General features: G+C 50.5%; 50 protein-coding genes, 2 tRNA genes, 3 rRNA genes and 1 pseudogene (2 of these 56 cut by a window edge). 17 read left to right on the forward strand and 39 right to left on the reverse strand.

Features of this window, described 5'->3' with window-relative positions:
• From BEQ56_11645 to BEQ56_11655, 3 genes are all read left to right on the forward strand, one after another.
• Positions 1 to 234, forward strand: partial view of a single-stranded-DNA-specific exonuclease RecJ gene (locus BEQ56_11645; GenBank protein ID AOH44069.1) — the end only. 1,503 nt of this gene lie to the left of the window's left edge; the window shows 234 of its 1,737 coding nt (coding positions 1,504-1,737); its start codon lies off the left edge, out of view; the stop codon is at positions 232 to 234.
• 282 nt (positions 235 to 516) lie between these two features.
• The gene (locus tag BEQ56_11650; protein ID AOH44070.1) at positions 517 to 1,056 is read left to right on the forward strand and encodes a hypothetical protein; all 540 of its coding nucleotides are present in this window, start codon (positions 517 to 519) and stop codon (positions 1,054 to 1,056) included.
• A gap of 137 nt (positions 1,057 to 1,193) precedes the next feature.
• Positions 1,194 to 2,192: a hypothetical protein gene (locus tag BEQ56_11655; protein AOH44071.1), complete on the forward strand. Its 999-nt coding sequence runs from the start codon at positions 1,194 to 1,196 to the stop codon at positions 2,190 to 2,192.
• 82 nt (positions 2,193 to 2,274) lie between these two features.
• Here the strand turns inward: BEQ56_11655 and BEQ56_11660 are convergent, their stop codons facing one another.
• The 5 genes from BEQ56_11660 to BEQ56_11680 all read right to left on the reverse strand — a co-directional run bounded on the left by BEQ56_11660 (position 2,275) and on the right by BEQ56_11680 (position 8,659).
• Positions 2,275 to 3,861, reverse strand: a complete 1,587-nt coding sequence (locus BEQ56_11660) for a heme ABC transporter ATP-binding protein (GenBank protein AOH44532.1) — start codon at positions 3,859 to 3,861, stop codon at positions 2,275 to 2,277.
• 215 nt (positions 3,862 to 4,076) lie between these two features.
• Entirely contained in the window at positions 4,077 to 5,054 is a 978-nt protein-coding gene (locus BEQ56_11665) for a hypothetical protein (protein ID AOH44072.1), read from the reverse strand.
• Between the two features lie 78 nt (positions 5,055 to 5,132).
• Complete coding sequence (locus BEQ56_11670) at positions 5,133 to 6,065, reverse strand: ABC transporter permease (protein ID AOH44073.1); 933 nt, start codon at positions 6,063 to 6,065, stop codon at positions 5,133 to 5,135.
• Positions 6,058 to 7,098 (reverse strand): ABC transporter permease, encoded by a 1,041-nt coding sequence (locus tag BEQ56_11675; GenBank protein ID AOH44533.1) that lies wholly within the window; start codon positions 7,096 to 7,098, stop codon positions 6,058 to 6,060. Before BEQ56_11675 ends, BEQ56_11670 begins: the two co-directional genes overlap by 8 nt.
• Positions 7,099 to 7,330: 232 nt before the next feature.
• Positions 7,331 to 8,659, reverse strand: coding sequence for a hypothetical protein (locus tag BEQ56_11680; GenBank protein ID AOH44074.1), 1,329 nt, complete (start codon positions 8,657 to 8,659; stop codon positions 7,331 to 7,333).
• A gap of 17 nt (positions 8,660 to 8,676) precedes the next feature.
• Between BEQ56_11680 and BEQ56_11685 the strand changes: the two genes are divergently transcribed.
• Entirely contained in the window at positions 8,677 to 8,898 is a 222-nt protein-coding gene (locus tag BEQ56_11685) for a hypothetical protein (GenBank protein AOH44075.1), read from the forward strand.
• Between the two features lie 609 nt (positions 8,899 to 9,507).
• Here the strand turns inward: BEQ56_11685 and BEQ56_11690 are convergent.
• The 11 genes from BEQ56_11690 to BEQ56_11740 all read right to left on the reverse strand — a co-directional run bounded on the left by BEQ56_11690 (position 9,508) and on the right by BEQ56_11740 (position 21,784).
• Positions 9,508 to 10,296 carry a hypothetical protein gene (locus BEQ56_11690; GenBank protein AOH44076.1) on the reverse strand — a complete coding sequence of 263 codons (789 nt, stop codon included), beginning with the start codon at positions 10,294 to 10,296 and terminating at the stop codon, positions 9,508 to 9,510.
• 16 nt (positions 10,297 to 10,312) lie between these two features.
• Positions 10,313 to 11,107, reverse strand: a complete 795-nt coding sequence (locus BEQ56_11695) for a hypothetical protein (protein ID AOH44077.1) — start codon at positions 11,105 to 11,107, stop codon at positions 10,313 to 10,315.
• Between the two features lie 21 nt (positions 11,108 to 11,128).
• Positions 11,129 to 12,124, reverse strand: a complete 996-nt coding sequence (locus tag BEQ56_11700; protein AOH44534.1) for a glucosamine-fructose-6-phosphate aminotransferase — start codon at positions 12,122 to 12,124, stop codon at positions 11,129 to 11,131.
• A 23-nt stretch (positions 12,125 to 12,147) separates the two neighbouring features.
• Positions 12,148 to 13,806: an iron ABC transporter permease gene (locus tag BEQ56_11705; protein ID AOH44078.1), complete on the reverse strand. Its 1,659-nt coding sequence runs from the start codon at positions 13,804 to 13,806 to the stop codon at positions 12,148 to 12,150.
• A 6-nt stretch (positions 13,807 to 13,812) separates the two neighbouring features.
• The gene (locus BEQ56_11710) at positions 13,813 to 14,883 is read right to left on the reverse strand and encodes a peptide ABC transporter substrate-binding protein (GenBank protein AOH44535.1); all 1,071 of its coding nucleotides are present in this window, start codon (positions 14,881 to 14,883) and stop codon (positions 13,813 to 13,815) included.
• A gap of 64 nt (positions 14,884 to 14,947) precedes the next feature.
• Positions 14,948 to 16,039, reverse strand: coding sequence for a hypothetical protein (locus BEQ56_11715; GenBank protein ID AOH44536.1), 1,092 nt, complete (start codon positions 16,037 to 16,039; stop codon positions 14,948 to 14,950).
• A gap of 172 nt (positions 16,040 to 16,211) precedes the next feature.
• Entirely contained in the window at positions 16,212 to 17,003 is a 792-nt protein-coding gene (locus BEQ56_11720) for a hypothetical protein (protein ID AOH44079.1), read from the reverse strand.
• Entirely contained in the window at positions 16,985 to 18,676 is a 1,692-nt protein-coding gene (locus BEQ56_11725) for a hypothetical protein (protein ID AOH44080.1), read from the reverse strand. The genes BEQ56_11720 and BEQ56_11725 overlap by 19 nt, the downstream gene beginning before the upstream one ends.
• 394 nt (positions 18,677 to 19,070) lie before the next feature.
• Positions 19,071 to 19,850, reverse strand: coding sequence for a hypothetical protein (locus tag BEQ56_11730; GenBank protein ID AOH44081.1), 780 nt, complete (start codon positions 19,848 to 19,850; stop codon positions 19,071 to 19,073).
• A 5-nt stretch (positions 19,851 to 19,855) separates the two neighbouring features.
• Complete coding sequence (locus BEQ56_11735; GenBank protein ID AOH44082.1) at positions 19,856 to 21,103, reverse strand: serine dehydratase; 1,248 nt, start codon at positions 21,101 to 21,103, stop codon at positions 19,856 to 19,858.
• A gap of 84 nt (positions 21,104 to 21,187) precedes the next feature.
• Complete coding sequence (locus BEQ56_11740) at positions 21,188 to 21,784, reverse strand: non-canonical purine NTP pyrophosphatase, RdgB/HAM1 family (GenBank protein AOH44083.1); 597 nt, start codon at positions 21,782 to 21,784, stop codon at positions 21,188 to 21,190.
• Positions 21,785 to 22,112: 328 nt separating this feature from the next.
• Between BEQ56_11740 and BEQ56_11745 the strand changes: the two genes are divergently transcribed.
• Together BEQ56_11745 and BEQ56_11750 are read left to right on the forward strand one after the other, a co-directional pair.
• On the forward strand, positions 22,113 to 22,832 hold the full coding sequence (locus BEQ56_11745) for a hypothetical protein (GenBank protein AOH44537.1): 720 nt from the start codon (positions 22,113 to 22,115) through the stop codon (positions 22,830 to 22,832).
• A gap of 27 nt (positions 22,833 to 22,859) precedes the next feature.
• The gene (locus tag BEQ56_11750; GenBank protein ID AOH44084.1) at positions 22,860 to 23,342 is read left to right on the forward strand and encodes a flavodoxin; all 483 of its coding nucleotides are present in this window, start codon (positions 22,860 to 22,862) and stop codon (positions 23,340 to 23,342) included.
• A 153-nt stretch (positions 23,343 to 23,495) separates the two neighbouring features.
• Here the strand turns inward: BEQ56_11750 and BEQ56_11755 are convergent, their stop codons facing one another.
• From BEQ56_11755 to BEQ56_11810, 12 genes are all read right to left on the reverse strand, one after another.
• The gene (locus BEQ56_11755) at positions 23,496 to 24,407 is read right to left on the reverse strand and encodes a hypothetical protein (protein ID AOH44085.1); all 912 of its coding nucleotides are present in this window, start codon (positions 24,405 to 24,407) and stop codon (positions 23,496 to 23,498) included.
• Positions 24,408 to 24,570: 163 nt separating this feature from the next.
• Entirely contained in the window at positions 24,571 to 25,431 is an 861-nt protein-coding gene (locus BEQ56_11760) for a sugar ABC transporter permease (GenBank protein ID AOH44538.1), read from the reverse strand.
• On the reverse strand, positions 25,431 to 26,309 hold the full coding sequence (locus BEQ56_11765) for an ABC transporter permease (protein ID AOH44086.1): 879 nt from the start codon (positions 26,307 to 26,309) through the stop codon (positions 25,431 to 25,433). The genes BEQ56_11760 and BEQ56_11765 overlap by 1 nt, the downstream gene beginning before the upstream one ends.
• 73 nt (positions 26,310 to 26,382) lie before the next feature.
• Entirely contained in the window at positions 26,383 to 27,654 is a 1,272-nt protein-coding gene (locus BEQ56_11770) for a capsular biosynthesis protein (protein ID AOH44539.1), read from the reverse strand.
• Between the two features lie 223 nt (positions 27,655 to 27,877).
• Positions 27,878 to 28,507, reverse strand: a complete 630-nt coding sequence (locus BEQ56_11775; GenBank protein ID AOH44087.1) for a hypothetical protein — start codon at positions 28,505 to 28,507, stop codon at positions 27,878 to 27,880.
• 155 nt (positions 28,508 to 28,662) lie between these two features.
• Positions 28,663 to 28,902, reverse strand: coding sequence for a hypothetical protein (locus BEQ56_11780; protein AOH44088.1), 240 nt, complete (start codon positions 28,900 to 28,902; stop codon positions 28,663 to 28,665).
• 253 nt (positions 28,903 to 29,155) lie between these two features.
• Positions 29,156 to 29,629 (reverse strand): hypothetical protein, encoded by a 474-nt coding sequence (locus BEQ56_11785; protein ID AOH44089.1) that lies wholly within the window; start codon positions 29,627 to 29,629, stop codon positions 29,156 to 29,158.
• A gap of 174 nt (positions 29,630 to 29,803) precedes the next feature.
• Positions 29,804 to 29,920 (reverse strand): 5S ribosomal RNA (gene rrf / locus BEQ56_11790).
• Positions 29,921 to 29,993: 73 nt separating this feature from the next.
• Positions 29,994 to 32,906: ribosomal RNA gene (locus BEQ56_11795) — 23S ribosomal RNA — on the reverse strand.
• A gap of 227 nt (positions 32,907 to 33,133) precedes the next feature.
• Positions 33,134 to 33,206 (reverse strand) — tRNA-Ala (locus BEQ56_11800).
• Positions 33,207 to 33,216: 10 nt separating this feature from the next.
• Positions 33,217 to 33,293: transfer RNA gene (locus BEQ56_11805), tRNA-Ile, on the reverse strand.
• Between the two features lie 126 nt (positions 33,294 to 33,419).
• A 16S ribosomal RNA gene (locus tag BEQ56_11810) occupies positions 33,420 to 34,914 on the reverse strand.
• Together the 16S, 23S and 5S rRNA genes with 2 tRNA genes alongside form the textbook arrangement of a ribosomal RNA operon.
• A 593-nt stretch (positions 34,915 to 35,507) precedes the next feature.
• Between BEQ56_11810 and BEQ56_11815 the strand changes: the two genes are divergently transcribed.
• On the forward strand, positions 35,508 to 37,067 hold the full coding sequence (locus BEQ56_11815; GenBank protein AOH44090.1) for a hypothetical protein: 1,560 nt from the start codon (positions 35,508 to 35,510) through the stop codon (positions 37,065 to 37,067).
• 218 nt (positions 37,068 to 37,285) lie between these two features.
• Here BEQ56_11815 and BEQ56_11820 read toward each other — a convergent pair whose 3' ends face one another.
• On the reverse strand, positions 37,286 to 38,056 hold the full coding sequence (locus tag BEQ56_11820) for a hypothetical protein (GenBank protein ID AOH44091.1): 771 nt from the start codon (positions 38,054 to 38,056) through the stop codon (positions 37,286 to 37,288).
• Positions 38,057 to 38,274: 218 nt separating this feature from the next.
• Between BEQ56_11820 and BEQ56_11825 the strand changes: the two genes are divergently transcribed.
• The 6 genes and pseudogenes from BEQ56_11825 to BEQ56_11850 all read left to right on the forward strand — a co-directional run bounded on the left by BEQ56_11825 (position 38,275) and on the right by BEQ56_11850 (position 44,706).
• The gene (locus BEQ56_11825) at positions 38,275 to 39,219 is read left to right on the forward strand and encodes a hypothetical protein (protein ID AOH44092.1); all 945 of its coding nucleotides are present in this window, start codon (positions 38,275 to 38,277) and stop codon (positions 39,217 to 39,219) included.
• 11 nt (positions 39,220 to 39,230) lie between these two features.
• A complete protein-coding gene (locus BEQ56_11830; GenBank protein AOH44093.1) occupies positions 39,231 to 40,076 on the forward strand; it encodes a ketose-bisphosphate aldolase in 846 nt (281 codons plus the stop codon).
• 33 nt (positions 40,077 to 40,109) lie between these two features.
• A complete protein-coding gene (locus BEQ56_11835) occupies positions 40,110 to 41,162 on the forward strand; it encodes a galactose ABC transporter substrate-binding protein (GenBank protein ID AOH44094.1) in 1,053 nt (350 codons plus the stop codon).
• Between the two features lie 96 nt (positions 41,163 to 41,258).
• Positions 41,259 to 42,785 (forward strand): sugar ABC transporter ATP-binding protein, encoded by a 1,527-nt coding sequence (locus BEQ56_11840; protein AOH44095.1) that lies wholly within the window; start codon positions 41,259 to 41,261, stop codon positions 42,783 to 42,785.
• 5 nt (positions 42,786 to 42,790) lie between these two features.
• A pseudogene (gene mglC / locus BEQ56_11845) lies at positions 42,791 to 43,789 on the forward strand (beta-methylgalactoside transporter permease).
• A gap of 23 nt (positions 43,790 to 43,812) precedes the next feature.
• Complete coding sequence (locus tag BEQ56_11850) at positions 43,813 to 44,706, forward strand: aldo/keto reductase (protein ID AOH44096.1); 894 nt, start codon at positions 43,813 to 43,815, stop codon at positions 44,704 to 44,706.
• A gap of 35 nt (positions 44,707 to 44,741) precedes the next feature.
• Here BEQ56_11850 and BEQ56_11855 read toward each other — a convergent pair whose 3' ends face one another.
• From BEQ56_11855 to BEQ56_11870, 4 genes are read right to left on the reverse strand one after another with little or no spacing between them, the layout of a single operon-like run.
• Positions 44,742 to 45,383 carry a hypothetical protein gene (locus tag BEQ56_11855; GenBank protein AOH44097.1) on the reverse strand — a complete coding sequence of 214 codons (642 nt, stop codon included), beginning with the start codon at positions 45,381 to 45,383 and terminating at the stop codon, positions 44,742 to 44,744.
• A gap of 29 nt (positions 45,384 to 45,412) precedes the next feature.
• Positions 45,413 to 46,090, reverse strand: a complete 678-nt coding sequence (locus BEQ56_11860; GenBank protein ID AOH44098.1) for a hypothetical protein — start codon at positions 46,088 to 46,090, stop codon at positions 45,413 to 45,415.
• Between the two features lie 23 nt (positions 46,091 to 46,113).
• Complete coding sequence (locus BEQ56_11865) at positions 46,114 to 47,223, reverse strand: hypothetical protein (GenBank protein ID AOH44099.1); 1,110 nt, start codon at positions 47,221 to 47,223, stop codon at positions 46,114 to 46,116.
• Positions 47,224 to 47,274: 51 nt separating this feature from the next.
• Positions 47,275 to 48,855 carry a hypothetical protein gene (locus BEQ56_11870; protein ID AOH44100.1) on the reverse strand — a complete coding sequence of 527 codons (1,581 nt, stop codon included), beginning with the start codon at positions 48,853 to 48,855 and terminating at the stop codon, positions 47,275 to 47,277.
• A 341-nt stretch (positions 48,856 to 49,196) separates the two neighbouring features.
• Between BEQ56_11870 and BEQ56_11875 the strand changes: the two genes are divergently transcribed.
• The 4 genes from BEQ56_11875 to BEQ56_11890 all read left to right on the forward strand — a co-directional run bounded on the left by BEQ56_11875 (position 49,197) and on the right by BEQ56_11890 (position 51,524).
• Positions 49,197 to 49,631 carry a LytTR family transcriptional regulator gene (locus tag BEQ56_11875; GenBank protein ID AOH44101.1) on the forward strand — a complete coding sequence of 145 codons (435 nt, stop codon included), beginning with the start codon at positions 49,197 to 49,199 and terminating at the stop codon, positions 49,629 to 49,631.
• A gap of 12 nt (positions 49,632 to 49,643) precedes the next feature.
• Positions 49,644 to 50,102 carry a hypothetical protein gene (locus BEQ56_11880; protein AOH44102.1) on the forward strand — a complete coding sequence of 153 codons (459 nt, stop codon included), beginning with the start codon at positions 49,644 to 49,646 and terminating at the stop codon, positions 50,100 to 50,102.
• A gap of 249 nt (positions 50,103 to 50,351) precedes the next feature.
• Positions 50,352 to 50,888: a flavin reductase gene (locus BEQ56_11885; protein AOH44103.1), complete on the forward strand. Its 537-nt coding sequence runs from the start codon at positions 50,352 to 50,354 to the stop codon at positions 50,886 to 50,888.
• A 78-nt stretch (positions 50,889 to 50,966) separates the two neighbouring features.
• Positions 50,967 to 51,524, forward strand: a complete 558-nt coding sequence (locus BEQ56_11890) for a hypothetical protein (protein ID AOH44104.1) — start codon at positions 50,967 to 50,969, stop codon at positions 51,522 to 51,524.
• Between the two features lie 84 nt (positions 51,525 to 51,608).
• Here the strand turns inward: BEQ56_11890 and BEQ56_11895 are convergent, their stop codons facing one another.
• The 6 genes from BEQ56_11895 to BEQ56_11920 form a co-directional block, all read right to left on the reverse strand.
• The gene (locus tag BEQ56_11895) at positions 51,609 to 52,535 is read right to left on the reverse strand and encodes an orotidine 5'-phosphate decarboxylase (protein ID AOH44105.1); all 927 of its coding nucleotides are present in this window, start codon (positions 52,533 to 52,535) and stop codon (positions 51,609 to 51,611) included.
• Positions 52,528 to 53,826: a hypothetical protein gene (locus BEQ56_11900; GenBank protein ID AOH44106.1), complete on the reverse strand. Its 1,299-nt coding sequence runs from the start codon at positions 53,824 to 53,826 to the stop codon at positions 52,528 to 52,530. The genes BEQ56_11895 and BEQ56_11900 overlap by 8 nt, the downstream gene beginning before the upstream one ends.
• A complete protein-coding gene (locus BEQ56_11905) occupies positions 53,789 to 54,262 on the reverse strand; it encodes an aspartate carbamoyltransferase regulatory subunit (GenBank protein ID AOH44107.1) in 474 nt (157 codons plus the stop codon). The genes BEQ56_11900 and BEQ56_11905 overlap by 38 nt, the downstream gene beginning before the upstream one ends.
• A 3-nt stretch (positions 54,263 to 54,265) precedes the next feature.
• Positions 54,266 to 55,192 carry an aspartate carbamoyltransferase gene (locus BEQ56_11910; protein ID AOH44108.1) on the reverse strand — a complete coding sequence of 309 codons (927 nt, stop codon included), beginning with the start codon at positions 55,190 to 55,192 and terminating at the stop codon, positions 54,266 to 54,268.
• A 386-nt stretch (positions 55,193 to 55,578) separates the two neighbouring features.
• Positions 55,579 to 55,929 carry a hypothetical protein gene (locus tag BEQ56_11915; GenBank protein AOH44109.1) on the reverse strand — a complete coding sequence of 117 codons (351 nt, stop codon included), beginning with the start codon at positions 55,927 to 55,929 and terminating at the stop codon, positions 55,579 to 55,581.
• 120 nt (positions 55,930 to 56,049) lie between these two features.
• A protein-coding gene (locus BEQ56_11920; GenBank protein ID AOH44110.1) for a hypothetical protein crosses the window boundary here: on the reverse strand, positions 56,050 to 57,671 show its 3' portion. It continues 337 nt past the right edge of the window; only the last 1,622 of its 1,959 coding nucleotides appear in the window; its start codon lies beyond the right edge, outside the window; the stop codon is at positions 56,050 to 56,052.

Below are 57,671 nucleotides of genomic sequence, written 5' to 3' on the forward strand. Positions count from 1 at the left end.
CAGCTCGTCGGCAAAGATAAAACGCACCTGCGGCTCGAGGTCGCAGACGGAAACGACCGCGCGCTGCAGGCGATCGCCTTCCGGCAGGGTCCGCGAATTCCTCCCGTCGGCGCGCTGCTGGACCTCCTCTTCGGGCTCGATATCAACGAGTTTCAGGGAAAGCGCTCGATCCAGCTCCGCGTCGTCGACTTCCGCACGGCGGAGGAACGAGCCGCCAAATCGGACGTTCCGTAAAGATGGCGAAAGTAACAGGGGTATGGGATAAATGTCATGTATTTTTCGTTCAAAATTGAGCCATATCATATTAAAGCATATGACATTCATACTCATCGTTCAACACGCTCGGTTCCCTTTATGGCACAAATGGATACGACTCTTTCATTCTTCGAATTGTTTTAATTTGAATGTAATCGTTTAAAGGTGATGTCCTTCATATAGGAAAATTCATCCAAGCGATTATACTGCTATTAAACAGGCAGATTATTTGTTTGTTTATTGAACGAAGGAGATACTATTATGAAAAAATTCTCATTGATTATTTCAATGATTGTTATTTTAATAATTTCAAACGCCGCTTTGGCGCAGGAAGAAGACGCGACAGAAGCGATCATTAATCTGACAATAGATCAAGAAGGCCGATATATCGGAGATGATGGATATGAATACATTCTTGTCGGAGCAGGTTTTGTAGATGAGTCAGATTTTATAGATGCGGCAGATTTCGAAATGCAGGCGTCTGAATGCTCACATGTAGGGTATCAATCATGCGCTATGAAAAATGCCTATCAACATGGTGATCCTGGTTCAGCATGTGTCTGTCGAAATTGGAATGGAACAACATTAGAGGCAAAAATAAAATTGACAAGTCCAGAGAATCAATTTGCGCAAGCGTGCCACCTTGTCAACGGAGATCAGAACACCAATAATTACGTATGCACAAGTTCGATTGCTCCAGCCAAACGGTGGACTACTACGCCTCATTTTGGTTACAACCTGACTCCGGGCTACCATGTTGCCGGTTTTAAATTCTTCGTAAGAGGAAATCGTATTAACTAATTTCGGCAGAAGTTTTTTGATCAATGCATGATCAGATAAAAAATCGATCCGCCTGTCGTTTTTAAGAAATAAAGCAAGGAGTTTCAATGAACGATAGAAACAGGCAATTTCAAAACTACTTCTTATCCTTATGCGCATTGCTGCTGTCGGCGCTCCTCCTGACGATGATCCCAGTCAGCGCCGCTGCCAACGATACCATCCCAATCCCACTCGGCGAAAACTTCGAAATCGTCCTCGACCGCTTCGAAAACACGGAGGATGAGCTCGTTCTCGCCTTTCTCTTCCGGAGCGTGGACGAAGGCGTGGAGAACGTCTGCGAATTTGAGGACGCCGAACTCGATGGCGTCATCGGACCGGAAACGGACCAGCCGATTGACGCGTCCGACTGCGGAGCAGTGCGGATCGTTTACCGCTACGCCCCTTCGCCGATCCCCGCCGGCGCGGACATCATCTTCACCGAGCTGAATCTCGGCCCGGCCGGACTCGAAGCGCTCCTCGCCGGCGAATCCGAAGGAAATAAGGTCAATCCAAAACGGATCTTTTTCGCGAATATCGGCCTGATCGTAAAACCGGCGTTCTTCGGCGAAGCGGGTGGGAAACGCTTCGAGGAACTCCCGAAATCCCCAGCGCAAATCCCGCAGTTTTCGCTCGCCGCTACGCGCGACAGTGCAGGCTTTCAGCTTCAGAACGCAATCGTCGGCTGGAACCATTTTGAATTCGAGCTCGTCGACACGCACCAATACGTTCATCAATTCTTTACCCCGGCCGATACGCAGGCGAATTCCTATTTCCCTTCCGATCGTCTCTATTTTGTCGGCTATACCGTTTTCCTTGACGGGGTCGCAGTCTCCGGCGGGGCCGGAATGCCGGAGTCGTCGCAGACCGAACTCTTCGAAGGCCCGGTCAACGCCTATACCGGCTACTATTCGTTTACGGATAAGCGTCTCAGCGGACAGAGCCTCTACCGATTAGCCTTCTCGTTCGGGCGGCCCACGCTGCGAATCGCGTTTACGCCGGACGGGAAAAACGTTTATTCCTGGATCGCCGAATCCAACGCGCGGCCGGAGCTCGTCATCCGCTATCCGGGCTCGGAGGAAGTCGAAGCGCTGATGGATGCGGAAGCGCCGGTCCCATAACAAGGGACACAAACGCCGATTAAAATCGCGGGTTTAAAACGAAGAAGCGAGCCTTCAAGCCCGCTTCTTTCCATTTATCACCTCAGCGGATGACCGCGAACGCGTCGCCCATCTGGTCCCGGACCTCATCCCGCGGCGTCCCCGCCATCATCAGGCCCAACTGCTGCGTCGTGACCTGAGCCGCGTCAACGATCCCCATCAGCCGCCCTTCAAAAATAACCGCAATCCGATCAGAAAGCGCGCGGATCTCGTCGAGGTCCTCGGAAATCAGGAGCGTCGCCGTCCCTTTTTCCCGCTGCCCCAGTAACCGCTTATGGATATATTCAGACGCGCCGATATCGACCCCGCGGGTCGGCTGAGCAGCGATCAGGATCGACGGATCGCGCTCCAGCTCGCGCGCTAAAATGAGCTTCTGAACGTTGCCGCCGGATAAATTCTTGATCATGACGTTTAAATTCGGCGTTTTGACCGTGAATTCGTCGACCGCGCGCTGCGTTTTCCGCGTAATGACCGGGAAGTTGAAGAACGAATGCTCCGAGTACGGCGATTTATCGTGATCCTCGAGGATAAAGTTCTCGGAAATATTAAAATCCTTGACAATCCCTTCCTTGTTGCGCTCCTCCGGAATGTACGACTGCCCGGCAAGATTATGTTCGTAAGGACCGGCGAACGTCAAATCCTTCCCGTTGACGAGGATCGACCCCTGAACCGGCTTGCGGAGCCCGCTGAGCGCCTGCGCGAGTTCGCGCTGACCGTTCCCGGAAACCCCCGCCAGCCCGACGATTTCGCCGCCGCTGATATCCAGCGAAAAATCGGTCACGCGCTCCTCGTCCCAATCGTTATTGACGTACAGGCCGCGGATCGATAAGCGGACCTCCTTCCGGTCGCAGGCGCTCTTATCATATTGAAGCACGACCGGCCGGCCGACCATCTTCTCGGCCAGATCGGTCTTGGTCAGGTTGGAATTGCGCTCCTGCGAAACCGAACGCCCGTCCCGGAGGACCGCGATCTGATCCGAAATTTCGATCACCTCATGCAGCTTATGCGAAATGAAGATCAGCGAATGATTCGCCGCCGCCATCTTCTTCAGGATCACGAAAAAATCGTCGACCTCCTGCGGCGTCAGGACCGCCGTCGGCTCGTCCAGAATCAGCAAGTCGGCCCCCCGGTACAGCGCCTTGATAATCTCGACGCGCTGCTGTTCGCCGACCGCCAGCTGCCAGATGTACGCGTCAGGGTTCACCGCCAACTTATACTTCTCGCAGATTTCCATCGTCCGCTTCCGAACGACGTCCATCTCCAAAAACGGTCCGCGGCTCGATTTCAGCCCCAACGCGATATTCTCCAGAACGGTCAGGTTCGATACCAGCATGAAATGCTGATGGATCATGCCGATTCCGGCGTTGATCGCGTCCGTCGGCGAATGGAAAACGACCTCTTCGCCGTTAATCAGGATCTTCCCGCCGTCGGGCTTATACAGACCGTACAGCTGCTTCATCAGCGTGCTCTTCCCCGCGCCGTTCTCGCCCAGAAGCGCCAGAATCTCGCCTTCGTTGACTTCGAGATTCACACGATCGTTCGCCAGGACGCCCGGGAAACGCTTGGTAATATCGACCATCTGCAATTTGCAGATATGCTTCGTTTCAGGATGATTCTGATTCACCGCCATCATGATTTCAATCCTTTCGTAATGACCGATTCGTGAGATTCGAGAACCGCGGATCCGTTATTCTTCTTTCGCAGCTCTCGATTCCCACCCTAAGGCGCGTCATCGTTCTTTACCTCCCGCGCCTTCAGCGTCAGCGCCGCAGGGAAGACACGCCGCAGCCAGATCGCGGGGAAAGAGGACCGTTACGGCGCTCTTTCCCCGGATCGCGGAATCGCTTATTTCGTTTCCAACGGGTCGATTTCGCCCGTGACGATCTTCTCAGCCAACTCGTCGGCATACGCTATGAGTTCCGGGTCGATTTCGATATGGTCCGTGTTCCAGACGATCTTCAGCCCACCGTCGATAAACGTCAGGTCGTACGCCGCCCCGCCGAGAACGCCCTCGTCCATCTTCCCGATAATATCGTTCAGAATCGGACCCCAGTCGTAAACCAGGCTGGCAAGAACGTTTTCCTCCGCCAACGGGATCGTATCCCACTGCGCGCCAATCCAATATCCCTTGCGTTCCTTGACAACGGAAACCGCGCCGGGGATCGACTGCGACGTGCCGGTCAGGAGGTTCGCGCCCTCGTCCATATGCCCTTCGGCGGCGGCGGCCATCGCGGAAACGTCGGAGAAGGAGGACGTAAACGTCACAGAAACTTCCGAACCACCGTTCGCGGCCCCGACCTTAAACCCGTCGATATAAGTCTTCGCGTCGCCCGATTCAACCGGACCGCAAACGCCTAATTTTCCCCCGTCGGTAAATTTCGCGGCGACTTCTCCGAGGACGTACCCGCCCTGTTCGGCGCGCGCCTGATAAGCCGTAATATTCGGCTGACCGTAGAAATCGGTCCCGTTCCCCCAGGCGAAAGCCGTTTCCGGATAATCCGGGGCGATTTCCTGAAGCGAGGTCCCATACTGCGAGCCGTGCGCGATGACCAGATCGTATCCCATGTCGGCATAGTCGCGGATCGCTTCGCGCGCGTTGGCGACGTCGAACATGTCCTCCGACCGGACCAGTTCGAACTTGCCTTCCGGATACGATTCGCTCAGCTTGACCAGCGCCTCGTACATCGACTGGCTGAACGAGTAGTCATTAATCTTCGACGGCATCACCATCGCGACCCGAAAAACGTCATCTTCCGCCGCGGCAACGCCCACGGCCGTCAGAACGGCCAAAACAACCAGCAAAACCATCAAACTTTTTTTCATGAAAACTATCCTCCATATTTTTTTACGCCCGCGCGCCGCGGACGAATCACACGCGCACAAACCTCCGACGCAACCCCGCTAATTCTCGCTCCGCTCGTATGGAACCGCCAACGCCGCCGGCTTATCGCGGCTCTTCACGAAGACCAGCGTCAAAATCGTCAGCAAATACGGGAGCATCATCGCGATATCCGACGGGATCTCGATCCCCAGAACCTGCATCCGCAGCTGGAACGCGTTAACGAAACTGAAAAGCAGCGCCCCGGCGAGAACCCCTTTCGGCTTCCAGCCGCTGAAATAAACGAGCGCGACCGCGATAAACCCTGTCCCGTTCGTCATTTTTTCCTGGAACATATTGATATTCGCCAGCGTAAACGTCGCTCCGGCGAGTCCGGATAATACCCCGCCAGCGCAGACGCAGCAGTAACGGATAAAATTGACGCTGACGCCGAGCGTATCCGCCGCCTGCGGGTTCTGCCCCACTGCGCGGACCTTCAGGCCGAACGTCGTCTTATACAGCACGAGCGACGCCAACGGAACGAGGAGATACGCGCCGTACACCATGATATTATGATTGAAAAACGCGTCGCCGATATACGGAATCTTCGACAGCAGCGGGAGCGGCAGGTTCGGGAACCCATCAATGGACAGCACCGTCCCCTCCAGAATCGTCTTGAACAGCAGCGACGACAGGCCGGTCCCGAACATCGTCAGCCCGATACCGCTGATCCCCTGCGGCGCTTTAAACGTAATACTGATCACGGCCATCAGCAGCGCCATCAGGAATCCGCTCAGGATCGCGGCTAATATCCCCAGCCCTGAATTCCCGGTCAGGTAAACGACGTAGAAGGACGAAAACGCCCCGATCAGCATGATCCCTTCCGTCCCCAGGTTGAAGACGCCCGCGGCTTGATCGAATAACTCGCCTAACCCTGCGTACAGGTACGGCATCGCCAGCTTGATCGCCATGCCGATGATCCCGAATAACGTTGCGGCGTTCAATAAGTTATGCATTCTTCGCTCTCCTCTTCGATCGGTTCGCCGAAACGACCTTCGCCGCGACGACGATCAAAACCACCAGCCCCAGCAGCGTGTCAACGAACGACGAGTTCACCTGAACCATCCGCTGCAGCTTGTTCCCGCCAACCATCAGCCCGCCGAACAGGAACGACGCCGGGATCGTCCCTAACGGATGCAAATTTCCGAACAGCGCGGCGACAATTCCGTTAAACCCGTAACCGCCGGAAATATTTTCGAAAACGCGATGCTGCACCCCCAAAACCTCGACCGCGCCCGCCATCCCGGATAACGCCCCGGCCATCGTAATCGCCAGCGCCTGATAAACCGGGACCTGGATCCCGCCGTAGCGCGACGCGGCGGGGTTCAGCCCGACCGCCCGGATCCGGTAACCGATCGTCGTCTTCCACATCATGACGTAAATCACGACCGCCAGCAGCACTGCCAGAATCGACCCGGTATTCAGCTGCGTCGGCGGCGCCAGCCGCGTCAGGAACGCCGACTCGGGAAGAAGAGCCGTCTGTGACGCGCGCGTCCCCATCTCGATTTCCCGCGGATCGATCATTGGCCCGCGCAGCAGGAAGTTCGACAAATAAACCGCAATAGAATTCATCATGACCGTCGTCAGGATTTCGTTCACGCCCAAACGCGCCTTCAGGACGCCCGGGATCCCGCCCCAGACCGCGCCCGACAGGATCGCCGCCAGAAAACAGAGCGGAATCAGGAGCCAACGCGACTCGATCGGAATGTAGAGCGCGACCGCCGCTGAAGACAGCGCGCCAACGATAATCTGCCCCTCGCCTCCGATATTCGTTACCCCTCCCCGGAACGCAATACAGATCCCGGTTCCGACGAGCAGGAGCGGCGTCGCCTTCAGCGTCGTCTGAATCAGCGCGCGGGAGGATCCGAACGCGCCGCTGACCAGCGCCGCGTAAGCTTCGAGCGGATTTTTCCGAAACGCAATCAACATGAACGCGCCAAGAATCAACGCAATTGCCGTTGCCAATAACGGGATGACGATATCGATCATTCCGTTTAAAAAACGCTGCGCCTTAATTGACATGCATGATCCTCCGTTTTCACTTAAGATTTGCAGAAGAGTTATATCGTTGAACTGACTATAACTTTACCATATTTTTTTCATTGCTTGTCAGACAACTCGCCCATTCACCGTCATAAAAAAAACAGGATTTTAGTAACCCTGTTTTTACCGGAAATACCCACGCATGACATCCGGGAACTTCGCCGAGAGCCGTCCGCCGTTACGACGCCGATTTCTCAGCGAACCCGCGCGCTCCGACCGTCTCCCGCTCCTCATAGCGATAAAACGCCGGGACGAAAAGCACGCCGATCATCAGCGCCAGCATCCCGAAGCCGGCAAAACCGTACCAGAAATGCACCCCGACGCGTTCCGCGATCGGCCCCACGAACAGCATCGTCACCGGGACCCAGACACTGATCAACCCGGTCGAAATCGAAAAAACGCGGCCCTGTAATTCCGGGCGGGTATGCTTCTGAATCAGCGCGTTCAAATTCGCCACGCTCAACGAATCGCCGATTCCGGAAATCCCCCAGCCTAAAATCGCCAGCGGAAGCTGACCGGGGGCGCAGCGTCCAATCAGCAGCACGCCCAGCGTGTAAACCAGATCTCCCAGCAGCGCCGAACGAATCTGACTCCTGAAACCGCCCCAGACCCCTAAAATCAGCCCGCCGATTACCGTCCCCAGCCCAAACGAAATCTGCATCATCGATAAGCTTTCAACGTCGGAAAGGAAATAATCGGAAACCATCAACGGCATCAGGCTCTCGATCGGGACCAGCAGCAGGTTCGTAATCGAAACATACCCCAGGAACGGCAGCAGCCCCGGCTCGGTCAGAACGTAGCGAAGCCCATTCCGCAGCGAGCGCAGCGACGAGCGGAATTTCGCGCGAACCGACCCGCGGCGCCCGCCTTCAAAGACTGACTCGCGAACCGTCAGTGTTAAGAGCAGCGCGATTCCGGCCGCCGCCGCCAGAAAATCGATCGATAACGACGCCGCGACCGGAAGCGCGCGGATCATCCACGCCGCGAAGACCGGCCCTAATACGTTCGTCGATCCGCGCAGGATATAATCGATCGCGTTGACCCGCGTCAGCTGGTCCGCGGGAACGATATCCGTCGCCAGCGCCTGAAGCGCGGGCCAGCGGAACGAATTCGCCAGTGTCCTGAGAAAAAGAATCGCAACGACCGCGGCCGGTGCAACCGCCTCAACCGTCAGCAGGACCGTCCCAATCGCGGAAACGACCGCAATCGCCGCGTTTGCCGCGATCAGGATCCGCTTCCGCGAATAGCGGTCGATAATTGGCCCGATGAACGGAAGGATAAAAACGTCGGGAACGAGAAGCCCGATCGCCGCAACCGATAACCAGATCGCCGATCCGGTTCGTTCGGTCAGCCACCAGATCAGGGTAAACTGCGAAATGGATGTCCCCAGCAGCGCTAACCCCTGACTCGACCAAAGAATCGCGGCTTCCGCCTTCCAGCCGCGGGAAGAAAAGCGACGAGATGAAAAAGAACGGTATAAAGAACGCTTTGAGCGTCTGTCGATCATATATATACTCCTGAACCATGCCGATGAATTTTTTCGCAGGACCGGCCGCCCTTCCGATCGGGAACCCGATATACGGTAAACGAAAAAACCGGTCCGGGCTGGGTAAAATCGAAACGATCAACTCAGCCGAAACGACGATGAACGAACCCGCCGTTTACGAAAAAATTCGCAAACGCGCCTTTACGCAAAAGGCAAAAAACGATCCGTTTGTGATATGGATGATTCAGGTGTACTGGTAGAGGTAGCGGCGCACGATTTCACACCAATCCTGCCGCAGGATTCGATTACTTTTTTCATAAAACTGGTTGAAGATCGAAATATCGTAGGAGGTCCTCCCAAGATTCAATTCGTCTTCAGTTTCCGGGCATTTTTGCGCCATATCGGACAGCATGATGACCTTTTCCCTGGCGTCGGCTCGATGACTCGGTGAGGCGGATTCCCAACGCCGATTCAACTCAAAAAAACCTGCCTCACGCTTTTAGTATAAACGATTTTCAGCAGAAATCAAATCGGGAAAATTAGAAGTTTAGGCTTCAGTTTTATTTTTGCATACTAAGTCATCGGTTTTTTAATTACTCATGATAACTGAAAGCTGGATCGGCATAAAAATGAAGTTCTAAAAATGAATCTTGGATATAAAAGAGGCCTCTGTAACGAAATTCATCTTCATTATCAGCATTACGATAAATATCAAAAGTAAACTATTATATTATAATTTAAGAAGAATACATCTATTAAATATTCTCACCCTCGTTCCTTCTGCAATTTCCCATCAAAACTCTATTTTGCTGCAAATTTGTTATTTTTTAACAATGGTTATTAATTCGATATGCATTTATTCATTCCTATCAGGCTGCGATTTTGTGAAGCTCCGGCTTCTTGTTACTGAAGGTAGCGATATACTTTATACCAGCTCTCTTTACCAGAGCCTCAGCTTCATGCATTCTAGCGCCAATTCTTTCTGCCCCATGTGTATCAGATCCCAATGTGACGTATTCGCCACCAAGTTCTTTAAATCTCCTCAGCACATCCTCTCCCCAAGGAGCAGACTCCTGCCAAGATGCCGTATTCACCTCCATTGTCATACCATTGGTAATGAGATATTCAAAAATACTGTCGAAAGCATCGAGAGCATGCTTACAACTTACCGATCTGTCCTGGTACGGTGCGTACTTTGCCACGAAATCATAGTGTCCGAGAGCGTTCATCCATGGACAGGTCTTAATAACCCTTGCCACGGTTTCCAGATATTCCCGGTAGGCTTTCTCCTTAGACTTTCCTTCATAAAAAACATCTCTCCAGACATCAATCCCATTTACCGTATGAACAGAGCCGATTACAAAATCAAGTTTTACATCACGCAACGTACTACTCGCCATCTCGGCACAGACTTTATCACTCAGGCCAACCTCAACACCCTCCTTTATTTTTATATCAGTAAATTTCTTTCTTAACTGACTGAACTCCTCTGCTCTGGCAATAAAATCTGGGACATGATATTCGGGAATATCGTAGTCTAAATGGTCTGTAAAACAGATTTCCTCAACTCCGCGCTGTATAGCCGCTTGGAGCATTTCCTCCGTCCGAGATTCTCCATCAAAAGAGTAGAGAGTGTGAGAATGATAATCTACGTACATTTCAGCTCGCCTTTCTTCACCAGGATCCGAAATGCTGTAAGGTAACTCCGCTGCACTCGGCTCCTGACTTCATCGCTCTTTCTATATCCTTTTCCCTCAGATAGCTGAAAAGAAATCCAGCTATAAAGCTGTCGCCAGCCCCCATCGTATCAACAACCGGAACCGTGACCGCAGATTGATAATAATATTTTTCTCCATCGTAGGCTATACTACCGTTTACGCCCATAGTAGCTATAATCAGCTTATTAAACCCGCTCATTTTAATATCTCTAAGGAAATCCTCTACTGTATCAATATCGTCATAGGAGAAAAAGGCATAATCGACATTTTGTGCAATCTCTTCAATCAACATTTCACCCCACATATCGGCAAAATCGAAAGCGATTGGAATTCCCTTTGATTTTATCTCCCCTAGATATTTTTCAGCGCGGCTCCAAAAGGCCGCCACAACACAGTCATGCTCGCATATAAACGCAATGTCCGCAGGCGTAAGTACAAAATCCTTCATTACACCTTCATCATAAATTCCGAAGACTCTATTCCCATCCACGAGCTTCACATGGGAGACAGCAGTATGCCCTCGCGCCCTGTGCAAATGGGAGATATCAACGCCTTGCCTGCTTATAGCGCTACTAATTATCCCTCCATACGCGTCATCGCCTACAACTCCAATATATGAGGCTCTGCCGCCCAACCTAGCTATATGCACAGCAACATTCACCGGATTTCCGCCGGGATATACTTCTCCTGTCTTATCATATACATCCATACAATTATCGCCAATAGCCGCAAATCTGACATCAGTTTCCACAGCCACCCCTCTTACTCTTACTCAATAATCAAATTGTCTGTAATAGCGTCTTATCTCCATCGGATGGCAATTTATAGCTTCCATATGAGCATCAATTCTCTCCGTTACAGCATGTGTCACAAGATGAGACAGGTTTCCTCTGAACCTCTCGTCAATACCGGGAAGCTCATAATCTTTCGAGTCAATAAACGTATAGTTGGCGCACACTTTGGGTAAAAATCTTGCTACTCTCTCCGACAGGCTTCTTTGTGCGTCCTCACCCAAGAAAACAGTGACCGGCGTATCTCTGTCGATGATTTCCAACATCCCATGGAAAAACTCCGCAGAATGTATACTCTTTGTCCGGAGCCAATGTTGTTCCTCCCAATAACACATAGCATAGGAATAGGTCGAACCATACTGATTGCCAGATCCTACAAAATAGTGAATTTTATCCTCATGGTGTCTTTGCGCAAAGGCTCGTCCAAATTCATCAGCCTTTTTCTCAACATCCACAAGGTTCTGCGCAAGATGGGAATCCAACTGAGAATAATATGTTGTGTACTCCGGGAACTCTCCCCGATTATGCATAAACCGGTCTGCAACCATAAAGAATTTGAGCTGCTCGTTGGCGGGATATGCAATCACCCAATCCACTATTTTTGCAAGCTCTGCCTCAGGCTTGTCAATAAAGCCGATAACTTTTGCCCCCTCTGATTTGGCTTTCTTGACGGCGTCCACCATCTCGACCGTACTACCCGTAACCGAGGAGATAACGACGATCGTATCGCTGCGGACACGACGGTTGCCTGTAGTCAGGTATTCGGCCGCGTTGAGCGTAAAGAGCTCAAGATCAGACTTCTCCTTCATATGAACCTCTACCTGAAGGCCGGACGCATATGTACCGCCTATACCAAGCCAACAAAGATTTGCAAAACCTGCCGAGGTAATTTCGTCAACTATTTCTTCGATTTCAGGACGAAGCGTGAGGGCCCCTTGAACACTGATTAACTTTTTCTCTTCATCAAATTTTATCATTAGCTTACGTTCCATTTCATACATCACATAGTTATTGAACTGTTCTTATTCAGCCTGCTGAATACCACAAGAGACAAAATAGTAAGAACAGTGAGTAAGCTTGCCATCGCCGAGGCTATTCCGTAATTCCCGCGTATAATTTGACCATATATGGCTACGGTTAGAGTCTGTGTTTTTCCTGTATAGAGTATCATCGCGGTAGACATCTCGGATATCATCGTGACCCAGCTCAGAATCGCCCCGGCAATCACCCCTGAAGACATCATTGGCAGAGTGATCTTGAAAAATGTATTCACTTTATTACTGCCAAGCGAGATAGCCGCCTCCTCAATCGTTATTGATATTTGGTGTAAAATTGCAACGGAAGATCGGACCGTATATGGTATTCTTCTAATTATCAGTGAAATTATCATAATGATCATCGTATTTGTCAGGAGCAGCGGCTTATGATTGAAGCTCGTCACCATCGCTATACCAACGACTGTGCCAGGTATTATGTACGGCACTATACTTAAAGTATCCACAGTCTTGCTGAGCGGATTACTCCTGCGAACAGAAAGATATGCCATCAAGACTGCCATAAGTACCGTTATAGCTATCGCAACACCGGGTATGATTATTGTGTTCTGCACACTTCTTCCTAGTCTGCCAAACATCTCGCGGTAACTATCTAGACTGTGTGAATCCACATATATCGTCCCACTAGTCTTTCTAAATGAACAGTAGATAACATAGATTTGCGGAAGGATAGAAATCCCTACAACGTTATAGCTAAAAAGATGTATGAGAAGACTTTTAAGTCCGTGGATATTTTTTGGTTCTATTGGATGAAGGGCACTCATAGACACGCTGGTTTTCTTTGTCGCTATGCTCTGTACAATGAACACTATTGCAGTAATCATTATGGCAATAACCGCTATTGCAGAAGAGAAACCCTTATTCTGAGAAACTTCTCCAACAAATTCATTGTACAAGATTACTGGAAAAGTTCTATAACCTTCGCCCATAAGCATAGGCGTTCCAAAATCGGAGAGAGCTCTGATAAACACAAGAAGAGCAGCCGCCAGATTTGTCGGCATAATAAGAGGCATTATTACCTTAAAGAATCGCTTAACACCACTGCACCCCATGTTTTCGCTAGCTTCAAGAAGAGAATTATCTACCTTCATAAGCGCTCCAAGGACATAGAGGAACACCAGAGAGTAGAGCTGAGTCGTAAACACTAACAGCATACCGTTAAAACCGTAGATGTCCGGCAGAGTAATCGGCAGCAACATCCTTACAAATTTTGTGATCGTTCCATTCCTTCCAAGAAGAAGTATCCAAGAATAAGCGCTAACAAAAGGTGCGGACATTGAGGAAATTATTACTAAAAGATAGAGCAGCCGCTTGCCGCGAAGGTGATACATGGCAAAAAAATAAGCCAGAGGTATACCCACGAGAAGAGATGTAACTGTCGCCCAGAATGAGACTTTAAAGCTGTTAACAAGTGTAGAGGAATAATATGGCTTCGAAAAAAACTTTACAAAATTACTCAGAGTAAAGCCTTCGTTTTGGTTATCATAAAAAGCCATTTTTATGACATTCCCAAAAGGATACACCATAAAAATTAGATAGAAAGCCAACAGCAGTAAAGTTGTGATACCCCAAATATCCAGACGGAATCGGTTGTTCTTTTTCATATCACATCACTCCAGCAGCAGGTTCTTTGTACCATCCCTGTCAAAAATATTTATTTTTTCACTCTTAACTGTCAGGCTGACTTCAAGTCCGGGAACAATAGGATCATTAATCATCGACTCTCTAATAAGTTCTACCGGTTCTTCTTTGCCTATATTTATCGCATAGTGTGTATTCTGTCCAAGATATATGCATTGTTCTACGACGCCTGGAATTCCCCCTGAACCGCCAGAGGTTATAATGAACTCCTCGGGTCTGACAGAAACAGCGACTTTCTGAAACGCTATGTTTCTCCAGCTCGCCTCGCTGACCGAATAACCGTTTCCAAAATTCAGCTCCCCACCATTAATACTTGCTGACAATATATTAGTCCGTCCTATAAAAGTTGCCACAAACAGATTCGCAGGTCTTTGATAGATTTCCTTCGGTTGTCCTATGTGATGAATGACCCCGTCCTTCATCACAGCGATTGTATCGCTTATCGACATCGCTTCCTCCTGATCATGGGTAACATAGACAGTCGTTATGCCTATCTCCCGCTGAATATTGCGGATAACCCGTCGCATTTCAAGACGCAGCTTTGCATCCAAATTGCTCAAGGGCTCATCCATCAAAAGCACATCCGGCCTTATGACGAGGGCCCTCGCCAGCGCGACTCTCTGCTGCTGCCCTCCAGAGAGGCGATTCGGAAGCCTATCCGCGAATTGATATATTTGCATCATTTTGAGAAAACGGTCTGTTTCTTCTCTGATAGTTTTTTTGTTCAACTTTCTGTTTTTGAGTCCAAAAGCTACATTTTCGCGCACAGTAAGATGTGGGAAAATTGCATAATTTTGGAACACCATTCCTATATTGCGCTTGCTTGGCTCCTTATCATTGATACGCTCATTATTAAAATAAAAATTACCATCCTCTATAGAATTGAAGCCTGCAATCATCCTCAGGAGAGTAGTCTTTCCACAACCAGAAGGCCCCAACAGCGTGAAAAACTCCCCATCCTTTATATTAAGATTTAAGTCAAATATGACGACATTATCTCCATATTTTTTAACAGCGTGCTCAATAACAATTCTGCTCATTATCGTATCCATTTATCAACGAAAGGACTTCGGCATATGCCGAAGTCCTTTCGTAACCACACTTTTATCTCGGATAAACATCCATGTAGATATCCATGTATTTATTTGTGATTTCTTCTTTATGCTCGTTAACAAATCTTTGATCGAATTCCACAGTCTTTACATCAGTTGCAGGCTTGAAGTAAGCTGGATATTCGACATCGTCGCGCACTGGTCTGTTATCTAAATCATTGCAAAGCATATTTTGAACCTCATAGCTCAGGATAAAATCTATAAAGAGCTTCGCATTTTCAAAGTGCTTGCAGTTGGCAACGATTCCCGCGGTACTGGGAGTGAAGACCGTACCCTCCTCAGGATAAACAATGCGTATCGGGGCCCCATCCTTCTCAAGCGTGATACCAGCTTCCTCATAAGTGAGCGCGACAACCATTTCTCCGTCCGCTACAGACTTCCATGCAGCGCCAGACCCTGAGGCCAACTTCCCATCGAGATTTTCAAGCAACTTCGAGATAACTCCCCAACCTTCCTCATTATCCAGTGAGAGTCCGCCAAAATCGCTCAGTATTGTCTCGATATGCATCATAGCAGATGAAGATGCAGTGGGATCAGCGCAAGCAATCTTGCCTTTAAGCGCAGGATTGAGAAGATCCATATAACCGTTAATCTCGATATCTCCGACAAGATCCGTGTTGACTATAAAGATGGATGAATCGAGATTAAAGTTAGTACAATACCCAAGCGTATTGCGATATTCTGGAATCAGATTCTTATCCTCAGAGCTGACATAATCCTGGAATATATCCTTATACTCAGCGTACGAGGATTCGCCTCCACCGAAGATAACATCAGCATAGGGATTATCGCCCTCAGCAGCTACGCGGGCAAGGAGCTCACCTGTACCGCCAGTAATAACCTCACATTTAATTCCATACTTTTCCTCAAATAAAGGCACAACTGCATTCACCTGCGCATCCGTTGCTGGCGAATAAATAATCAAGGTCTTATCGTTCGTTTCTATCGAAGAGTTCGACGATACAGATTCCGAGGTCTGGGTAGATGGGGCAGCCGACGGTTCCGTAATAGATGTATCCGCTGCCTCGTTGCTGGTTCTGCAACTGACAAAACCGCATACCATGATCAATGCAATGATCAACATAAAAAATTTTTTTGCGTTTCCCATATTTTCTTTCTCCTTTTTATGTAATTTATACGAAAATATCTGTGCCGCCTATGGATTATTGACATAATACTTATTCTCATAGAATTTCGCTACGCCAAATACTGACAATTTGTAAAAAAAACTGCACTTTTGTCCCAGTGCAATCTGTCTATTTTATTCTCTGTTCCTTGAGCAAGCGGATGTACTCGCTGGGCGAACAACCAATATACTTTACGAAAACCTTATAAAAATACTGCGAGCTCGTAAATCCGCAATCCGTAGCTATCTCTTCCATCCCCTTATTTCCGCATCTCAGTATTTCAATCGCTTCCCTTATTCTGTATCTGGAGAGATATTCATTGAAACCCATATTCATATCCCTCTTAAACTGTCTGATAAGGAAAGTCTCACTGTAATGCAACTCTTCGGCTATCATATAGAGAGTTATCTTCGTATTAAAGTGTTCCCTTATATACCTCAGCACCAACTCCGTCGCCACACTTTTCTTACGCATTTCCCTATCATCAACCAAAACCGGAATATTGATCAGCTCTGCCCTAGCCTTGAGCACCTCATTATAGGCTCGATCATGACTCAGGGCCTCTTTTGCGATCTTAACAGCTTCCCGTAGTTCGTCAAAATCCACAGGTTTAAGTAAATATCTGATTGCTCCAGCTTTCATAGCATGCTGTGCATAAGCAAAGTCCGCGTATCCGCTAAGAATAATGGCACTGTATACAAACTCTCTCGTATCCTCAAGTACTTGCAGGCCATTCTTTATTGGTATATTTATATCCATGACAACAATATCAGGATGTTTCTCTCTGATTGCGCATACAGCTTCTTCACCATCCGCCGCCTCCAATATTTCGATGCAATCCATAGCATGCCAGTCTACAGAACATACAAGCCCCCGTCTTATTACATTCTCATCCTCAACTATCAACAGCTTGTATCCCAATCTTTACTTTTCCTTTCTATAGCGATCCGGAGCAAAACCTCTGTTCCTTCCTCCTTAGTACTGTTCAGCTCTAAACAACTCTCCGGGCCGAATTGAAGCTTAAGTCTCCTGGCTATATTTCTGAGCCCGTAATGGATGGTTTTAATCCCACCTGACTCATTATTTATCAAATCCCTCATTCCCCTCAAGTTTTCCTCATCCATTCCCTTCCCATTATCTGAGACTCTCAGGTACAGATAATCACTGTCGCTCCATATTTTTATCCCTACTTCCAATTTTTTTTGGTGCGGAAGCGCATACTTGATGCTATTTTCTACTATCGGCTGAAGGCAGAGCCTGGGACAGGGTCGGCGAATACAATCATTTGATATATCAATATTATAAATAAATCTGCCTTCGAATCTATATTGTATAATATCCATATAATCCTTGAGATGCGCCAGATCCTCGCCAACTGTAACTATCTTGTCTTCGGCTCCTATACTATAACGAAGCAGGCTCGTAAGCTTTAAAATTATCCCATCTATATTATGGTCACCCAAGCGCACACCGTACCGTATACACTCTAGCGTATTATAAAGAAAGTGCGGGTCAAACTGCGCCTCCAGTCGTAGTCTCTCCATCTGATTATTAAGCCTATCGAGTTCTATATTTTTTTCATTCAGGGCCTGAAGATGGTCAAGCATAATATTGATTCTGTCAGCTATGTCTTCGAATTCGTCTCCTGTAACAAGCTCTATTCTCTTTTCCATTCCAGACTTCTGGATTTCCGTGATCTCCGAACACAATTTATCCAGCGACTGAGAGTTGAGCTCAGCCAACCATTCTGTCAGATAGTTTCCGGAGAAACCCAAAGCAACTAATATTATGACAAGAGTTAAAATAACGACAGCGGTATATTGAGAACTATTCAATGGTTGAATCAAAGTGTAAACGACAACGTCGTAATTTTGCGATCGACTGACAGCTATTCTGTATAAATTCCCTTTATAGACGAATCTGCCCCCATCGAATGAAAATTTGTGCATGGCGTCTAACATGTTCCAGTCGGCAGCAGCAATTGTGTGACCTGCCGTATCAGTTATGACCCCGTCAAATTTGTTTTCCCACATAATTTTCTCTAAATCAGTCCCGCTTATAAAACAAGAGATTGAACCGCTGCGTTCTCCGTCGTCATATAAAGGCATGGTCATCACATACTCGCTGCTCTTGTTGAACTGGGAATAAGTAGAATAGTAGATGTTGGTGTCACCGACATTTTCCCCGGCAAGTTTTACAAATATCCTCCTGCGCATGGTCATCTCTTCATCTGAAAAGCTGCTGTATATCACATTTTCAGATGTGTCCATGAGAATAAAACTGCTGTCCAAAATTGCCCGCCGCTTAAACGAGTTTATATAATAGGCCATATAGTTGTTACTTATTTCATGCGCCAATTTTTGATTGAGTACATTTTTGGTCTCTGCCTCATTTAGGAAATCTGTGTACTCTTGAAAACCTTTCTCCACCACGTCTGAAATCATAATATTATTCATCTTATTTCTATATATATTTAGTCCCACGCCATAAATTAGCAGTAGGATTGCCGCAATACAGAACACAGCTATCAAGATATATTCATAGTATCGTTTGAATTGAATTTTCAATTTTTTCTTATATGTTATCCTGGCCATCAGAACACCTCACTCGGTTTTAAGGAAGCATAATCCCAAATTAACGTTAGTCCCTTTTCGAATAGCTTGGGTAACTAGACATAAATAAACGTTTTTATTTTTATCCGCGTCTTGAAAGTCTCATCCAATATTACAATACAAGAAATTAACACCTCGATATTCAAAATATTTAGTTTTCTTCAAACATTACAGATCACAGATATATCAGTTTGATGCAGATACCTGATGTCCAGGTTATTATTCCGCTGTCTAACGAGATCATAAGCCAATACAACGTCACAGACCGCACAGCCGTCGTATTCTAAATGCTGACAAGCAAACTTAACTTTGCTTTCGAAAATTCGAGGACTCTTCCGGTGCGCTCCGGAATATAATATATGATTACGCTGGTTCCTCAACTTTTATTATCAGACAGATTCGCCTCAATTTTCCGATAACACTGGTACAGCGCCAGATCGCCGCTTTTCCCGTCGGAATAGAACGTCGATTCCAGCGTCAACCCCGCTTCCCCCGCCAGCGCCGCCAGCGAAGCCTCACTAAACAGGTGCACATAGCGCAGTCCGACCGCGTCGTTTGAGCCCGGAAGCGCGTACCGCCAGTCCAGCAGCGTATCGCCCGGTTCGACGTCGCCCTCGCTCAGCCCAATCGTCGACCAGGGAAGCGCCCGCGCCGCCAGCTTCGGCGAATTCTGAAACTGCCAGACCGAAAAAATCGCCTCGCCGCCGGGCCGAAGAAGACGCGCCGCGTTGGCGAAGACCGCCGCCTGCGCCGCTCTTCCCGGAATATGATGCAGCGCCGCGAAACAGGCGACGCCGTCAAAGCGCCGTTCGCCGAACGCGTCAGCCCAACCCGGATCGAGAAGATCGAGTTCGCCGTAATCGATCCGGAACGAATTGGTCGAAAGCCCCGCCGTCAAAGCGCGCGCCTCGGATAAGAGCGCAGAACTGAAATCGCGGCCGCTGTATCCCCCGCGGATTCCGAGCCTCGCCCACTCCGCCGCCAGCGCGCCGGAGCCGCAGCCCAGATCAAGCCATTCGCTCCCGTCCCGAACCGTCGCCAGAAACGCGCGGACGCCCGGCTGAATCCGCCGCCGGGTTGCGGCGAACGCGCCCCCGAACGTCTCGTAAAACTCCCGATTCAGCTCGGCCAGCCGCCGAACGGTTCCCGCGCGCATGAGGCTTAACGTTTCCTGCGAATAACCGGGATAATATTCCCGACGATCTGGCCATGGCCCGATTTCGCGAATTTCGCTAATCCCCCTTCGCTCGTCTCCCGGTACAGCGAAGGCATATCCATTCCCGTCCGCATCATCGTCTCGACCACCTCGTCAAAGCTCACGAAATGCGTCCCGTCGCTGAAGAAAACGTACTCGCCGCAGAAAATCGCCGTACCGACCGCAAACGCGTTGCGCTCGATACAGGGTACCTGAACCAGGCCCAAAATCGGATCGCAGGTCAGGCCCAGATGATGTTCCAGGGCCATTTCCGCCGCGTATTCGATCTGCCGGATGGAACAGGAATACAGCTGCGCGCACGCGGCGGCGGCCATCGACGCCGCCACGCCGACCTCCCCCTGGCAGCCGACCATCGCGCCGGAGATCGAACCGTTATGCTTGACGATATTCCCGATCAGCCCCGCCGTCGCCAGCGCCTTCAGGATCGTATCTTCCGAATGATGTAAATTCTCTTCCAGATAGCGAAGCAACCCGGGAACCACGCCGCAGGAGCCGCAGGTCGGAGCGGTCACGACCTCGCCTCCGGTCGCGTTTTCCTCCGAAACCGCGAGCGTATACGAGATCATGCGCCCGACCGACGCCATCGTCGGATTCATCAAACGCCCGCGTTTCAAATAGGTCGACGCTTTCCGCGAAACGCCGAGACCGCCGGGAATAACCCCTTCGGTATTCAGCCCGCGTTCGATCGCCGCGTACATGACCCGGCGGACCTCCTTCAGATAATCCCAGATTCCCGCCCCCTCGTACTCCTCGACATATTCCCAGAACTGCTTCCCCGTCCGGAAGCAATATTCCATGATCTCCGCTAAGGTTTTATGCGGATAGATCGGGAGCCGCTCGTCGTCGTTCGGCCCTTCCGAGAGCGCCCCGCCGCCGACCGAATATACGGTCCAGCTATGGATCTCGTCGCTCTGGTCGAACGTCGCGGTAAAACGCATCCCGTTTGGATGAAACGGAAGCGTTTTTTCCGGGACCCAGACGATCTCCGCCCGTCCCTGCGGTAAAACCTCCAGGATCGCTTTGTCGGTAAAATGCCCCTTCCCGGTCAGCGCCAGGCTTCCGTACAGCTCGACCATGAAATGCGACGCGGTCGGGTTTTCAGCGTAAAACCGCTCCGCCGCCCGCCGCGGGGCCATCGTATGACTGCTGCTCGGTCCATGCCCGATTCGGAATAAATGCCGAATTGTGTCCATGCTGTTTCCCTGCTTATCCTTTTCCTGATCCGTATGACGCCCGGCTCTTCTGGAATGAGCGCCGTGGCGCTTCGTTCATGGCGCTTATCGAAGAATCCCCATCTCGATCATCCGGGCGCGCAGCGCGCGAAACGAAGCGCCGCGGTGGCTGATCGCGTTCTTCTCCGCCTCGCTCATCTCCGCCATCGTTTTTCCCAGCGACGGGACGTAAAAAATCGCGTCGTATCCAAACCCATTCTCGCCGCGGTCCGCGTCTGAAATCTCGCCCTCGACCGTTCCGAGAACCGTTTCCGTCCGATCCGCGACGGGATCGTAAAACGCTGCGCAGCTGACAAACCGCCCCTTCCATGGGCGCGGGAATGCGCTGAGCCGCTCGATCAGGTAGCGCCGCCGGTCACGATCGTCCGCCCCTGCCCAGGGGCAGAACCGATGCGAATAGACGCCGGGACGCCCGTCGAGCGCGTCGGTTTCCAGTCCGGAATCGTCCGCGACCGCCGGAATCCCGGCCAGCGCCGCGAAAGCCTTCGCCTTCAGGAGCGCGTTTTCGGCGAATGTCTCGCCGGTTTCGTCGATTTCCGCCTCGATCCCGAGGTCCTCCGGCGTTACCCACTCGATCTCCGGCAGGATCGCCCGGATTTCTTCAACCTTATGCGCATTGTTTGTCCCGATAATGAACTTCAACCGTCCCCCGTTCCGACGCCCGTGTTAATGAATGCCAATTACGATCGTCATGTATCGCTGTCAATTATATCAAGCCTTCGCACCCTGGCGGCGAACGCGCCGGTTTCTCATGTAAAAAAAGCCGTTCCAAACCGTCCGCTCCCGTTTCAGCCTCGCCGCGCTGCGCGCCCAAAACATTAAATCCCGTATTCGGCTGTCATTATTCTCCATGCTCTGCCGGTGAATCGCAGATACAATTTGCTGAACGGAACCGTACGCGCCGGCAGGACCATTCAAAAAAAATCAGCGTTCGCCCGGCAGGTTTCAGGAAGGCAGGGACATGACGAAAATTAAAGCAATCCTATTCGACCTGGACGGGACGCTCCTCCCGGTCGATCAGGAAGAATTTACCAAAGCGTATTTCGGCCTGGTCGCGGCGAAAGCCGCCCCGCTCGGGTACGAACCCAAACGGCTCGTGGACGCGGTCTGGGCGGGAACGATCGCCATGGTCAAAAACGACGGGAAAGAATCCAACGAAACCGTCTTCTGGAAGAAGTTCAGTTCAATTTTCAGCGAAGACGCCCGAAAGGATCGGGAAGTCTTCGACGATTTCTATCGCGTCGAATTCAACGAGCTCAGGAAGATCTGCCGTCCGGACCCGGACGCCGCGGCCGCGCTGAAAAGGATTAAGGCGCTGGGGTTTCGGGTCGCGCTGGCGACGAACCCACTCTTCCCGTCGGTCGCGACCGAAAACCGGATCCGCTGGGCGGGGCTTGAGCCCGGAGATTTCGAATTCTATACCGCGTACGAAACGATCGGGTTAAGTAAACCGAACCCGAAGTATTACCTTGAAGTCGCGAACCGGATCGGGCTGGAGCCGAACGAATGCGCCATGGTTGGGAACGACGCGTTCGAAGACGGAATCGCCGGAACGGTCGGGATGCGCGTCTTCCTGCTGACGGATTGCCTGATCAATAAAGACAACCGCGATATTTCCGCGATCCCGCATGGCGGTTTCGAGCGGATGATGGAATGGGCCGAGCGGCTGAATCAGCCAGCCGCGGAATAATACAAACGGGGAGGAGAATTTTCACAGATGAAAAAGATCTTAGTCGCTTACTTTTCCGCAAGCGGCGTAACGCGCGCGGCCGCCGAAACGTTAGCGAAAGCGGCAGAGGCCGATCTCCTCGAAATCCGCCCTGAAACCCCGTACACGGACGCGGATCTGAACTGGAACGATCCGAAATCGCGGAGCACGGTTGAAATGAAAGACCGGGCGTTCCGACCGAAGATTGTCCCAATCGACGCGCAGATCGCCGAATATGACGTCGTTTTTCTGGGGTTCCCGATCTGGTGGTACGTTGCGCCGACGATTATCAATACCTTCCTGGAATCGTACGATTTCTCCGGGAAACGAATTATTCTGTTCGCGACCTCGGGCGGAAGCGGCTTCGGACGAACCGTCGTCGGGCTCAGGCCAAGCGTTTCCAGCGCCGCCTCGATCGAACCGGGACGGATCCTGAATCGGCGCGCGACCGTCGACGAGCTGCGCGAATGGATAAAATCGTTGAAGCTTTGAACGAATCCGTGAAGCCCGAACGCGCTGAATCGAAACGCGCGCTGCGAAAACGGGGAACGATATCCAAGCGAAAGGCCGCGCTCAGCAATCCAGTCGAGCGCGGCTTTCTTTAATTATTGCGTCACAGGTTCCCGCGAGTCGGTTCTCCGGCCGTTACAGTCCGAGAAAATCGATCGCGAAGAAATTCAGGATCGCCCCCTGCCAGATCCCTTTCTCGCCAGCCTCGGTCAGATACTCGACCTGCACGGTCGGGACGCTGAAATCGAGGGTAATCCCCTGAAGCTCGGGGGCTTCCCCGCCGTCGGCGCAGCTGTCAATTTCCTGCCGGGACGTCAGGATCGTCGGACTCTCGGAACCGCCGGCGCCGAAATCGGCGAATTCGCCGTTAACGTATTTCCCCGTCAGCCGATAATCCTCATTCATCCGCTCCGCATACGGTTCGATCTCGACGATCGAGTCGAAACGCGTCTTGCAGCTTTCCGTGCTCAGGTTCGCGATTTTAAAGCTCATTGACGATTTCGTCCGGATATTCGTCGCCAGCGCCAGATTTCCTTCCATCGTCAGATCGGTTTTCGCCGCGCCGTCTTCGCCGTAAAAACTGATCATCAATGGCGAATGATACGCTGCGCCCCAGCCGACCGGGGCTGAAACCGGTTCGTCAGGCATTGGCGCGATCGAGCGGAACCCCGTCATGCGCGAAACGAGGCTGACGCGAATAACCTCCGCGTTCGCGGGAATCGACGACCTGTCCCATTCCGCGCGGTACGCCAGCTCGTCGCAGTCGACCGCGTCCGCCGCCGAATCCGCGTCAATAAATCCGTTCATGACCGGCAGCGCGCATGATTTTTCCGCCGCGCCTGCCCCGATATGGAGATCGAACGATACCGACCCGGCCTCGCCAAGCTCGAAGTTTTCAAGCCTGAAGACCGCCTGATCGGCGACCTGCGCCGTCAGGAACGGCGGCTCAAACATCAGTCCGCCGCCGCCAAGCTCCTGCGCGAATGCGTACCCTGCCGTGCTGAACGCAAGCGCAAGACAAACAATCAGGATTATTCTTTTATACATTTTTCCTCCTATACATATACATATACATATACATATACATATGCATATGCATATACATATACATATACATATACATATACATATACACATAGAGAGTGTAGCGCTGTTACCAAATGCTGTCAATACCGCGTCGTCAATGATCCGACCTGTTCCGCTCCGCGAATCATCCCTTGACCGCGCCGGAAGTCACGCCGGCGACGATATACTTTTGCAGGAAGACATAGAGAACCAGAATCGGCAGCATCGCCAACAGCAGCGCCGCCATGACCAGCCCGATATCCGTCGAATACGTTCCGTAGAACGCCTGCGTTGCAATAGGCAGCGTATACAGCTCCTTCCGGCCAAGAACGAGACTGGGGAGAAGGTAGTCGTTCCAAAACGCCATTGCGTTAATAATCGCCACGGTCGCGATCGTCGGTTTCAGCAGCGGAAAAACGATCCGCCAGAACGTCTGCCACCGGGTACAGCCGTCGATCTCCGCCGCCTCCTCAAGTCCGAGCGGAATATTCGTCCGGATCGCCCTTTCGAACATGAACGTCGCCATGGAAACGGAAAAACCGATATGCATCAGGATCAAAGTCAGTCGGCTATTCAATACATTAAAAATTCCGCCGTAAACCGACACGATCGGGACCATCAGGACCTGAAACGGAATAATCATGGACGCGATCATGAGCGCAAATAAGATCGTCGTCGCCTTCCATTTGTTCCGCGAAATAACGAACGCCGCCATCGCCGAAACCAGGATCGTCAGGATCGTCGCGCTGATCGTAATCGTCAGCGAATTCCCGAATACATGCCAGAAATTCATCCGCCGCATCGCATTGGGAAAATTCAGAAGCGTAAATCCATGCGCGCCGATCAGCGCCAGCGGATTTGAATTAATATCTCCCTTCGTCTTGAATACGTTAATAATGACGAGAAAAAAGGGAAAGATGAACATCAGGAAAACAATGATCAATATTGCAATCATGATTCCATGCGTAATATGTTTTCTTCGTAAAGCCTTTTCGCTGTCGGTCATCATGCTTCCACCTCGTTTCGCTTACCAATCTGAACCTGCGTTATCCCGACAATCGCACAGATAACGAACAGGATCAGCGCCTCCGCCTGACCCAGACCGTAATTCTTATAAACGAACGCCTGATTATAAACGTGCATCGCCGCCAGAACGGAGGAATTAAACGGTTCGCCTTTCGTCAACGACAGGTTGACGTCGTAAACGACGAAGCAGCGCGTAATACTCAGGAACAGACACTGAACGAACGAAGCGCGCATCAACGGAACGATCACGTTCCGCATCGCCTGAAACGGCGTGCATCCGTCGATCATCGCCGCCTCTTTCAAATCTGAAGCGACGCTCATGAACCCCGCGACATAAATCAGCATCATATAACCCGCATACTGCCAGGTTGACACAAGAATCAGACAGAACATCGCCCCATTCGTCGTCGCCAGCAGCGACCCCACAGTTCCGCCGGCGATAGCGGTCCCGAGAGCCACAAACGCTCGGTTAAACACAAATTTCCAAACATACCCGAGAACGATTCCGCCGATTAAATTCGGAACGAAAAAACCGGCCCGGAAGAAATTCTGTCCCCGGATACCGCTGGTAACCATATACGCTAATAAAAACGCAACGATATTGATCAGGATAACCGAAAAGAACGAATAAACAACCGTTCTTCCGAGCGCCTGCCAATATACGCCGTCCCGAAACGCCGCGATATAATTCTCCAACCCGACGAACGGTTTCACCCGGGAAATCCCGTCCCAGCTGGTAAACGTCAGATACAGGCCGTAAACGAAGGGAACGATAACCGTTCCGAAGAAAAGGAAGCCGGCGGGACCCGCGAACATCAGAAACTGCTTCGTCTTATACATCAATGTATTTCGTTTCATGCGAAACCTCTTTTGTTTGGAAACAGGCGTCGCGGTGTCCGCAACGCCTGTTTTATTCTGGGTAAACGATCCTTTATTGAGACGCGCCCGAAAGGGTCACGCCCTTCCAGTAATTCTGGATTTCCTCCGCGAATCCCGCGAGATCCGTCTGGTCGGCGAGATACTTCTGGAAAGCGGCGCCAACGATCGAATAGTGATCATCGGGCAGGTAGTTATAATTCGGGACCAGCCTATCGGAATCCGCGAAGCTCTTAACCGACTTTCCCAAAGGATCGGAAACCGGAAGCGTAATATTCGAATATGCGGGGACCAGGGCGCAGTCATTGACGATAAAATCCTGACCCGCCTCGTCGTAAACGAGCCAGTTCAGGAAATCCTTCGCGGCAGCGCGCTGTTCATCGGAGATCGCCTCGGAAGCATCGATATAGAAATATTTCGAGCCTCCGCCGACGAGCTTCGTATTGTAGTCGTCGTCGGTATTCTGCGGAACGGGCATGACCCCCATATTCTCCGAATAGTTATAAGCGTTAATCACGGACCAGTCCCAGTTTCCGCCGAACATGAACGCGATCTCGCCCTCGGCCAGCTTCTGTTCCGTGACCTCCCGCTCGGCCGAAATCGCCGAACCCTTCGCGTAATTATTCTCTTTCAGGACATCGAACGTGTCCATCAGGGACAGGAAACGGGGATCGCTGATCAGCTCGACCGAACCGTCATGAAGACCCTGGATAAACGCTGCCGGGTCGGGCTGTTCCTCGTAAACCTCAGTAAGATAATGGCCCGCCAAAGACCAGTCTTCCTTCATAACGCCGGTCGGCGATTCCATTCCGCCGGCTTTCAACGCCTCGATCAGCTCCGAAAAACCGTCGAGCGTTGAGACCGAAGTCAGATCGAAATCTTCGCCTGTAATGTTCTTAATCGCGTCCGCGTTGTAGATAACGCCGCGAGCCTCGATGCAGAACGGGAAACCGTAAACCTTACCGTCGATCGTAATTTCCTGCGTCGTATCCTTCGGCCAGTCCTGATCGGATAAATCGATCGCATGATCCGCCGCCAACGCGTAAATGTCTTTTGCGTCCACCATGGCGACCGTATACGGGTCGTTTGAAGCGTACTTTGTCGCCAGATGCTGGGCAACGGTATCGCTCGAATAATAAACTTCGATATCGACGCCTTTTTCCTCGGAATATTTTTTCGCCATTTCCTCCATCTGGCTCTGAATTTCCATCTTCGAATTAAAGACGGTAATCGATACCTTACCCGAGCTGGAAGCGGGTTCGGAACCGCCGGAGGATTCCGTCGTCGAATCCTTACTTCCGCAGCCGGTTAAAGAAAGCAGAACCATTACCAAAACCAAAAACAAACCAAACAGCTTTTTCTTATCCATAGGAATCCTCTCTATAGTTGATTAATATACTTTTGGACGATGCCTCGCAGGCACTTGCTTTTACAAGTTAATATTACCAGCATCCAAATCCTTGTCAAGAATAAATTTCAGTCAAATCTACAGGTAGGCGTGCGAACATTTTTTTATGAAGCTTCCCTTCGCATGCGGGGGAAATCGGCAATTACTCGTAAATCGTGAAATCATCGATCCAAGGATATGGATTATCTGCGTCGCTCGGCTTCATGACGATTGAAATAAAGCCTCGATTAAATGCATCGTCTGAAAATACACATACCTGTTCGCCATTTACCAGCATTTTTATTATATCTTTTTTTATTTCTATTCGCATATTATATTCATAGGATTTAAGCAACTTAACCTGTTCCTGATAAAACTCAAGCGTCTCTCCACTTTCTGTCATAAGGTAACATACCAACTTCTCATCATAATATTTAAACCAATATCCGGCTTCAGATCCGTCTTGCCGTTTAACACCAATTTGCAATTCGTTACGTTTACCCCAGACTGTATCTATATTGCCCGTCTTGAATTCTATGATTCCATCGCCAAAATCAAGCGCGTCTAATTCGACTCGCGGGGCGGCCCCTTCGACCGGTTGAAGCGCTCCATTCACCATACGCCACTTTCCTTCGACGGCAGTCCATTCCGGACGAATCCCCTCGTCGAAATTATCAAAGAACAGCTTATCGGACGATAGCTCCTGGACGAGCCCTTCGTCAGCGCAGGTCGCTGAGACAGCGAACAGGCACAATACGAACAATAAACTTAATACACAGAATCGTCTTCTCATATTCTTTTCTCCTTATCTGATTGATATAAAAATTTTACTATCAGTGCAGACGATCGTTAGTAGAAAAAACGTTATGAGCCGGATGTTTTCCGACGTAACTTTCCCGGTAATTGTATAGATAATTCGCGCATAAATCAATCCTGATAGGACCTCCTTCAATTTGTCAGCAAATTCCGTAGAATACTCTCAACATTTTCTGCCTTTTCCTGTGCTGTTCGCTCCCGTACGTACCGTTTCAGCCACAGCTCGCTATCCATTTCTCCCGCGCGTTGCCTGACTTCTTCTGCGCCACCGATTCGCTCGATCGTAATCGTTGTTGACTTGCCGTTAATGCGAACCGATTTACTTAGGTAATAGGTCAGTGAATTCTTTGAAACGGATTTCGTTATTTTCATAAGGGGCAGGTCCTTTCCCCTTTATTAGATCACATATTCACATATAGCGCTATATATAATTCAACAGAAATTTAACAAAAAAACCCTTTTATGAGAAGTTTTCAGCTTTTTCTTTTTTTACTGTCAAACTTCCGACTTGCCTTTACAAGTTAATATTACCAGCATCCAAAACCTTGTCAAGAATAAATTTTCGGCCATACTTTATCCTTGCAGTATCGGCAGGAAAGAATCTGCTATAATCGTAATAGTTGAATCATAGCCGGGCAAACCTTGCCTCCCTGAAACAGACGAACAAGACATTTGAATCGTGACTGGAAATATGAAACTGTTGCTCGGCGAGACGGTCTAAATGGGACACACGCTGAAAATTATCCGTGTATATGAACTCAAAGAAGGCGTCCCAGGCTACCGGGTGCTGGTGGATCGACTGTGGCCGCGGGGCCTCCGCAAGGAGACCCTGAGACTGGACCGTTGGGCGAAGGAGATTGCCCCCTCGCCGGACCTGCGAAAATGGTTTGGTCATTTGGAGGAACGCCTTGAAGCGTTTAAGGCCCTCTACCGGGCGGAGTTGGACGGCAGTACCGACGCTCGCGCCTTTGCGCGGGACGTGGCCGAAATACTGGAAAAACAGGATGTGCTGCTGCTCTATGCCGCCAAAAGTCCGACCTGCAACCATGCCGCGATCCTGCGGGAATGGCTGGCGGAACAGGAAGAATAACGAATCCATTCCAATCCGTGCCGCCCGCTGTTTATTCAGCCCAGGCGCCGTCAGGCTTCATAAATTTCTTCTTTTTCAAAGATAAAAATTGATCGCAGACATACGATCTGATAAATAAAAAAGAAGACGTTGGCGCCCCTACGTCGCTTCGCACCTGGGACGCCGTTAAAACAAAAAAGAAGACGTTGGCGATTTCCTACTCTCCCAGGAGGTCGCCCTCCAAGTACCATCGGCGTTGACGCGCTTGACTTCCGGGTTCGGGATGTGTCCGGGTATTCCCACGTCGCTTTCGTCACCAACATCTTCTCAATCGTTTACAGTATGTAGCTCTTCCTTACAGAAGCCCCGAAAAGACCCCTGTTCCTTCCATCACGTCTAAGCCTTCGATCATTAGTATTGGTTTGCTCAAGCCATCGCTGACCTTTCACATCCAACCTATCCAGCACGTCGTCTCCGTGCGATCTTATACATTTCTGTCCAGAGAACTCATCTTGAAGCGAGTTTCCCACTTAGATGCTTTCAGCGGTTATCTCTGCCAGACGTGGCTACTCAGCGCTGCAATTGGCATTACAACTGACACACCAGAGGTCTGTCCACCCCGGTCCTCTCGTACTAGGGGCAGCTCTTCTCAATTCTCTTTCGCCCACAGCGGATAGAGACCGACCTGTCTCACGACGGTCTGAACCCAGCTCGCGTACCGCTTTAACCGGCGAACAGCCGGACCCTTGGGACCTTGTTCAGCCCCAGGATGCGATGAGCCGACATCGAGGTGCCGAGCGAAGTCGTCGATATGAACTCTTGGACTTCACCAGCCTGTTATCCCCGGGGTAGCTTTTATCCGGTAAGCCACGGCCATTCCACTCTGTACCGTGGGATCACTAAGCCCTACTTTCGTATCTGGTCGACGCGTTGGTCTCTCAGTTAAGCTCCCTTTTGCCTTTACACTCTCTGACAGGTTTCCATTCTGTCTGAGGGAACCTTTGGGCGCCTCCGTTACCCTTTTGGAGGCGACCGCCCCAGTCAAACTGCCCGCCTGACACGGTCCCATACCCGGTTTCACGGTCTATGGTTAGAACCCAAATATGATCAGGGTGGTATTTCACCGCCGACTCCAGGAACGCTGGCGCGCTCCCTTCTCTGTCTCCCACCTATCCTACACAAACCATACCTAAATCCAATGCCAGGTTACAGTAAAGCTCCACGGGGTCTTTTTGTCCTGCTGCGGGGTAGGCCGCATCTTCACAGCCATTTCAATTTCACCGGGTCTATCGTTGAGACAGTGCTCCAGTTGTTACGCCGTTCGTGCGGGTCGGAACTTACCCGACAAGGAATTTCGCTACCTTAGGACCGTTATAGTTACGGCCGCCGTTCACCGGGGCTTCAGTTCTAAGCTTCGAATTTCTTCTTACCTTTCCCCTTAACCTTCCGGCACTGGGCAGGCGTCAGCCCCTATACTTCGTCTTTCGACTTCGCAGAGACCTGTGGTTTTGTTAACCAGTCACTAGAGCCCTTTCACTGCGACTCGTCAGCCTCTCAGCCTCCGAGCACCCCTTCTCCCTAAGTTACGGGGCTTTTTTGCCTAGTTCCTTAACGATAGTTCTCCCGTTCGTCTTAGTATTCTCTACTCATCCACCAGTGTCGGTTTCCGGTACGGGCGGCTTAGCTTCTTCGCTTAGATGCTTTTCTTGACGACAGGGTCCGCCTCAGTTACGGCTTTCGCCTCCTGACTTCCCTCACCTCAACCCGTGCTTTTTACTCCGGATCTCTTCGGCTGACGTTCATCCACCGGAATCCACTAACCGGCTGGACTCCCCCATCGTTTTCACCTTCGCTCCACTCTGCCGGTGCTGAATTATTAATCAGCTGTCCATCGACTACGCCTTCCGGCCTCGCCTTAGGTCCCGACTAACCCGACGCAGATTGACTTGACGTCGGAAACCTTGGATTTTCAACGAACATGGTTCTCACATGTTTCTCGCTACTCATGCCTGCATTCTCACTTCCGATCGCTCCACGGCTCCTTCCGGTACCGCTTCCCCGCTCTCGGAACGCTCCCCTACTGATCTGTCTTTCAACAAATCCCATGGCTTCGGTTATATGCTTAGCCCCGTTACATTTTCCGCGCACAACCACTTGACCAGTGAGCTTTTACGCACTCTTTAAAGGATTGCTGCTTCTGAGCGAACCTCCTGGTTGTCTCTGTAGCTCCACATCGTTTCCCACTTAGCATATAATTCGGGACCTTAGCCGATGATCTGGGCTGTTTCCCTCTCGACTACGAATCTCATCACCCGCAGTCCGACTGCATGGTTCCCCTTATGGCATTCGCAGTTTGTTTGAGTTCGGTAAGACCTTGTCCCCCTTACTCAGCCAGTGCTCTACCTCCATAAGTTTTCCCCCACACGCTAGTCCTAAAACTATTTCGGGGAGAACAAGCTATCTCTGAATTCGTTTGGCATATCGCCCCTAACCACACGTCATCCCTCAATTTTGCAGCATTGAAAGGTTCGGACCTCCACGAGGGCTTAATCTCGCTTCATCCTGCACATGGTTAGCTCATCCAGTTTCGTGTCTATTCAACGCGACTCCTTCGCCCTCTTCAGACTCGCTTTCGCTTCGGCTCCAGGTTCCTCTCCCTTAACCTCGCCACGTCAAATAACTCGCAGGCTCATTCTCCAAGAGGCACGCCGTCACCCTCGCTTTCGCATCGGGCTCCGACTGCTTGTAAGCTCACGGTTTCAGGTTCTCTTTCACTCCCCTGTTCGGGGTACTTTTCACCTTTCCCTCACGGTACTTGTCCTCTATCGGTCGCTGAATGTATTTAGCCTTGGAAAGTGGTCTTCCCAGCTTCATGCCGTATTAGCGTGCACGGCACTACTCAGGTGTCAGCTCGTGTCTCCGCAGTTTCGCTTACGGGGGTCTCACCCTCTCTGCCGGACTTTCCCACGCCCTTCTGCTTCTGCTTCGCTTTTTTCACTTCTCGCTGATCCTACTACCCCGCTATGCATCCCTGCATATCGGTTTGGGCTCTTCCCCTTTCGCTCGCCACTACTCAGGGAATCCTCTCTTTTCCTCCGGTTACTTAGATGTTTCAGTTCACCGGGTTCCCCTCGACATACTATATATTCATATGTCGATGACTGAGGTTCGCTCAGCCGGATTTCTCCATTCGGACATCCGGGGATCGGCGCTCGTTCACAGCTCCCCCCGGCTTTTCGCAGTGTCCCACGTCCTTCTTCGGCATTCAACGCCAAGGCATCCCCCGTGAGCTCTTAGTAGCTTTTACGTGATGCAAGGAGCAGGGCTCTTTTCCCTTCCCCTTACTTTCTTCGTTCTCGGTTTTTTTACCTTGACTTTTTTTCTTGGTTACTTTTGTTAAATCTTTCAGATTTCTCTTCTGTTTGATTTAGCCTACATACTGTATTCGATTGTCAATGTGCCCGTCTTCCTCTTTGAAAGACTTTTACTAATCGAATCCACAGATTCGCTCAGTAAAACTCCCTCAAATCCCTGTGGAGATGGGGGGACTCGAACCCCCCGCTTCTGCCTTGCAAAGGCAGCGCTCTCCCGGCTGAGCTACATCCCCCTCCTCGTCCTTGTGGGCCATTCAGGACTCGAACCTGAGACCTCGCCCTTATCAGAGGCGCGCTCTAACCAGCTGAGCTAATAGCCCTCCTTTGACAATTCAGAACCAGCAGAAATACCCCACCAGTCCCCCGTTCGAGACCTGATTCTGCTCCCGCTTCCTCAGGGTTTCTTTCGATCGTCTTCAGCCCTTGGACCTCCGACTCTCTCCATTTAGAAAGGAGGTGATCCAGGGCCACTTTCCAGTAGCCCTACCTTGTTACGACTTCGTCCCAGTTATCAACCCCACCTTTGACGGCTCCCTCCTCTCGGTCAGGATACCGGCTTCAGGTGTTGCCAACTCCCATGACGTGACGGGCGGTGTGTACAAGGCCCGGGAACGTATTCACCGTAGTATCGCTGACCTACGGTTACTAGCAACTCCATCTTCATGCAGGCGAGTTGCAGCCTGCAATCTGAACTACGACCGGCTTTTCAGGATTGGCTCCGCCTCGCGGCTTCGCTACCCTCTGTACCGGCCATTGTAGCGTGTGTGTAGCCCGGGATATAAAGGCCATGCTGACTTGACGTCATCCCCACCTTCCTCCGGCTTTCTACCGGCGGTCTCGCGTGACACTTGTAACACGCGACAAGGGTTGCGCTCGTTAGCGGACTTAACCGAACATCTCACGACACGAGCTGACGACAGCCATGCAGCACCTGTTCAGGCTCCCCCGTAAGGGTCATCCGGCTTTCGCCTTCTTACTACCTGTATGTCAAACCCCGGTAAGGTTCTTCGTGTATCATCGAATTAAACCACACGCTCCGCTGCTTGTGCGGGCCCCCGTCAATTCCTTTGAGTTTTAATCTTGCGACCGTACTCCCCAGGCGGTAGACTTATCGCGTTCGCTTCGACACTCTCAGCTTTTACCCCGAAAACGTCCAGTCTACATCGTTTACAGCCAGGACTACCGGGGTCTCTAATCCCGTTTGCTACCCTGGCTTTCGCGTCTCAGTGTCAGTTAAGTCCCAGTAAGCCGCTTTCGCCTCTGATGTTCTTCCGGATATCTACGCATTTCACCACTACTCCCGGAGTTCCGCTTACCTCTAACTCACTCTAGCTCTACAGTCACGTACGACCTCCCCCGGTTAAGCCGGGGGCTTTCACATCCGTCTTGTTTTGCCTCCTACACGCTCTTTACGCCCAGTAAATCCGGATAACGCTCGTCTCCTACGTTTTACCGCGGCTGCTGGCACGTAGTTAGCCGAGACTTATTCCCGTGGTACTGTCCTTCCTCTTCCCACGTAAAAGAACTTTACGACCCGAAGGCCTTCTTCGTTCACGCGGCGTTGCTGCTTCAGGCTTTCGCCCATTTAGCAATATTCCCTACTGCTGCCACCCGTAGGTGTATGGACCGTGTTTCAGTTCCATTGTGGGGGATCACCCTCTCAGGTCCCCTACCCGTCTTCGCCTTGGTGAGCCGTTACCTCTCCAACTAGCTGATGGGCCGCAGGCCCCTCCCAAAGTAGATTCCTCTTTTACTATCGGCTCTCTGACTCCCGATAGCTTATGCGGTTTTGTCGCTCGTTTCCAAGCGGTATTCCCCTCTTTGGGGCAGGTCACCAACGTGTTACTCACCCGTTCGCCACTGGTACATCGCTGCACCCGTTCGACTTGCATGTATTAGGCACGCCGCCAGCGTTCATCCTGAGCCAGGATCAAACTCTCCGCTGATCTTCTTACGGCCTCTCGGCCGCCTTTTCCTTCTCTGCTCTCTCGGAATTTATCTGGTTTCTTCTGTATTTCTGCTGCTTCTCAATTGTCAAAGTGCTTCCTTACTTCGCCCTTCCTTCCGTCCGAGCGCAAGTAAGTATTATACGGGCTTTTCTTTTCCTGTCAAGCCCCATCGCTTTTTTCGTGACTTCACCAGCTCCGCCGCCTGACTGCCCGTATTCCTTTTTTCAATGTCCGCGCTCTTTCCCTCTGCGCAACAGTCCCCTATTATACGCTCTACCTTCTCCCTGTCAACCTGCTCCCTCTTTTTCCGTGACGCTTTGTAATTAGTTTGTGATATTGTTTTAGAGAAGTTTTTCAGAAACTGACCTGTCGGCTATCATAACGCAAGCTTGACAGATGGAAATATGTTTTTTCATCTCCTTTCTCCTCAAGAGATTTTAACGTGAGCTACGCAAGATGGGAAAAACAATATGTCGCTTATCCAGCAAAACAAGTGACAAAAATCATCTTGTTTTTCTCATGACTGCATCTAAAATATAAGATATATTATATGGTCAAATTTATTTTACACTCAGAGGTGATCCTATGCATGGACAGAAGGCAGTCTGTCTGGTTTTAATCATCACAGCGTTCCTTCTCGTCCCGATCCCATCCCAAGTCTTCGCAATCTCCGAATTCAACTGGGAGCTTCGCGCTTATCGGGACTTTTCCGTCGCCTGCGCCTTTTCTACAAGCGACGCGAATCCGCCCGGGAACGATGTCCTTCGCATCCACTGCGGCGATCGGATCGCGTCCGAATTCGCGCTGACGCCGCAATGCGACGATCCGACGTTTCTGGCCTGCGACGGCTATTTTCTTCGTGGCTTTTCGCTCCAGTCTGATCCGCACGAAGACATTTGGATCGGCAGCAGCTCATTCATGGGGCTGCGCGAAATTGAAATCCGTCCGTTGAACTGCGAACCCAACGCCATCTGCGATCAGATTCCGATTATCGAATTCTCCGTACGGTCCCAGTCAGACGCGCAGTCTGTTTTCCAAATCACGATCGATAACGAAGATTTCACATGCGCAGCGCCAGTCTGCCAGATTGCTTTAGCGCCGCCTTCCTCTAAAAAGAATTCATGGATCACCGCAAGCCTGATCGATCCGGAGGGAACCAGTGGAAAGCTGCACCATATTTTTTTTCGATTTAAACGGCTCATGCGCTCCCCGGATCTTTTTTTTCTGGAATGGCTCTGGTGCGATCGGTTCGGGGACTCGCTATACGGGGCGGAAAACTGGTACGTCGTCCCGTCGCCCTTAGAGCTGGGCAGACTGGACGGAACCGTATTAGCGCCCAGTCAGACGGAAGACGATATCTATACGGAATATCAGCTCTACGGCCTCTGCGCAGAGTTCATCAGAAACGGCACGGTTCGCGCTCGCGACTGTCCAGGATTCGGGCTTTTAGACGGGAAAACTCCCAACGGATGCGGAATCGACGCATGCCGTGAGCAGGTTATCCTGCGCCAGAACGACGCGAACCAGCAGATTACGCGCGCCGGAACCGCGTTTCGAATTCCGCCGGGACTCCTGAAAAACGTCCTGCTGGGCGAATCTCAATTCACGAAATTTTCCGGACAACCCGGAGAAATCGGAGCGGGTCATCTGACTCAGCTTGGCGTGGATACGTTGCTGCGATGGTCGCCTTCGACGTTCGCGTCCGCGTGCGCGGAAGTTTACCCGCTTCTGCCGGAGCTCTGCGCCGCGGGATATGAGGCCATGGACGAGCCGCATCGCCGCCTCCTTCGCGGCGTTATCGTCCGGGAAGCGCGCGCGGACGAAGGTATTATGCTGACCGCCAGAATTCTTTTCGCCTGCGAAAGACAGGTTGGCTGGATCATTATTGATCTGCGGAATCGGCCGCTGCAGCATATTACGGATTATCAGACGTTGTGGAAGCTGTCGGTCGCGACCTATCATGCCGGCGCCGAATGTACGAGGCAGGCGATTACGCGAACGGTGAAACAGCAATATGCGATCCAGTGGACGAATATTAGAAGGAACTATGTCGGGAAATGCCGCTCAGCTCCGGCTTACGTGGATATCGTATTCAGTCCCGACTATCCCAGGTATCCGCCGCTTATGTCCAGCGCGGATCACTGAACTTCCGCTCGCCTTGCGCAAAATCGAGCCGCTTCTGAAGTTCCTCCTGATTCATCGTATAAACCTTCGCGCTCAATTTTAATGGGTGTGAAATGAACAGCAATCGCTTTCGGTTTTGAGCACGGCGTCCGCCGGGAAGGTCGCCAACATTGGAATAGAACATCATATGACCGATTTTATGCACAAGCGTTTTGGAACGTACCTATAGAAAAAACTGCTTATTTTTCTGGCCTGACATCAATTTCAAACCTGTTTCTATCTCCACGATAATGCGAAAATGCATAATCTATGACAATTCCAGCTTCATTTCTGGCAATCGTATTAAAACATAATATGGGGCTATCTACAGCTATTTGAAGAAGCAGGGCATCCTCGCCAGAAGCGTTTTCAGCCGAAACAATCGTCTTTGTCTGCTCGATTCGCGTCATAGGATTATTTTTTAACGTCTCATACAACGATTCAAAACGGAAATCATGGCTTAAAATAAAGCTGCAATATTCAAATGGTAAAAAATTATGGATTGTAACCAACGGTTCATCATCCGCAAATCTCCGCCTGAACATTGATATGATTTTAGTCCCAGCTGATAACCCCATAGAACCTGACAGCTCAGAAGAACCCGGAATGATACTTAGATGAATCAATTCTGTTTTAGAAGTTTTCCCCAGCTGCTTTACTTGCTGATAAAAAGGTTCGAAAGGATGAATATGACTAATCTCTGATTTCGGATAAGTTACGAACGTGCCCTTGCTTGTCCGTCGGTCAAGCCAACCCTCTTGAACCAATTCGGCGATTGCTTGTCGAACTGTAGAGCGACTAATCTGATAAGTTTCCTGAAGTTCAGCTTCCGTCGGAATAATATCTCCCTCTCGATATAATTTGTTCTGAATTTTTTCGAACAAGATACTTTTCAGCTGATAGTATAAAGGGATCGGAATATCGCGATTTAGCTGGTCTTTATCTTTTAGCGAGTCGTTTTCTGTTTTCATTCGCTCAATTTTCACTTAGTAAAAGTTCTTGTATAATCTCATGCCCTTGTTCGCATGAACTAACAATATTTTATCAAGCAATCTCAAACAAGAAACTTGTCATCGCTTTTTTATGAGGTAAGTCACTACAAAAAAATTTGACAGGATAAAAAAACATGAGAAAATATGAACAACACTTTGTACGAACATAATTACAAACGGACAAATACGAGGATGTCATGAAATTTCTCTGTATCGGAATGATGGTATGCGACTATATCATTACTCAAATCCCCATGGAAATAATGTCAATAAACGGAGCCGTAATCCGCGATTTAAAAATTACAGGAGGCGGAGACGCATTAAATGTTGCCGTAGCTCTTTCTCAGTTAGGAGAGCAGGTCGCTATAGCAGGTCGAATCGCAGACGATCTCCCGGGAAAATACCTGCTGGAATACTGCGAGGGAAACAATGTCGGCGTTAACGGCGTAGTTACAGATAAAAATTTTAAAACCGCAACTACCTTCGCTATTGTAGACCCGACGGGCGAAAGACATTTTCTAATTGAGAATAAAATCTACGAGACTTATACGGACAAGATAGCTCCGCTATCAGCAATCGCGGGAAACGACATCATATACATCGGAAGCGCCTTAACGTTCCCGCAAATGGATCAGGGAGGAATTGCGAAGATTTTTTCCCATGCGAAGAACCTTGGAAAAATAACGGCGATGGATGCGGCTATTCACGGACAAACATACAATAAAAATCTTCTCCGCTCTCTTCGGCCGGCGTTAGAAACAACGGATATTTTTCTTCCGAGCCTTGCGGAGATGATTGTCCTGACGAATCAGCGGAATCCTTACAAAATTGCGGATTGCTTTAAAGAATTCGGAATAAAAACGTTGGTGATAAAACTTGGAAAGGATGGATGTTATGTAACTGATTTTAACATGGAAAAAATCATACAGGCTGTTCCTGTTCCTCACGTAATTGACACGACTGGAGCAGGAGATACATTTGTGGCTGGGTTCCTATGTGGATGGGCTCATGGATATAACCCGTTTGATTGCGCAAAAATCGGGAATATCGCCGCATCATACTCTATTCAACAAATCGGTAGCGGAATCGGATTACCGACATTCACCGACCTTGCCAAAAGTTTAATATCTGAATCTTATTAATAGGAGAATCTATGAAATTTGCGCCAATGAAAGAATTATTGTATTTTGCTGAGAAGAAAGGAATCGCGTATGGAGCTTTTGTGACGGTTTCGTATGAGACAGCTTTAGCAGCAATTGAAGCGGGATCGGAATTAAATATTCCCGTAATTTTTATCACAGGAACAGATTGCTGCGATCTGATGGGAGGATTTGAGGCTACCGTTGAAACCGTAAAAAGGGCGGCAGCGCGAGCAACAATCCCGATCGTGCTTCATCTCGATCACGCAAAAACGTTTGAAGACTGCGCGAAAGCGATTAACGCAGGGTATTCGTCCGTTATGATCGATGGATCAGCGCTCCCATTTGCAGAGAATGTCGAATTGACACGAAAGGTTGTAGAACTGGCTCATCCCTTAAGCATCACGGTTGAGGGTGAATTGGGCCGTCTTGTAGGCGAGGAAGGCGATCTCCTTGTGAAAGGACCAGAAGCTGCGCAAACTGATCCGGATGAAGCAAGAGAATTTGTTGCAAAAACTGAAGTTGATTGCCTTGCAGTCAGTATCGGGACGCAGCACGGACAATATACAGCTGAACCAAATCTGAATATCAGAAGATTGAAAGCAATTAAAGAGAAAGTAAACGTTCCGCTCGTTCTTCATGGCGGATCAGGAACTCCGATCGACCAGATTCAGGATTCGATTCGAAACGGAATCCGGAAAATAAACGTTGCTACAGATGTGCTGATTGCGGTCGCCAATTCGTTTGAAGAAATGAAAAGAAATCCGGATTTTAAATACAATACGGCGATGTTCGTTAATTCGAAAGAAGCCGCAAAGCGTCTCATCCTTCTGAAGATGAAACAATTTAGTATGCATTAATTAAATTGGAATTTAAATGAAAGGAATGTAATCATGAAAAGGAGTCTATTCTTCGTTGCAGCTTTCGCGGTGTTGATTGGAATGGCTGCAGCGCCTGTACATGCAGACAAAGACATCAACGCGACCGTCATCTGGAGAGCATTCGACGATCAGTTTCAAAGCGGTTTTCGAATTATCATGGAACATGAGGCCGAAAAAATTGATGGAATAACGCTGGAAATGCAAGATGGCGAGAATGACGTCTCAAAAACTACGAATAAACTTGAGGCGGCGTTGACAAAAGGAGCAGATGCAATTGCCGTTTGTGCGCCGGATCGCTTATGTACAGCCGAATTAATGAAGAAAGCTGATGCAGAGAATGTTCCTGTCGTCTTTTTTAATATGGAGCCAATGGCTGAAACAATGGAGGCCTACGATTCTATATGGTATGTTGGCGCGCAGGCCAAAGAATCCGGCGTTATGTGTGCTCAGGCGCTGATTAATTACTGGAATGAAAACAAAGGAATCGCCGATAAAAATGGTGATAATATCCTGCAACTCGTTATTCTCCAAGGAGAAATCGGTCAACAGGACGTTATTCTCCGTACGGAAGCTTATGAAGAAACATTAACTGAACAGGGAATAGATTATGAGATAATTGCTATCGATACGGCAAACTGGGATAAAGCTCAGGCTCTTGACAAAATGAACGCATGGATTACGGCGTTCGGAATCGACGGTGTCGAAGGCGTTTTGGCCAATAACGACAGCATGGCAATGGGAGCAGTCCAGGCTGCGCTGAATAATGGGTACAATAAAGGGGATCCCAATAAGTTTATTCCCATCGTCGGAATCGACGCGACAATCGAAGCGCTTCAAGCGATGAAAGCCGGATCATTACTTGGAACCGTTCTAAACGATCGTACAAGCCAATCCATAGCAGTTGTAAATATCTTAAAAGCAATCGGAAATGGAGAAACCATTATTGATGCTGAGACAGTTGGCGTAAGCAGTAAGATCGAAGGAAATTATATTTGGATTCCATATGAAATCGTAAATCAGGATAACTTAGAAGAGACTTTAGAGCTGATGCTGGAATTTAACTAAAGCCCTACCATATCGTTCTCCCATATGCCTTATAGAAGGCACATGGGAGAATAAGAAAAGCAGCACAATCTTTCAAACTTTGTCAACGAGGGTTTCATGAGTGTGAATCGGCTTGAAATAAGAGGAATCAGTAAGAGTTTTCCTGGCGTCAGAGCATTAGACAATATAGATTTAACTATAAAACCTGGCGTCGTGCATGCAATCGTTGGCGAAAACGGTGCTGGAAAATCAACCCTGATGAAGTGCCTGTTTGGAATTTACAAGCCTGATAAGGGAAAAATTCTTATCGACGGCAGCGAAGCGATCATAGATTCGCCTGGAAAAGCGCTTCAACTTGGAATCGCTATGATTCATCAGGAATTGAACCCTATTCCATTCAGGAATATTATGGATAATATTTGGGTAGGCCGATTTCCAACAAGTGGAGTAGTCGTCGACGAAGTCAAAATGAGACAGAAGACGAAGGCGCTATTTGAAAGTCTTGACTTTGATATCAACCCGGATACATTAGCCCGAAAATTATCGATATCCCAGTTACAAGCAGTTGAAATTGCCAAGGCGATTTCGTATGACGCAAAGATTATTATTATGGATGAACCAACCTCGTCGTTAACTGACACTGAGACAGGGCATTTATTCAAACTCATTCGCAAATTAAAACATGAGAACCGATCTATCATTTACATCTCTCATAAGTTGGAAGAAATTTTTGAAATTGCTGATGAAATAACGGTCCTGCGTGACGGAATGAACGTCGGCGTCTGGAAAGCAAAAGAGATACAAATTGAAGAAGTCATCAAAAAAATGGTTGGGAGAACCATGCAGGAACGATTTCCGGCTCGAATTAGAACCACAAAACAAGACCTTCTGTTGGAAGTGGATTCGCTTAGCAGTGCCGACAGGAATTCGTTTTCTGACATAAGTTTCTGTCTATATAAAGGGGAGATATTGGGAATCGGAGGATTAGTCGGAGCGCAGCGAACCGAATTAATCGAATCTCTTTTTGGCCTGCACAAAATCGCTAAAGGAAGCATACGATTAAATGGAAAAGAGATCAAAAACCGCAATCCGGAAGAAGCAATTCAAAATAGATTTGCCCTATTAACAGAGGATCGTCGTGCCACAGGGATCGTGCCAATGTTATCCGTTGAAGAAAATACGCTAACGGTCGCATATAAAAAGATCGTAAAAAATTTTCCCGGTTTTTTCAGGCCTCAAACGTTAAAGACTATCGTAAAAGAAATATGCACAAAATTAAACATTCGAACGCCATCGCTCGAAACGCAGATCAGGAATTTATCAGGAGGAAACCAGCAGAAAGTTTTAATTGGAAGATGGCTTCTCGCGGAAAGCAAGATTCTGATCTTAGACGAACCAACTCGCGGCATTGATGTCGGATCAAAATATGAAATTTATAAAATTATGCAGGAGTTCGTCGAAAATGGGGCTTCTATTCTAATGGTCTCGTCTGAAATGCCGGAGCTTCTCGGCATGTCCGACAGAATCTTAGTCATGTGCGCAGGGAAGTTAACAGGGACACTAAATCATAGCAACGCATCTCAGGTTGAAGTCATGAAACTGGCAACAGCTTTTACACTTAGAAGGCAGGAGGAATCACGGTGAACTATCTGAATTCAATCAGCAGCAGGAAAATCAAACAATTCATCATAGACAAAGCATTAGTCTTAGTCCTCATTTTTATGATCCTCTTCATGGTGATAATTGAACCCACGTTCCTTCAGTGGCGTGTTATTAAAGACATCTTAACACAGTCTTCAGTTAAGCTTATTGTTGCTTTAGGTTTATTATTCCCGCTTTTGCTTGGCGGAACGGATCTGGCCGGCGGGCGGCAAGTCGGTTTAGCTGCCGTCATTGTCGCATCGATGAGCCAGCCACTACTAAATTCGCATCGCTTTTTCCCGAATCTCCCGGAATTGCCCATCCTGGTCCCCATCTTTACCGCCTTAACAATTACAGCCTTGATTGGACTGATCAATGGCCTGATGATTGCGAAACTGAAAATGGCACCTTTCATTGCAACCTACGGAATGGCAACAATCGTATATGGAATAAATTGTCTCTATTTCGCGAAACCGCCGAACCGCTAGCAGCCCATTGGGGGGATCCGAGACGACCTGACGTTTTTAAGTTCGTATAAAGTCTTTGGAGAATTCAGCTTATTGATCGTCATCGCGTTAATAGCTGCGGTACTTTGCTGGTTTTTACTGAATCGGACCGTTTTTGGAAAACATCTATATATTGTCGGCGGGAATTCAGAAGCGGCGAAAGTATCCGGCGTAAACGTCAGCAGCATCATCATCGCCGCTTTTATAATTGAGAGCTGTCTTGTCGGATTCGCTGGGATCCTTGAGGTTGCAAGAACCGGTGGAGCAAACAGTGCTTATGGATTCTCTTATGAATTCGATGCAATTTCATCTTGTGTCGTGGGCGGGGTATCCTTAAGCGGAGGAATCGGTAAAATTTCCGGCGTTATCATCGGAGTTATTATTTTCACAATCATAAGTTATGGCCTCGCCTTTATCGGTGTCAATCCGAACTGGCAATTAATTATTAAGGGCTTAATTATTTGCAGCGCTGTCGCTTTAGACATGAGAAAAAACGCATAAATCAAAAAAGAAAAGGATAATCTATGGAAAAGATCAAAATCAGTAATAGGCTCTCTCTCTCACGAATCGTACAAGGTTTTTGGAGGCTAACCGATTGGAATTACACTACCGACGAGCTGATAAGGTTTATGCATACGTGTATCGACATGGGAATTACAACTTTCGATACCGCTGAGATATACGGACGAACTGTATGCGAAACGCTCATGGGAAAAGCTTTTAAGAAGGATCCGACACTTATCAAGAGAATTGAGCTTGTTACAAAAACAGGGATCTTCGAGAAAGAAATTAGCGGGGAAAAAATCGGTTACTACAACACAAGGTATTCAAGAGTTATGCAATCCTGCAAAGAAAGTATAACTCGTTTAGGAATTGATAAAATCGATTTATACCTGATTCATCGAGAGGACCCATGCTTTAATCCCTGGGATACTGGACGCGCATTAGAGGAATTACAAAAGGAAGGGCTGGTTTTAGAAATTGGCGTATCAAACTTTGATCCATTTAAGTTCGAAGCGCTGAATGCTGCGGTAAACGGAAAATTAGTGACAAATCAGATTGAATGGAATCCGATTTGTTTCGAACATTTCAATTCGGGCATGATTGACTATTTAGCCATGAAAAAACTGCATCCAATGATCTGGTCACCACTTGCCGGGGGGAAGCTATTTGACAACAGTTGTCAACGCAGTCTCAATGTTATGAAAAAAGTAACTGAAATCGCCAAGAGGCATAATGCGCAAATAGAATCGATCCTTTATGCCTGGATTCTGTACCATCCTGTCGAGGCAATTCCGATCTCTGGAAGTCGAAACGTAGAACGAATCAGACGTGCTGTCAAAGGGCTCGATATAAAACTCGATCATGCAGAGTGGTATGAGCTTTATACAGCAAGCGGACAACAAACCTTACGCTAAGGAATCACGCGAGCGTTAAGGCTCAGGACGGATCGCTATAATCCTACCGAACGCACCTTTTCCGCGACCGCCTTCGCCAGCGGCAGCTGCGACAATTCAGAGATATGCATCCAATCCAGCTCGTTCGGCGACACAAACGGATTAATATCCAGCGCGTCGCATCCTTCTTCCGCGGCAAATCGCAGCATCCAGGGAACCATCGCCGCCGATTTCTCTGCGCAGCCCGGTCCCATATGTCCATAGACGGTTGGGACCGTCTCGATCCGCGGATCGATCTTCATCGGCGCCAGGACAAGGATCCGCGGTCCGTCACGCCAGACCGGAAGCTGCTTCGCTGTCTGGAGAAGAACGCGAAGCCCTTCCGCGATGTTATACCCTGTCGCAGCGAATCGCGCTTTACAGTCGTTCGTCCCCAGCATGAGGATCAGCAGGTCGATCGGCGAATTCGTCGATAGAACCGGACGCAACGTCGCCAACCCGCTCAGTCCTTCACAGAGCGGATCGTCAAAAACCGTCGTCCGCCCTGAGAGTCCCTCAGGGCGGACCTCATATCGATCCCCCAGGAGCGCTCCCAGCCGCGTCGTCCAGCGGACGTCGTCGTCAAACCGCCCGCCGGTTCGCGGATCGGCTCCATACGTATTTGAATCGCCATAGCAGACAACCCGGATTTTATTCATACGTTCACCCCCGAATCAATACTGCGAGCTCAACGATCCTCCGGATCGCCGCTCTCCCGATATAGCCCGAATTTCTTCCGAAGGACCGCCGATCGCGAGGCGATCCGGACCCATTTCGGCGACGGCGTCCCAACCACTTCGGCGTTCCGAATCGCAGCGCGCAGCTCCTCCGCCGTCGAAAACGGCGCCAACCGCAGCGCCATCCGCCCCAATTCAAACAGCCCATGCGCGTCGGAACCCGCCGTTCCGCAAAGGCTCCGCGCCTTCGCGAAGTTCGTCGCTTTCTCGTTCGCGTCTTTCGTATTCCGACCGTTCGCGATCTCAATCGCGTCTAAATATTCCTGATACCGGATCATCTCGTCTTCATACCAGCCATGCCGGCTGAACGAATACGGATGGGAAAGCGAGATAAACGCACCCTGATCGCGAAGACGCCGGAAAGCTTCGGCCGGCTCCAACCCGGCCGGGATTTCCTCTTCAACGAAAAAAGCTAAAATCTCGCCGCGCGTCGTCAATATTTCCTCGCCGACGATCACAAAATCCGGATACCGTTTCTGCAGCCGGATCGCTCCTTGAATCGAATTATGATCCGTGATGACCAGCTTCCCCAAATTCAGTTCATGCGCCCGCTCAATTAACGCGCTGAGCTTCGTGACCGAATCGGGGGAAAATTCGCTGTGTACATGAAAATCAACTAAAATTTTCAATTTATTGTTCTCCTGATAAATCGCTACCGAACCGGATTCACCGTATCGGTCGGACGCGGCGTCCTGGTTGGAACGAGCGTCGGCGTCGAGGTCAGCGTCGGCGTCGGCTGGCGCGTATCGGTCGGGCGCGGCGTCCGCGTCGCGGTCGGCGTCGCCGTATTCGTTGACGTATTCGTTGGCGTCCACGTCACGGTCGGCGTCAGCGTATCCGTTCCGGTCGGCGTAATCGTCGCTGTCAGCGTCACCGTTCCCGTTACTGTTGCGGTTCGCGTTGCCGTCGGCGTCCAGGTCCCGGTCGCGGGCGGTGTGTCCGTTGCCGTCGGGACTTCGCTCGCGGTCGCGGTCGGCGTTAGCGGCATTCCCTCGATAACGAACCCCTCGCTCATGAACCATTCCGACCCTAAGAAAACCTGCAATTCATACGCGCCGGGCAGCCAATCGTCCGGATCCTCCGGTTCGCAGGTCACAAAATTATATCCGCCAGTCGAAATATCCCAGACGACCGTCGATTCGCAAAGCGCTACCCGATCGTCCAGCCGCATCCAAACGAATGAGATCTGCGTCCCCAAAACGAGCTTATCGTACGAATAAAAACCGTTCAGTTTCCTCAACGGATTCATAAAACGAACCGAAGGCTCGATCGGGAAACCGTCATCGCCAATCTCCTCGGCGAATTGAATCGGACTGAAAAGGACCTCCGTTCCCGGATCGACCTGGCTGGTCGCCATCGCTCGAAGCGAATCCGGAAGCGCGGGCGTATTCGTAATCGACGGCGTTTCGGAAACCGTCGGCGAAAGCGTCATCGTCGGCGGCAGCGTTATCGTCGCAGTTTCGGTAATCGTCGGCGTCAGCGTGATCGTCGGCGACGGCGGGAAAACGGTATAAAACGCCGGCTCAGCGTAATTATTCAGCGCCCAGGACGCCCCGGCTAATACGATCGACATGATAATCAGCTTCCAGCCGCGCGCGATCGCTTCCTGACGCTTCCTGAAATAAACGAGTTTCAGTCCGCGCCGGAGCGTACTGATCCCCAGCAGGAACGCCAGAATCGATCCGAACAGGGCCAGAAAGAGCGCCGCGTTCACGCCGGAAATGACGTCGATATTCAGGTTTAAAACCCGCGTCCAGTCCATGCCCTGCATTATATCACGCAGAGGATCGCCGCCTTCTTCCCGGCCCGGGCGTTATCGTCCGATTAATTTCGGAACCAGATTTTCCTTATACACGAGAATTTCATAACCTTCGAAACGATCGACCTTCGCCGGTTCGCCGAAAAGCGTGATAATCGAATCTTCCGAAACGTCTAAATAGCCCCAATCGTCGAGAAGAACGAACGTATACGGCGCCTCCGAAAACCAGCCCGGCTTATAGAACCAGCGCTGTTCTTCAACGTAAACCGGAACCAGGTCTGAATCGCGATGCACCGTGATCGCGCGGATTTTAACCTGATCATGCGACGAAACCGTCACGCTCGATGCGTTCCAATAGTGCGCAAAACCAAAACGGTAGCCATTTTCCACCAGATACGCCGCAACCCGATCAAAGCGCGTATCCGGCCGTCCAAACGTAAGAGGCGGGAAATTCACTGCAATCAAAAGCGCCGCGACCAGCGCCAACCCGACCCGCATGGACAGCCAGCCGCCGATCCTCCGTTGCGGAATATTGCGGTGATTCACCCGGCGAACGATCAGGATTGCGGTAAAGACGGGCAGGAACGAAATATAGCGGGTAAACTCGGACGTCACCAATACGTCGGTAAAGACGCAGACCGCCGCCATGACCGCCATCGACAGCGCTAACAGGACGGCGAAAAGATCCTGATGCCGCCGCTTTAAATAAGCATAAATCGTTTCGATAACAACCAGCACCATCCCGATGATCAGGACGGCGGCCGCGATCCAGCGCAGCGTACTGAGCGCCGTAATCGGCGTCTGGCGCGTCGTCCCGTTCATGAGCTCCACGACGCCTTGGGCGAACCGATTCCAATTTATTCCGATCTGATCCAGCGCGGTGAAATTTTTCCTGGATAAGATCTGATTTTTAACCGCGCCGCCAACGCTGAAATATAACCGATCCAGTCCGACGCCGGCTCCGCTTCCAACCGAGGTCAGCGCGATGACCCGGACGCAGCGCATCCGCCCAAAACGCGGCGTCTCGTTCATCAATTCCCATCCGCAAAGCAAAACTACCGAAAGCACGGCGATCACGACGATCAGGAAATCGCCGGTGACCCCGATCGCGGTCACGATTAACAGCGCCGTCGCCCATCCCCAGGACGTTTTCCCGTCCGTCAGGATTCGCGCCGCAATCGCCATGATAACGAGCGCAGCTGCGAACGCGGCCGTATGACCGCGAAAATGGCCCGTCTTTTCGACCGTCGCGACAACCGCGATTCCATAATACAGCAGCGCGTCGAGCGGCGTCAGCGCGTCGACCCGATCGCGGAGCAGCAGCAGCCCGAACCAGAGAAACACCGTCAGGATCATCGCCTCCGCCAGAACGTACGCGAACGGCTGGACCCCAAGAAGCGCGGCGCTCAGCCCATAAAACGGGAGCTCGGTCGTCAGGAAGCTGATCCCTGTCAGGACCCAATCCTTCAGGAAAAAGTTCCCGCCGATCCAGTCCCGCCCCTCAAGGACATGATTCGCGAAATCAGAATTGATCGGGACCCTCGCCATCGTCGTAAAAGCCGTCAGCGCAATTCCAGCCAGCGCTGCTCCGACCAGCAGCCATTTACAAATCGGATGATGCAGGATGGACCTCATTTAACCATACCTCCGTTCGCTTTTCCGAATCCGTTTCGGGATGAATCAATTAATAGAATAGTCTACCGCCAATAATGAACGCCGCGGAATGATTCGCGGAATGTGCGTTACCTCCTTTTTTCGCCCGTCGGTGCGGCCGCTAAACGCCGGCGCGCGATCGATAAGCGATCCGCTTCGGTCTGTCTCAAATCGTCGTGCCCCCTGAGCTGACGATTTTCATGACGCCCGTTTCGCGTTTCACTCGCCGATTCCTGCGCCTTACCGAAAAAACGAAGACGGGAGGTTCGTTTTCGTGTATGATGACAGCATCAATGAGGAAAGGAAGGAGGAGGAAAAGCTTCATGAAAGTCAGCGTTGAAATCTCCGAAAATTATAAACCGCCTCGCGCGGTCATTTACGCGGACGCGATGACTGAGGAAATCCGAAAGATCATCGACTGGTTAGGGCAGAACGATACACTGCTGATCGGGCAGTTGGATGAACGGCTGGTCGTCATCAAGCCGGAAGAAGTTTACATGATCCGGATAGAGGAAGGGAACACGATTATCCATACTGAAACGGGAAAATATTATTCCGGGAAACGGCTTTATGAAATGATCCGCCTGCTTGGGCGTGGATTCATGCAGATTTCGAAGCAAACTATTATTAATCTTTCTTATATAAAAAGCGTGGAAGCCGGCTTCAGCGGTACGCTTCTTCTCAAGCTGAAGAACGGCCTTTCCGACTACGTGTCAAGAAAATACCTGCCGGAATTAAAAAAATATCTGGGAATCTGAGGAGAGATCATCATGAACAAAACTGTTAAAGAAGTGTTATCCAACACGTTTCAGTCGATCGGGTACGCCGCCGTCATATTCTGTGTCGTCGGGGTCATTTTTGACCTGATATTCAAAGGCAATCTGGTGAGGGAAAACTATACGTACACCAGAATGGCGGCCGGCATGTTCGTCATCGGGATCGGGTTCGGCGTTCCAACGCTCGTTTATAAGAATGAAAAGATACCGCTCCCGGTTCAGGGGCTGATCCATATGGGAATCGGCTGCGTCGTTATGACGATGACCGCGTTCGCTGTCGGCTGGATCCCGACCGATCAGGGAATCGGCGCCATCCTCTGGACGATCCTTGGAGAGATTGCCATCGCGCTCGTCATCTGGTTCATTATCTATCTGCATCAGAAAAAACTGGCAAACGAGATGAACCGCCGGATCAGCCAGATTGAAGTAAGCGGCCCCAATCATTTACGGTAAAAAAGGCAGGGAAAACTGAGCGGCAGGGGCTTCTCCCTGCCGTTTTTATATCGAAATTTTCTGAGCGGCGCCCGGACGCTCCGGTTTTATCGTAACGATCCGGTCACGGCATGATAAAATTCATTAACAACTGCGGAATCCTCTGCTCATCAGAAAAGCTTTCAATTTTCCGAATATAGTAGCGGCCGATGAAAACGGGAAAACCAGCGGAAAAACCGTCGCAGACCCAAACGAAAGAGGCGAACCATCATGAAAGAATTAACGATTCAGGACGTAAATATCAGCCCAATCCCGCTTTTTGCGGACGAATGGGCGTTGGTCACAGCAGGAACGAAAGAAACCGGATTTAACACGATGACGATCAGCTGGCGGCATGTCGGCGCAATCTGGGGCGCAAATCAGGGAATGCCGACCGCGACGATTTATATCCGCCCGCAGCGATACACGAAGGAATTCGTCGATCGCGAGCCGCTTTTCACGATTTCCTACCTTTCCGCCGATTACCGGAAGGAGCTCCTCTACCTGGGCGGTCGATCGGGCCGCGACGAGGATAAGGTCGCGAATTCAGGGTTGACACCCGTTTTCGGCGATGGGTTTACTTACTTTGCGGAAGCGAAAATGGTGCTGGTCTGCCGGAAGGTATACGCCGCGCCGATTTTGGAAAGCGGCTTTATGGACCGATCGATTATCGATGGAAATTATCCGCAACGCGATTATCATACGATGTATATCGGAGAAATCGTTAAAATCCTCGGAGTGGAAACGAGCGCGAACAGCCCGAAATAAACGCGTTGTGTTCCGCTGTTGACTGACGACGGTTTTTCATAAAAGGCGTAAAGGAATGAGATTGAAAGCGAGGACAAAATGAAAAAGTTGAGTTTCAATTTAGAGCTGGTTTTCCTGTTTGTCTGCGAGATCCTGATTGGGATCGTACTGCTGATCAACCCGATCGGATTCGCGAACCTGAGCATCCAGATTTTCGGTATCGCGCTGATTATCAGCGGTATTTTTTCCGGCATCGGCTATATCCGATCGGATCCCAGAAGAGCAATGCATGGATTAAAGTTGTTTAAAGCGCTTGCATTCATAATACTCGGAATTATCTGCTTCACGGGGCCGAACTGGTTCCTGGCGACGTTCCCGATCCTGACCGTCCTTTACGGGATTTTCATTCTTCTTGTCGGCCTCTTCAGGGTCCAATGGGCGGCGGACATGTTCCGGCTGAAGATGGAACGATGGTGGATCGCCGCGATCAGCGCGGTCCTCTCAATCCTGTTGGGATGTGTCATTATCCTGAACCCGTTCTTCGCGACCGCCGTGCTTTGGACCGTTACCGCGCTGACGCTGATCGTGTTCGGCGCTGTCGACTTGGTTTTCCTCCTGATTTCCGGATTCGGAAAAGAAGGGGAAAAGATTGTGTGAATTAAAAAGCCCAACGTGTTTGGATTCGTTGGGCTTTGACCATTTGCAGACCGGGCGCGAACCTCCGCGCTCATTTTTATTTCTCTAAAACGCCGAACGCAGATCGTCGCGCATCGCCAGCGCGGCTTTCCGCGAAGCGGCGGCGAATTCAATCCCCAGCTTCGGCGCGTCGGCGAATTCCGGATCCTTCCGCCAGGCGGCGATAATCCCGCGCGATGAATTTACGATACAGCCGACGCCGTCCTTATCGAAAAAGCCTTTCAGGTCAGCGCCTTTTCCCCCCTGTGCGCCGTAACCCGGAACGAGGAAAAACGTATGCGGAAGCTGCGCGCGGAGTTCGACGCCCTGAATCGGATGGGTCGCGCCGACGACCGCGCCGACGAGACTGTACCCGAACGCGCCGATATGGTCCTGCCCCCAGCGATGAACCAGGTCGGCGATCAGGCGATAAACCGGCCGCCCGTCGACGAGAAGATCCTGAAGCTCTGAGCTTGACGGGTTCGACGTCTTGACCAAAACGAAAAGCCCGCGATTCATAGCAGCGGCCGCCTTGACGAACGGCGCGATCCCGTCGGTTCCGAAGTAAGGATTGACCGTAATAAAATCCTCTTTCCAAAGATCGTAGGTTTCGCCCTCGACCTGCGTTCCGCCCAGGTGCGCGGCGTAGGCTTCGGCGGTCGAGGAAATATCGCCGCGCTTGACATCGCCAATTACGATAAGGCCCTTCTCTCTGGCGTATGCGACCGTTCGCAGGTATGCGTCGAGTCCGTCAAGCCCGTAGCGCTCGTACATGGCGATTTGCGGCTTGACGGCGGGAACGATATCCGCGACAGCGTCAATAATCGCGCGATTAAAGGCGAGGAAGCTTTCCGCGGCCGCCTTCGGCGTTTTTCCGTATCGATCGAAAGCCTCGAGCTTCAAACCCTCCGGAATCATGTTCATCGCCGGATCAAGTCCGACGACGGTCGGATTCGCTTTTTCGCGGATTGCGCAAATCAGTTGATCAATCATGATAAATAACCTTTCCGTCTATAATCGTCCATTTTACTTTCCCGGTAAACGGCCGTCCGGCGAAAGGTGAATGCCTGGCTTTCGAAAGCGACTTCGCCGGATCGACGACGAAGGTCTCGTTCAGGTCGACGAGCGTCAGGTCCGCCGCAGCGCCCACGCGAAGCTCCCCGCGGTCCAGCCCGAGGATCCGGGCCGGCCTCGCGGCCATCATCTCAATCAGCCGTGAAAGCGTCGTCAGCCCGCTTTTGACCAGCACGGTATAGCTGATGCAGAAGGAGGTCTCCAGTCCGGTCACGCCGAAAGGCGCTTCCGAGACCGGGCGATTTTTCTCTTCGGCGGTGTGCGGCGCATGATCCGTCGCGATCGCGTCGATCGTCCCGTCGAGCAGCCCCTCGATCAGCGCCGCGCGGTCGGTTTCGTTCCCCAGCGGTGGGTTCATCTTGAATTGCCCGTTTTCCGCGAGAACGTCGTCCTCCGACAGCGTCAGATAATGCGGCCCGGTTTCCGCCGTAACCGCGATCCCGCGCGCTTTCGCCCAACGGATCAGCGACACCGACGACGCCGTGCTGATGTGGCAGAAATGCACCGGGCAGCCGGTAGCCTCCGACAGCAGGATATCGCGGGCGACGATAATCGATTCGGCTTCCGCCGGAATCCCGATAACGCCCAGCCGCTCCGACGCCGCGCCCAGCCGCATGCAGCCGCCGCACAGGCCGATTTCTTCGGCATGCGAAAAAATTTTCAACCCGTTCGCATGAATCGCGATCATCGCCTCGCGCATCCGGCGCGGGTTCATCACGGATTTCCCGTCTTCGCTGACGGCGGAAAGCCCCCGCCCCATCAGCCGGAAGCATTCGTTCTGAACGGCGTTCAGCGCCGCATAATCAGTCAGTTCCTCGCCCCGCTCGCCCCGGGTAATCGTTCCCAGCGGAAGAACGTGAACCCCGTTCGCCGCGGCCGCGGCGCGTTCGATCCGTTCCAGCGTCTCGACCGTGTCGATCGTCGGCTTCGTATTCGGCATCGGGCAAACCGTCGTCACACCGCCGCGCGCCGCCGCGAGGCACCCGCTTTCGGTCGTCTCTTTTTCCGGAAAGCCGGGATCGCGGAAATGTACATGCAGGTCGATCAGGCCGGGAAGGACGGTCAAGCCGCTCCCGTCGATCGTTTCCGCGCCTGATCCCGCGCTCTCTGGCGCGGCGAGCGAACGAAGCCGCCCGTTTTCGACGAGCACGTTCGTCTTCGCGTCCGAAGCGCTACCTGGAAGACTGACGTTTTTTATAAATAAGTTCATCAACTCCATCCTTTTCCATACTGACCCTGTCGTCGCAGTATTCACAGCGGTAAACGCGCCGTTCCGGATCGACAAGATGGAAAATATGCGGCGCGTTGGCTTCGATTGAGGTAACGCAGCGCGGATTCCGACAATGAATAATATCGACAACTTTATCTGGAAGCGCCAGTTTAATTTTCCTGACGACTTTATGATTCTCGATAATATTCACGGTCGCGTTTGGATCGAGAAGCCCCAGCTCGCTCAGGTCGAGATCGACGACATCTTTAATCTTGATAACGTCTTTGCGCCCGAGGATCGTTGAATCCGCGTTCATGAGGAAGGCGACCGTATGATTCGAGGTATCGATATTCAGGCAGGACAGAATTTTCGCGCCGACGCCGGCTGTGATATGATCGATGACGATGCCGCGTTCAATACTGTTGACAACTAACATAGTTTATTCCTCCGCTCCGAGAATCTTCATGAGTAACGCCATGCGAACGAACATACCGTATTTGGCCTGACGGAAATACGCGGCGCGCGGGTCGCTGTCGATCTCGACCGCGATTTCGTTGACGCGCGGGAGCGGATGCATGACGATCATGTCCGCTTTCGCGCTTTCCATCTTCGTCGCGTCGAGGATATAGCGATCCTTCAGTCGGACGTAATCCTCCTCGTTAAAAAAGCGCTCTTTCTGAACCCGCGTCATGTACAGGATATCCAGTTTCGACAGGACCGGGGTCAGCTTCCGGACCTCTTCAAACGGGATCCCGTTCCTGATCAGGATCCCGTCTCGAACGTAATCCGGAACGACGAGCTCGTCCGGGGAAATCAGGACGAATCTGATCCCCTGATAGCGGGATAACGCCTTGATCAGCGAATGAACCGTGCGGCCAAATTTCAGATCGCCGCAGATTCCGACCGTCAGGTTTTCAAGCGTTCCTTTTTCCTGAAGAATCGTCAGCAGGTCGGTCAGCGTCTGGGTTGGATGATGATGCCCGCCGTCGCCGGCGTTGATGACGGGAATATCGGCCGCGTTCGCGCCGATTCGCGGGGCGCCTTCCTTGGGGTGACGCATGACGGCAATATCGGCGTAACAGGCGACGGTCCGAAGCGTATCGGCGATCGATTCGCCCTTCGCCGCCGACGAAGAATTCGCTTCCGCGAAACCAATGACCTGCCCGCCGAGCCGGAGCATCGCCGCTTCAAAGCTGAAACGCGTCCGCGTCGACGGCTCGTAAAATAACGTCGCTAATAAATATCCGTCTAACGCATGGGCATAGCTGCGCGGATCGGCGATGATTTTTCGGGCGAGATCGAAAATCTCTCCCATCTCGTCCACACTGAAGTCCATCGGTTCAAGCAAGTCGCTGCCTTTCAGCATAATCGTTTCCTACCTTTCGTAATCGCCCGATTCCGAGCTTTTTGCAAAAAAAAAACCTCCATCCTCCGGAGGTTTAATTCTTAGCGATCAATAATTCGAGAAAGGATAACGAGCCGATTTTTCGCAGGTTTTTTTCATCCATTTTCTCTCCCGACTGGCGCGGCTGCGCGCCGGATTGTTACTGCCTTCGGGAGGATGATAGCCCAAAGAATTGCCGCTGTCAACCGGTTTTTCGATTTTCCTGACACGAAAAGAGGAGGCGGCAATTGAAATAGTAAATGCACCGATGAGGGGGCCTGTGGGCAAAATGGCTTGGGTTAGCGGTCTGAAAAAACGTCTGCACAGTCCCTACAGCTTAGCTGCATTTACATTGACAATTGATTTCCTTACCCGAACAGCTCCCGATGCGCCAGGATCGCGGCCCCCGCGCTGCAGGCCGGACATAAGCAGTACCGGCTGCCATTGGCCTTCGCCTCCGTAAAAGCAACGATCATTTCCTTCACCTTCTCCTTACCAAAATGCCGCATTCCCGCTTCAGAAGCGAAAAAGCTCAGCGAATCATCGATCGTATTGACATCCTCCTCCAAAGCCGCGATCAGCTTCGAGGACAAATCGCTTTCGCGATCCGTCCCAACCGCCGCGAGCCATTCCTCTCCAAGCTCCCGCAGCGGCGGATAGCAGGACTCCGCCGAAACCAGCTCCCGAACGAACGCAACTGCCTGATTCTTATCTGACATAAGTATCCTCCTTGATATTCTTGCCTGTAATGATAGCCTGAAATGGATATATTTTGCCGTTTCCGGCGCGGAACCGCATACAAGGCCGCCGCGGCCCGCGCCGGGTTCAGCTAAGCCAGGCTACCTGACGTCAACGACCGTGCTCCAGGCCGGGTCGCAATCGTAAAACGTCATATTCATCGGATCATAATCTTCTGGATATATTTCCCACATTTTAGATAAACAGAACGAAATCTTAACCTTTTCCGTTTTTTCAAACGAATCATTATCCGCTTCATTTACGTGAACCTGCGTGAAGCCGGTATACGTAAACATGCGATCATAAAGCTTAAGCTGCGTTCCATCATCAGCTTCCAGAAAAACATGACTGTTATTAAGTTCAGGAGAAAATTGGTCATTGAACCCACTCATGAACAGGATCGGCTGAATTGGATTGAAGCGCAAACTTTTCATCGTCAAATCATGCCCATTAATCGATATCGTTTTATTTATCGCGACATCTTTCGTTAATTCCGCCAGCTCCGAGCCGTCCGTTTCAAATTCAAAGACCCATGGACCCTCCTCTGAGAAACATCGATACGTCCAGTACTCACTGTAAGATTCTTTATCTTCCCAGCATGTTTGAACATCGCGCACCGTCACACGAACTTGAATCGGGTCTTTCGGGGAGACGTAGCCTTCCCTTTTCATCAAAGAATTGCTGACCATATTCATTACGACCAGCGGCTCCTCGTTTACATCGTTAATTCCCGGCTCGCCGCCACCGCCGCCCCCATGCAGCTTGGATGTCTCAAATTCCGGCGGATAAGGAAGGACAGGCCCGACATCAATCCACGCAGAACCAATCTCAAAACCTTTCAATAATTTTTGATCCTTCTTTAATTTATCCGTCCCGACTAAGAGAGAAACGGAGATATTATCTTCAGTCACCATCACCTTATCCAACAGGATCACAGTCCCATTCGGCGTCGTCTGTGCCAGCCGCACTGGCTTCGTATATTCGTTCTCTGAATCAAAGAAATCCCAAAGCCTATATTCCGGTTCAAAATCTGACATGAATTCTTCCAAATCAGTCGATTCCAACACTGTCGGAACGGTCATCGTCCCGATCGCCTCATATCGCTCAATCCCCTGTCCTTCGTTCGCTGGGCCTGAAGCCGTTGCGAAGTAAGGCTTAATCGTCAGCGTTTCGGCATCCTTGATCCAATTCCACCCGTTATTATCTGCATCAGAATAAAAAGTCATATGCTCCCAAGCCGTCGCATCCTCTAACGGATAGCTATCTTCGTGGGTAAGTTGAATCTTATTTCCGCTTCCATCCTCAATAACGAAACCTAATAGATTCTCCGACGTAACGGTAGAGAAATATGAATCAAATTCTTCGTTATAGATAAGCTCATGTTCTTTAAGATAACGAGTAACGCTAATCTGCGTCCGGAGCGGCGAGGAAACCATCTCGTCCACATCATACAGCGTATGCCCTGATAATATCGATTGATCCAACGTTTCGGATCGCGTCGACGCTCGCAGTTTTCGCCCATCCGCGTTGAACGAAATTTCCCATGGACCTTCTAATGTCTTTGGAAATCCCATTCCGCCGTCAGAATAAGACATTTCAGTGAAAGAAACCGTCATTGGTATTTCGTCATTTTCCAAAACCTCTTTCGGAACCCTGGCGCTTAGAACGAACGTCACCGTTCCTTCGCAAAAAACGGAATCGTCTCCGGAGCCTCGGTCCCAGT

This window comes from Anaerolineaceae bacterium oral taxon 439, assembly GCA_001717545.1.
In the GTDB taxonomy this organism is placed as follows: Bacteria; Chloroflexota; Anaerolineae; order Anaerolineales; family Anaerolineaceae; genus Flexilinea.

What these genes read in the sequence shown, in the direction of transcription:
- BEQ56_11675 (AOH44533.1), bottom strand. Translation starts at nt 7,098, where the DNA reads ATGATCGATATCGTCATCCCGTTATTGGCAACGGCAATTGCGTTGATT.
- BEQ56_11650 (AOH44070.1), top strand. Translation starts at nt 517, where the DNA reads ATGAAAAAATTCTCATTGATTATTTCAATGATTGTTATTTTAATAATT.
- BEQ56_11755 (AOH44085.1), bottom strand. Translation starts at nt 24,407, where the DNA reads ATGTATAAAAGAATAATCCTGATTGTTTGTCTTGCGCTTGCGTTCAGC.
- BEQ56_11715 (AOH44536.1), bottom strand. Translation starts at nt 16,039, where the DNA reads ATGTTGATCATTGCATTGATCATGGTATGCGGTTTTGTCAGTTGCAGA.
- BEQ56_11880 (AOH44102.1), top strand. Translation starts at nt 49,644, where the DNA reads ATGAACAAAACTGTTAAAGAAGTGTTATCCAACACGTTTCAGTCGATC.
- BEQ56_11785 (AOH44089.1), bottom strand. Translation starts at nt 29,629, where the DNA reads ATGGATTCGTTATTCTTCCTGTTCCGCCAGCCATTCCCGCAGGATCGC.
- BEQ56_11775 (AOH44087.1), bottom strand. Translation starts at nt 28,507, where the DNA reads ATGAGAAGACGATTCTGTGTATTAAGTTTATTGTTCGTATTGTGCCTG.
- BEQ56_11915 (AOH44109.1), bottom strand. Translation starts at nt 55,929, where the DNA reads ATGTCAGATAAGAATCAGGCAGTTGCGTTCGTTCGGGAGCTGGTTTCG.
- BEQ56_11835 (AOH44094.1), top strand. Translation starts at nt 40,110, where the DNA reads ATGAAAAGGAGTCTATTCTTCGTTGCAGCTTTCGCGGTGTTGATTGGA.
- BEQ56_11760 (AOH44538.1), bottom strand. Translation starts at nt 25,431, where the DNA reads ATGACCGACAGCGAAAAGGCTTTACGAAGAAAACATATTACGCATGGA.
- BEQ56_11700 (AOH44534.1), bottom strand. Translation starts at nt 12,124, where the DNA reads ATGATAAAATTTGATGAAGAGAAAAAGTTAATCAGTGTTCAAGGGGCC.
- BEQ56_11680 (AOH44074.1), bottom strand. Translation starts at nt 8,659, where the DNA reads ATGATCGACAGACGCTCAAAGCGTTCTTTATACCGTTCTTTTTCATCT.
- BEQ56_11855 (AOH44097.1), bottom strand. Translation starts at nt 45,383, where the DNA reads ATGAATAAAATCCGGGTTGTCTGCTATGGCGATTCAAATACGTATGGA.
- BEQ56_11870 (AOH44100.1), bottom strand. Translation starts at nt 48,855, where the DNA reads ATGAGGTCCATCCTGCATCATCCGATTTGTAAATGGCTGCTGGTCGGA.
- BEQ56_11770 (AOH44539.1), bottom strand. Translation starts at nt 27,654, where the DNA reads ATGGTTCTGCTTTCTTTAACCGGCTGCGGAAGTAAGGATTCGACGACG.
- BEQ56_11865 (AOH44099.1), bottom strand. Translation starts at nt 47,223, where the DNA reads ATGGACTGGACGCGGGTTTTAAACCTGAATATCGACGTCATTTCCGGC.
- BEQ56_11730 (AOH44081.1), bottom strand. Translation starts at nt 19,850, where the DNA reads ATGCGCGCGGGAACCGTTCGGCGGCTGGCCGAGCTGAATCGGGAGTTT.
- BEQ56_11725 (AOH44080.1), bottom strand. Translation starts at nt 18,676, where the DNA reads ATGGCCAGGATAACATATAAGAAAAAATTGAAAATTCAATTCAAACGA.
- BEQ56_11900 (AOH44106.1), bottom strand. Translation starts at nt 53,826, where the DNA reads ATGAACTTATTTATAAAAAACGTCAGTCTTCCAGGTAGCGCTTCGGAC.
- BEQ56_11685 (AOH44075.1), top strand. Translation starts at nt 8,677, where the DNA reads ATGCCGATGAATTTTTTCGCAGGACCGGCCGCCCTTCCGATCGGGAAC.
- BEQ56_11815 (AOH44090.1), top strand. Translation starts at nt 35,508, where the DNA reads ATGCATGGACAGAAGGCAGTCTGTCTGGTTTTAATCATCACAGCGTTC.
- BEQ56_11890 (AOH44104.1), top strand. Translation starts at nt 50,967, where the DNA reads ATGAAAAAGTTGAGTTTCAATTTAGAGCTGGTTTTCCTGTTTGTCTGC.
- BEQ56_11660 (AOH44532.1), bottom strand. Translation starts at nt 3,861, where the DNA reads ATGGCGGTGAATCAGAATCATCCTGAAACGAAGCATATCTGCAAATTG.
- BEQ56_11690 (AOH44076.1), bottom strand. Translation starts at nt 10,296, where the DNA reads ATGTACGTAGATTATCATTCTCACACTCTCTACTCTTTTGATGGAGAA.
- BEQ56_11875 (AOH44101.1), top strand. Translation starts at nt 49,197, where the DNA reads ATGAAAGTCAGCGTTGAAATCTCCGAAAATTATAAACCGCCTCGCGCG.
- BEQ56_11840 (AOH44095.1), top strand. Translation starts at nt 41,259, where the DNA reads ATGAGTGTGAATCGGCTTGAAATAAGAGGAATCAGTAAGAGTTTTCCT.
- BEQ56_11765 (AOH44086.1), bottom strand. Translation starts at nt 26,309, where the DNA reads ATGAAACGAAATACATTGATGTATAAGACGAAGCAGTTTCTGATGTTC.
- BEQ56_11905 (AOH44107.1), bottom strand. Translation starts at nt 54,262, where the DNA reads ATGTTAGTTGTCAACAGTATTGAACGCGGCATCGTCATCGATCATATC.
- BEQ56_11820 (AOH44091.1), bottom strand. Translation starts at nt 38,056, where the DNA reads ATGAAAACAGAAAACGACTCGCTAAAAGATAAAGACCAGCTAAATCGC.
- BEQ56_11780 (AOH44088.1), bottom strand. Translation starts at nt 28,902, where the DNA reads ATGAAAATAACGAAATCCGTTTCAAAGAATTCACTGACCTATTACCTA.
- BEQ56_11710 (AOH44535.1), bottom strand. Translation starts at nt 14,883, where the DNA reads ATGAGCAGAATTGTTATTGAGCACGCTGTTAAAAAATATGGAGATAAT.
- BEQ56_11830 (AOH44093.1), top strand. Translation starts at nt 39,231, where the DNA reads ATGAAATTTGCGCCAATGAAAGAATTATTGTATTTTGCTGAGAAGAAA.
- BEQ56_11750 (AOH44084.1), top strand. Translation starts at nt 22,860, where the DNA reads ATGAAAAAGATCTTAGTCGCTTACTTTTCCGCAAGCGGCGTAACGCGC.
- BEQ56_11825 (AOH44092.1), top strand. Translation starts at nt 38,275, where the DNA reads ATGAAATTTCTCTGTATCGGAATGATGGTATGCGACTATATCATTACT.
- BEQ56_11885 (AOH44103.1), top strand. Translation starts at nt 50,352, where the DNA reads ATGAAAGAATTAACGATTCAGGACGTAAATATCAGCCCAATCCCGCTT.
- BEQ56_11850 (AOH44096.1), top strand. Translation starts at nt 43,813, where the DNA reads ATGGAAAAGATCAAAATCAGTAATAGGCTCTCTCTCTCACGAATCGTA.
- BEQ56_11670 (AOH44073.1), bottom strand. Translation starts at nt 6,065, where the DNA reads ATGCATAACTTATTGAACGCCGCAACGTTATTCGGGATCATCGGCATG.
- BEQ56_11910 (AOH44108.1), bottom strand. Translation starts at nt 55,192, where the DNA reads ATGCTGAAAGGCAGCGACTTGCTTGAACCGATGGACTTCAGTGTGGAC.
- BEQ56_11665 (AOH44072.1), bottom strand. Translation starts at nt 5,054, where the DNA reads ATGAAAAAAAGTTTGATGGTTTTGCTGGTTGTTTTGGCCGTTCTGACG.
- BEQ56_11705 (AOH44078.1), bottom strand. Translation starts at nt 13,806, where the DNA reads ATGAAAAAGAACAACCGATTCCGTCTGGATATTTGGGGTATCACAACT.
- BEQ56_11895 (AOH44105.1), bottom strand. Translation starts at nt 52,535, where the DNA reads ATGATTGATCAACTGATTTGCGCAATCCGCGAAAAAGCGAATCCGACC.
- BEQ56_11735 (AOH44082.1), bottom strand. Translation starts at nt 21,103, where the DNA reads ATGGACACAATTCGGCATTTATTCCGAATCGGGCATGGACCGAGCAGC.